Origin of the sequence: Brevundimonas aurifodinae (assembly GCF_040195595.1) — a bacterium.
In the GTDB taxonomy this organism is placed as follows: domain Bacteria; phylum Pseudomonadota; class Alphaproteobacteria; order Caulobacterales; family Caulobacteraceae; genus Brevundimonas; species Brevundimonas aurifodinae.
Map to the genome: position 1 here is coordinate 1 of NZ_JBEGDD010000002.1, position 56,394 is coordinate 56,394.

The 56,394-nt window shown below is 65.8% G+C and carries 52 protein-coding genes and 2 pseudogenes (1 of these 54 only partly in view); 28 read left to right on the top strand and 26 right to left on the bottom strand.

The genetic code is table 11. From position 1 onward, the window contains the following. Positions 1–719, bottom strand: a 719-nt coding sequence (locus tag ABN401_RS02485; protein ID WP_349683256.1) for a hypothetical protein, incomplete at its 3' end; no start/stop codon positions are given. A gap of 93 nt (positions 720–812) precedes the next feature. Here ABN401_RS02485 and ABN401_RS02490 point away from each other — a divergent pair. The 3 genes from ABN401_RS02490 to ABN401_RS02500 all read left to right on the top strand — a co-directional run bounded on the left by ABN401_RS02490 (position 813) and on the right by ABN401_RS02500 (position 3,316). Then, positions 813–1,832 (top strand): hypothetical protein, encoded by a 1,020-nt coding sequence (locus ABN401_RS02490; protein ID WP_349683257.1) that lies wholly within the window; start codon positions 813–815, stop codon positions 1,830–1,832. Continuing rightward, on the top strand, positions 1,826–2,581 hold the full coding sequence (locus ABN401_RS02495) for a hypothetical protein (RefSeq protein ID WP_349683258.1): 756 nt from the start codon (positions 1,826–1,828) through the stop codon (positions 2,579–2,581). The genes ABN401_RS02490 and ABN401_RS02495 overlap by 7 nt, the downstream gene beginning before the upstream one ends. A gap of 120 nt (positions 2,582–2,701) precedes the next feature. Then, complete coding sequence (locus tag ABN401_RS02500; RefSeq protein ID WP_349683259.1) at positions 2,702–3,316, top strand: hypothetical protein; 615 nt, start codon at positions 2,702–2,704, stop codon at positions 3,314–3,316. Positions 3,317–3,324: 8 nt separating this feature from the next. Here ABN401_RS02500 and ABN401_RS02505 read toward each other — a convergent pair whose 3' ends face one another. Beyond that, positions 3,325–4,737, bottom strand: a complete 1,413-nt coding sequence (locus tag ABN401_RS02505; RefSeq protein ID WP_349683260.1) for a DUF5677 domain-containing protein — start codon at positions 4,735–4,737, stop codon at positions 3,325–3,327. A 55-nt stretch (positions 4,738–4,792) separates the two neighbouring features. Between ABN401_RS02505 and ABN401_RS02510 the strand changes: the two genes are divergently transcribed. From ABN401_RS02510 to ABN401_RS02520, 3 genes are read left to right on the top strand one after another with little or no spacing between them, the layout of a single operon-like run. After that, positions 4,793–5,653, top strand: a complete 861-nt coding sequence (locus ABN401_RS02510) for a DUF2971 domain-containing protein (protein WP_349683261.1) — start codon at positions 4,793–4,795, stop codon at positions 5,651–5,653. 43 nt (positions 5,654–5,696) lie between these two features. Then, a complete protein-coding gene (locus ABN401_RS02515) occupies positions 5,697–6,251 on the top strand; it encodes a hypothetical protein (RefSeq protein ID WP_349683262.1) in 555 nt (184 codons plus the stop codon). Continuing rightward, positions 6,248–7,060, top strand: coding sequence for a hypothetical protein (locus ABN401_RS02520; protein ID WP_349683263.1), 813 nt, complete (start codon positions 6,248–6,250; stop codon positions 7,058–7,060). Before ABN401_RS02515 ends, ABN401_RS02520 begins: the two co-directional genes overlap by 4 nt. Positions 7,061–7,101: 41 nt before the next feature. On the opposite strand, the gene ABN401_RS02525 is transcribed toward ABN401_RS02520, so the two are convergent. The 14 genes from ABN401_RS02525 to ABN401_RS02590 all read right to left on the bottom strand — a co-directional run bounded on the left by ABN401_RS02525 (position 7,102) and on the right by ABN401_RS02590 (position 23,386). After that, complete coding sequence (locus ABN401_RS02525; RefSeq protein WP_349683264.1) at positions 7,102–7,914, bottom strand: DUF5677 domain-containing protein; 813 nt, start codon at positions 7,912–7,914, stop codon at positions 7,102–7,104. 191 nt (positions 7,915–8,105) lie between these two features. After that, a complete protein-coding gene (locus ABN401_RS02530) occupies positions 8,106–9,059 on the bottom strand; it encodes an AlbA family DNA-binding domain-containing protein (RefSeq protein ID WP_349683265.1) in 954 nt (317 codons plus the stop codon). A 72-nt stretch (positions 9,060–9,131) separates the two neighbouring features. Beyond that, positions 9,132–9,560, bottom strand: a complete 429-nt coding sequence (locus tag ABN401_RS02535) for a hypothetical protein (RefSeq protein WP_349683266.1) — start codon at positions 9,558–9,560, stop codon at positions 9,132–9,134. A 134-nt stretch (positions 9,561–9,694) separates the two neighbouring features. Continuing rightward, on the bottom strand, positions 9,695–10,822 hold the full coding sequence (locus ABN401_RS02540; RefSeq protein WP_349683267.1) for a DUF3363 domain-containing protein: 1,128 nt from the start codon (positions 10,820–10,822) through the stop codon (positions 9,695–9,697). A 448-nt stretch (positions 10,823–11,270) separates the two neighbouring features. Beyond that, on the bottom strand, positions 11,271–12,206 hold the full coding sequence (locus ABN401_RS02545) for a DUF2493 domain-containing protein (RefSeq protein ID WP_349683268.1): 936 nt from the start codon (positions 12,204–12,206) through the stop codon (positions 11,271–11,273). A gap of 296 nt (positions 12,207–12,502) precedes the next feature. Beyond that, on the bottom strand, positions 12,503–12,718 hold the full coding sequence (locus tag ABN401_RS02550; RefSeq protein ID WP_349683269.1) for a hypothetical protein: 216 nt from the start codon (positions 12,716–12,718) through the stop codon (positions 12,503–12,505). A gap of 217 nt (positions 12,719–12,935) precedes the next feature. Then, positions 12,936–13,355, bottom strand: coding sequence for a single-stranded DNA-binding protein (locus tag ABN401_RS02555; protein ID WP_349683270.1), 420 nt, complete (start codon positions 13,353–13,355; stop codon positions 12,936–12,938). Between the two features lie 37 nt (positions 13,356–13,392). Next, the gene (locus ABN401_RS02560; protein ID WP_349683271.1) at positions 13,393–13,749 is read right to left on the bottom strand and encodes a single-stranded DNA-binding protein; all 357 of its coding nucleotides are present in this window, start codon (positions 13,747–13,749) and stop codon (positions 13,393–13,395) included. Between the two features lie 121 nt (positions 13,750–13,870). Continuing rightward, positions 13,871–18,157, bottom strand: a complete 4,287-nt coding sequence (locus ABN401_RS02565) for a strawberry notch-like NTP hydrolase domain-containing protein (RefSeq protein ID WP_349683272.1) — start codon at positions 18,155–18,157, stop codon at positions 13,871–13,873. Positions 18,158–18,310: 153 nt separating this feature from the next. Continuing rightward, positions 18,311–20,371, bottom strand: a complete 2,061-nt coding sequence (locus ABN401_RS02570) for a ParB/RepB/Spo0J family partition protein (RefSeq protein WP_349683273.1) — start codon at positions 20,369–20,371, stop codon at positions 18,311–18,313. 51 nt (positions 20,372–20,422) lie between these two features. Next, positions 20,423–21,322: a DUF7146 domain-containing protein gene (locus ABN401_RS02575; RefSeq protein ID WP_349683274.1), complete on the bottom strand. Its 900-nt coding sequence runs from the start codon at positions 21,320–21,322 to the stop codon at positions 20,423–20,425. A 7-nt stretch (positions 21,323–21,329) separates the two neighbouring features. Further along, positions 21,330–21,935, bottom strand: a complete 606-nt coding sequence (radC, locus tag ABN401_RS02580; protein WP_349683275.1) for a RadC family protein — start codon at positions 21,933–21,935, stop codon at positions 21,330–21,332. Between the two features lie 213 nt (positions 21,936–22,148). Continuing rightward, complete coding sequence (gene dmeF / locus ABN401_RS02585) at positions 22,149–23,102, bottom strand: CDF family Co(II)/Ni(II) efflux transporter DmeF (protein ID WP_349683276.1); 954 nt, start codon at positions 23,100–23,102, stop codon at positions 22,149–22,151. Positions 23,103–23,110: 8 nt separating this feature from the next. Further along, complete coding sequence (locus tag ABN401_RS02590; protein ID WP_349683277.1) at positions 23,111–23,386, bottom strand: metal/formaldehyde-sensitive transcriptional repressor; 276 nt, start codon at positions 23,384–23,386, stop codon at positions 23,111–23,113. An 83-nt stretch (positions 23,387–23,469) separates the two neighbouring features. Here ABN401_RS02590 and ABN401_RS02595 point away from each other — a divergent pair. Next, positions 23,470–23,775: pseudogene (locus tag ABN401_RS02595) on the top strand (DUF1003 domain-containing protein); the annotation flags it as partial. On the opposite strand, the gene ABN401_RS02600 reads toward ABN401_RS02595, so the two are convergent. The 3 genes from ABN401_RS02600 to ABN401_RS02610 form a co-directional block, all read right to left on the bottom strand. Then, entirely contained in the window at positions 23,766–24,344 is a 579-nt protein-coding gene (locus ABN401_RS02600; protein ID WP_349683278.1) for a cation efflux transmembrane domain-containing protein, read from the bottom strand. The pseudogene ABN401_RS02595 and the gene ABN401_RS02600 sit on opposite strands and share 10 nt — an antisense overlap. Before the next feature lie 131 nt (positions 24,345–24,475). Next, on the bottom strand, positions 24,476–24,820 hold the full coding sequence (locus ABN401_RS02605) for a YnfA family protein (RefSeq protein WP_349683279.1): 345 nt from the start codon (positions 24,818–24,820) through the stop codon (positions 24,476–24,478). Further along, the gene (locus ABN401_RS02610) at positions 24,817–25,311 is read right to left on the bottom strand and encodes a DUF411 domain-containing protein (RefSeq protein ID WP_349683280.1); all 495 of its coding nucleotides are present in this window, start codon (positions 25,309–25,311) and stop codon (positions 24,817–24,819) included. Before ABN401_RS02610 ends, ABN401_RS02605 begins: the two co-directional genes overlap by 4 nt. 610 nt (positions 25,312–25,921) lie before the next feature. On the opposite strand from ABN401_RS02610, the gene ABN401_RS02615 reads away from it, so the two are divergent. The 6 genes from ABN401_RS02615 to ABN401_RS02640 all read left to right on the top strand — a co-directional run bounded on the left by ABN401_RS02615 (position 25,922) and on the right by ABN401_RS02640 (position 34,580). Further along, the gene (locus ABN401_RS02615; protein ID WP_349683281.1) at positions 25,922–27,238 is read left to right on the top strand and encodes a TolC family protein; all 1,317 of its coding nucleotides are present in this window, start codon (positions 25,922–25,924) and stop codon (positions 27,236–27,238) included. After that, positions 27,235–28,497, top strand: a complete 1,263-nt coding sequence (locus ABN401_RS02620; RefSeq protein WP_349683282.1) for an efflux RND transporter periplasmic adaptor subunit — start codon at positions 27,235–27,237, stop codon at positions 28,495–28,497. Before ABN401_RS02615 ends, ABN401_RS02620 begins: the two co-directional genes overlap by 4 nt. A 14-nt stretch (positions 28,498–28,511) precedes the next feature. Then, complete coding sequence (locus ABN401_RS02625) at positions 28,512–31,700, top strand: efflux RND transporter permease subunit (RefSeq protein WP_349683283.1); 3,189 nt, start codon at positions 28,512–28,514, stop codon at positions 31,698–31,700. Positions 31,701–31,750: 50 nt separating this feature from the next. Continuing rightward, a complete protein-coding gene (locus tag ABN401_RS02630; RefSeq protein ID WP_349683284.1) occupies positions 31,751–32,482 on the top strand; it encodes a HupE/UreJ family protein in 732 nt (243 codons plus the stop codon). Between the two features lie 14 nt (positions 32,483–32,496). Next, positions 32,497–33,174, top strand: coding sequence for a transmembrane anchor protein (locus ABN401_RS02635; RefSeq protein WP_349683285.1), 678 nt, complete (start codon positions 32,497–32,499; stop codon positions 33,172–33,174). Between the two features lie 83 nt (positions 33,175–33,257). Then, on the top strand, positions 33,258–34,580 hold the full coding sequence (locus ABN401_RS02640; RefSeq protein WP_349683286.1) for an MFS transporter: 1,323 nt from the start codon (positions 33,258–33,260) through the stop codon (positions 34,578–34,580). A gap of 39 nt (positions 34,581–34,619) precedes the next feature. On the opposite strand, the gene ABN401_RS02645 is transcribed toward ABN401_RS02640, so the two are convergent. After that, positions 34,620–35,039, bottom strand: a complete 420-nt coding sequence (locus ABN401_RS02645) for a MerR family transcriptional regulator (RefSeq protein WP_349683287.1) — start codon at positions 35,037–35,039, stop codon at positions 34,620–34,622. Positions 35,040–35,106: 67 nt separating this feature from the next. On the opposite strand from ABN401_RS02645, the gene ABN401_RS02650 reads away from it, so the two are divergent. The 8 genes from ABN401_RS02650 (at position 35,107) to ABN401_RS02685 (ending at position 45,616) form a co-directional block, all read left to right on the top strand. Further along, the gene (locus tag ABN401_RS02650) at positions 35,107–37,272 is read left to right on the top strand and encodes a heavy metal translocating P-type ATPase (RefSeq protein WP_349683288.1); all 2,166 of its coding nucleotides are present in this window, start codon (positions 35,107–35,109) and stop codon (positions 37,270–37,272) included. Between the two features lie 182 nt (positions 37,273–37,454). Further along, a complete protein-coding gene (locus ABN401_RS02655) occupies positions 37,455–37,799 on the top strand; it encodes a hypothetical protein (RefSeq protein ID WP_349683289.1) in 345 nt (114 codons plus the stop codon). A 53-nt stretch (positions 37,800–37,852) separates the two neighbouring features. After that, entirely contained in the window at positions 37,853–39,106 is a 1,254-nt protein-coding gene (locus ABN401_RS02660; RefSeq protein WP_349683290.1) for a TolC family protein, read from the top strand. Continuing rightward, complete coding sequence (locus ABN401_RS02665) at positions 39,103–40,323, top strand: efflux RND transporter periplasmic adaptor subunit (protein WP_349683291.1); 1,221 nt, start codon at positions 39,103–39,105, stop codon at positions 40,321–40,323. The genes ABN401_RS02660 and ABN401_RS02665 overlap by 4 nt, the downstream gene beginning before the upstream one ends. 13 nt (positions 40,324–40,336) lie before the next feature. Continuing rightward, complete coding sequence (locus ABN401_RS02670; protein WP_349683292.1) at positions 40,337–43,558, top strand: efflux RND transporter permease subunit; 3,222 nt, start codon at positions 40,337–40,339, stop codon at positions 43,556–43,558. Positions 43,559–43,648: 90 nt separating this feature from the next. Continuing rightward, the gene (locus ABN401_RS02675) at positions 43,649–44,038 is read left to right on the top strand and encodes a DUF190 domain-containing protein (protein WP_349683293.1); all 390 of its coding nucleotides are present in this window, start codon (positions 43,649–43,651) and stop codon (positions 44,036–44,038) included. After that, positions 44,035–44,940: a cation diffusion facilitator family transporter gene (locus tag ABN401_RS02680; RefSeq protein ID WP_349683294.1), complete on the top strand. Its 906-nt coding sequence runs from the start codon at positions 44,035–44,037 to the stop codon at positions 44,938–44,940. Before ABN401_RS02675 ends, ABN401_RS02680 begins: the two co-directional genes overlap by 4 nt. Before the next feature lie 31 nt (positions 44,941–44,971). Continuing rightward, positions 44,972–45,616: a class I SAM-dependent methyltransferase gene (locus tag ABN401_RS02685; RefSeq protein ID WP_349683295.1), complete on the top strand. Its 645-nt coding sequence runs from the start codon at positions 44,972–44,974 to the stop codon at positions 45,614–45,616. Between the two features lie 43 nt (positions 45,617–45,659). On the opposite strand, the gene ABN401_RS02690 is transcribed toward ABN401_RS02685, so the two are convergent. Continuing rightward, positions 45,660–46,160 (bottom strand): SRPBCC family protein, encoded by a 501-nt coding sequence (locus ABN401_RS02690; protein WP_349683296.1) that lies wholly within the window; start codon positions 46,158–46,160, stop codon positions 45,660–45,662. Positions 46,161–46,429: 269 nt separating this feature from the next. Here ABN401_RS02690 and ABN401_RS16390 point away from each other — a divergent pair. The 3 genes and pseudogenes from ABN401_RS16390 to ABN401_RS02695 all read left to right on the top strand — a co-directional run. Beyond that, a pseudogene (locus ABN401_RS16390) lies at positions 46,430–46,588 on the top strand (four-helix bundle copper-binding protein); the annotation flags it as partial. Positions 46,589–46,668: 80 nt separating this feature from the next. After that, positions 46,669–46,767 carry a four-helix bundle copper-binding protein gene (locus ABN401_RS16395; RefSeq protein ID WP_490424182.1) on the top strand — a complete coding sequence of 33 codons (99 nt, stop codon included), beginning with the start codon at positions 46,669–46,671 and terminating at the stop codon, positions 46,765–46,767. Positions 46,768–46,877: 110 nt separating this feature from the next. After that, complete coding sequence (locus ABN401_RS02695) at positions 46,878–47,363, top strand: nuclear transport factor 2 family protein (RefSeq protein WP_349683297.1); 486 nt, start codon at positions 46,878–46,880, stop codon at positions 47,361–47,363. A gap of 81 nt (positions 47,364–47,444) precedes the next feature. Here ABN401_RS02695 and ABN401_RS02700 read toward each other — a convergent pair whose 3' ends face one another. The 3 genes from ABN401_RS02700 to ABN401_RS02710 all read right to left on the bottom strand — a co-directional run bounded on the left by ABN401_RS02700 (position 47,445) and on the right by ABN401_RS02710 (position 49,432). Then, positions 47,445–48,572 (bottom strand): acyltransferase family protein, encoded by a 1,128-nt coding sequence (locus tag ABN401_RS02700; RefSeq protein WP_349683298.1) that lies wholly within the window; start codon positions 48,570–48,572, stop codon positions 47,445–47,447. Positions 48,573–48,668: 96 nt separating this feature from the next. Further along, positions 48,669–49,097 carry a DUF305 domain-containing protein gene (locus tag ABN401_RS02705; protein ID WP_349683299.1) on the bottom strand — a complete coding sequence of 143 codons (429 nt, stop codon included), beginning with the start codon at positions 49,095–49,097 and terminating at the stop codon, positions 48,669–48,671. 59 nt (positions 49,098–49,156) lie between these two features. After that, the gene (locus tag ABN401_RS02710) at positions 49,157–49,432 is read right to left on the bottom strand and encodes a metal-sensitive transcriptional regulator (RefSeq protein WP_349683300.1); all 276 of its coding nucleotides are present in this window, start codon (positions 49,430–49,432) and stop codon (positions 49,157–49,159) included. Between the two features lie 99 nt (positions 49,433–49,531). On the opposite strand from ABN401_RS02710, the gene ABN401_RS02715 reads away from it, so the two are divergent. The 4 genes from ABN401_RS02715 to ABN401_RS02730 all read left to right on the top strand — a co-directional run bounded on the left by ABN401_RS02715 (position 49,532) and on the right by ABN401_RS02730 (position 55,533). After that, on the top strand, positions 49,532–51,898 hold the full coding sequence (locus ABN401_RS02715; protein WP_349683301.1) for a heavy metal translocating P-type ATPase: 2,367 nt from the start codon (positions 49,532–49,534) through the stop codon (positions 51,896–51,898). A 173-nt stretch (positions 51,899–52,071) separates the two neighbouring features. Continuing rightward, a complete protein-coding gene (locus ABN401_RS02720; RefSeq protein ID WP_349683302.1) occupies positions 52,072–53,565 on the top strand; it encodes a TolC family protein in 1,494 nt (497 codons plus the stop codon). After that, positions 53,562–54,923 (top strand): multicopper oxidase family protein, encoded by a 1,362-nt coding sequence (locus ABN401_RS02725; protein WP_349683303.1) that lies wholly within the window; start codon positions 53,562–53,564, stop codon positions 54,921–54,923. The genes ABN401_RS02720 and ABN401_RS02725 overlap by 4 nt, the downstream gene beginning before the upstream one ends. Positions 54,924–54,972: 49 nt before the next feature. Further along, the gene (locus tag ABN401_RS02730; RefSeq protein ID WP_349683304.1) at positions 54,973–55,533 is read left to right on the top strand and encodes a copper resistance CopC family protein; all 561 of its coding nucleotides are present in this window, start codon (positions 54,973–54,975) and stop codon (positions 55,531–55,533) included. 255 nt (positions 55,534–55,788) lie between these two features. Here the strand turns inward: ABN401_RS02730 and ABN401_RS02735 are convergent, their stop codons facing one another. Then, on the bottom strand, positions 55,789–56,352 hold the full coding sequence (locus tag ABN401_RS02735; RefSeq protein ID WP_349683305.1) for an RNA polymerase sigma factor: 564 nt from the start codon (positions 56,350–56,352) through the stop codon (positions 55,789–55,791). Between the two features lie 7 nt (positions 56,353–56,359). Continuing rightward, positions 56,360–56,394: the 3' end of a Spy/CpxP family protein refolding chaperone gene (locus tag ABN401_RS02740; protein ID WP_349683306.1), read on the bottom strand. The gene runs 406 nt beyond the window's last position; only the last 35 of its 441 coding nucleotides appear in the window; its start codon lies beyond the right edge, outside the window; it ends in the stop codon at positions 56,360–56,362.

The following is a 56,394-nucleotide window of genomic DNA, read 5'->3' on the forward strand; positions in this document are numbered from 1 at the left end:
GTTCCATAGACGGAAAACATCCCGTCAACGTAGTCATTCCGGACCTTCTCGGCCTTGACCTGTTCAGGGCTGCCGGTTCGCACCCATTCCAAACCCGAGCATGTCATCGCCAGACCGACACGAAACAGAAAGTCCCTGTTTCGCATCTTCGTCGATGGAGGTGAAAGTGGCGGCTCAAAGCTCTGTCGGAACCCCGCGGCGACATCCAAGGCGATTGAAAACACCCGGCGCAAAATGTCCGGAGGCACGACCGGACCGCCTCTGATCGCGCTGATGTCCGCTGCGGTGAAGGCGCTGACCATGACCGCGTGGCCCTTCAGCAGGAGTTCCGCTTGGTTCAGCAACCGGTCCATGCGTCGATTGGCTTCGCGAGCGCGCTCCAGCAGGGATTCTTCGATCGCGCCGCCGCCCGCCTCTGCTGCTCGGACCTCCAGCATGAACTCAGGGAAGGTTTTGGTATGCTCGGTCCAAATCAGCCGGTTGGCCATTTGCGCGTCGGCGCGCACCCGCATGCACTGGCCGGTGTTGCGAAGGACGATCACCTGTCGGGGATATTTCTCAAGAACGGCGATGCTCTTGTAGAGGCTCTTTCGCATATCGCCTTTGTACGCCTCCATCATCAGCCAGTCGGTGACGACAGCGCGATGGGATGGGCCGGAGGCGAGAAAGGTTTCAAGCTCCAGGCTCTGGACCCTGTTGCTGTCGATGACGACCCTCACCGTCTGTGTCCTCGCGATCCCACGACGCCACCCATACGAGCCCCCACCCCGCTATCTAACATTAGGGTGGAAACTTAACAGTGCCGATGTTAAATGTCCTCTGCAATGTTAAATGACCACGTCATTGAAGATGAGACCCTCGCGGAAAGCGCTGCGCGGTACGTGAGCGATGCGTTTGGGCAGGCGCTGCATCTCGCAAAGGTCGCGCCACAAGGGCTGCCTCACTTCGTCATGGACCGATACGGGGTCTGGCGGGGCGACATCGCTGGTCAACCTGCAGCCTTCATGATTCTGAGGGACGCCTTGGGGACGGTGGCTGCCTTGGAGAAGCATCGAGAGATTGTTCGCGTCGCGCTTCGGACACGGCTCGTCATTCTGATCGCCGCCACCCTACCAGTGTCCGCACGACGGCGACTCGTTGAGGCCCGGATCGGGTTTCTTGTTCCTGGCGCCCAACTCTACGTTCCCGAAGCGCTGTTGAACCTTCAGGAGACCGGCGAGGGTCTGAAGCCGAGCTTTTCCGATACCCTGTCCCCAACAGCCCAGGTGTTGGTAATCGCGGCGCTTCTGAACCAGCCCGTGAACGACACCAGTCTCACGCAGCTGGCCGACCGCTACCAGGTCTCCGTGATGAGCATGAGCCGCGCTCTGGATGAGCTGGAAGCTCATGACGCCGCCGAGCCTCACCGCGTCGGCCGCCAGCGTCGTCTCAATCTTAGGCAAGAGAAGAGGGACCTCTGGACCTGGGCAGAACCTCGTCTGGTTTCACCTGTCCGCAAAGTGCGCCTCGTTCGCGGCGACTTGCCTCGCGATGACGTTCCTCTCGCCGGAGAGAGCGCGCTGGCGTTCTACACCATGCTCGCCGGTCCCCGGGTCGAAACTCGAGCGGCGCCTGCTGCGGTGTGGAGGAGGATGGCGCGCCATCTCGAACTAGAGCCGGCCTGGCTGCATGACGAGAGAGCGATCGAAGTCCAGACTTGGAGCTACGATCCTCTCGTCTTGAGCCGCACGGGCGTCGTCGATCCTGTGTCGCTCTATATGTCGATGCGCGATGCGACGGACGAACGGGTGTCGCAAGCTGCAGGACAACTCATGGAGGGCTTTGAATGGTGATCGGCGTCGACCGTTTTCGCGATCATTTCGCGGGTCATGAACACCAGTACGTGTTGATCGGCGGAGCGGCTTGCGAACAGGTCATGGATGAGGCGGGATTGGAGTTTCGCCGCACCAAGGATTTGGACATCGTTCTCATTGTCGAGGCCCTGGACCCCGGGTTTTCAGAAGCGTTCCTGAACTTCGTCAAGGCCGGGGATTATGAGGTGCGGCAGAACGGGCAAGGGGAGCGCCGCCTCTATCGGTTTCAGAAACCCAAGGTGGAGGGCTACCCCTTCATGCTCGAGCTGTTCGCCCGGAAGCCTGACGACCTCGACTTGAGTGCGGACGCTACTTTGACGCCCCTGCCGATAGACGAGGAAGCCGCGAGCCTTTCTGCGATCCTGCTGGACGAGAACTACTACGCCCTCTTGAAGACCCTGGTCCGGGTCATCAACGGAATCCCCGTGCTGGACGAGACGGGCCTCATCCCCTTCAAGGCGCGCGCTTGGCTGGATCTGTCTGAGCGTCTCGCGGCCGGCGAAGCCGTTGACAGGGACAACATCCGCAAACACCGCAATGATGTGGCGCGCCTCGTTCAGGTTTTGCCTGCCGGAGGCGCCTACGACGTTTCGGACAGTGTTCGCGCCGACCTTGTGGCATTCACTGATGCCGCAGCGGCCGACGAAACTTGGAATCCTCGTCAGTTCGATGTTCCAATGGACCGTGCAGTGGTCGCAGACCGTCTCCGGACCGCGTACAAACTCTGAGACGCGACGTGGTCAACCAAGCCCAGAGGTGACGGCCAGGCTGGCGTGACGCCGGAGTACCTAGAGAGAGACTTAAGGTGCACCGAGTTCCGGCCTGACGTCAGTCGATAAGGAGTCAAAATGACGTGCGACAGCGATGCGGCTCAACGGGTCGAGCCCTTTTTGATAGCGATCCAAGACGGCAGCTACGGGGTGAGCGACGACGAATGGCCGGCGGCGAGCGCGGCGTTTCGCCGGGGCCTGGAGGCGGAGTTCGGCGTTAGCTTCGAAGAGGGTAATATCGGTCCCAGCGTGGATCTTCCCGCCTTCATCACGCTGCTTCAGACGCCAACCGTCCCACTTTGGCAGTTGGCGGTCGCCGGCTTCCTTCTCGGAAAGCCGATCAAGGATAACTGGGAAGCATGGCGCGATATGGCGCGCGCGATCCGCACCTACTTCAGTCGGTCGACGTTCCTCAACCGGGAGAGCGCGATCCCGATCGCGGTTGACGCACTGATCGCCACCATCGACGAACCGCCAACGTCCATCCGACTGCTTGGATATGAAGTTGGACAGGCGATTGAACCCGTGGATGTCGCAAGCGAGATTGAGGGCGTCAGCGAAGGACCCGACACGATCTACCTCGGGTTCGTCAAGCACGTTTTCGAGGTCAAAGCCGACGGTGAGCGTTTCCGTGTGGCGATCGAGGGCACGACCATAAACGTCCAGCGTATGCCGCTGCGCGGCGGGGGCTGAGTCCATCTTCACCTCCCTTGGGTCGGGCCCTGCGTCTCTGGCTCGTCTTGGTCTGCCGCCTCGGCAAACATCGCGGCATAGTTCTGACAAGCTTTTCCCAGGAAGCGGGCGACGGTCGCCAGTGATTGAGAGATGTAGTTTTTCTCGGCTGAGTTCTCGACGCCCCGTCCTCGACCGTCTTCGAGAGCACGATAGAAGGACAATGGCAGACTGTGCGTGTGGGCCGACAACATCTCATAGTGGCGGCGGAACAGAGCCCGGTCTTCGCCCAGCCGATCCAAAATCTCGTCCTGGCTGAGGAACATCAGATCGCGTCCCGCTAAGAGCCGTTGACGGCGCTTTTCGCTGAGGGATTGAAAGTAGGTGTTGGCTTCCAACTGGGCTTTGAGCCGCGACTTCTCGCCCTCATAGAAGGTCCGGTCGGCCGAGCCTTCATCGACGTAGAAGACCCTAAGCCGCATCGTGCAGTCATGCAGATGCATCAGCGTTTGGCGAGCCGACGCCTCGGCCGGCGGTCCAGGATCGATGCAGAGGTAGTGAAAAAGCAGGAAGCACTCAAAGATGTCCCGAACGAGGGACGCAACGGAGGAGTTGTCCCAGACTTCGTCGGCTTTGCCGTTCGAGTATCCGCTTCCTGGCAGCAGTTTGGATAGGCTGACTGAGAAATTGCAGAGCCGGGTGAAGAGCACGCTGGCCCAAAAGATCTGAGAGGTCGCGCTGGGGCGACCGCTCAGCGCGCGGGATAGGTCGATGGCGGTTTGCGTTGCGCTCTCGAAGGCGGTGAGCGCCTCCCGATATGTCGCGTCATCGTCCGTCAATATCGCTGACGCCGCGAGCGCCTCCGGGGCTTTGGCGCTGAAGCGGGCGAACGCGGTTGAGGATGCGGCATGCGCATGGTCGAGAAGCGAGGCGTCGATTAAGCGCACAGCCATCCGCAAACGGTCTCGAGGCGTCTGAAGGTTCAACCCGATGACACGTGTGGTCATCGTGCCGCCGCCGTCCGCAGCAATCTCATCCAGTGTCGCCATGACGCTGAGTTGTTCGATCAGTGCGCGAGAGCGTCGCCCGGAGAGACTGAAAGGGCCTCGTGTCTGAGCAAGTCTCTCGATTGAAACCAGCAGCTTCAAATCTCCGAGTCGTGCCTCGTCGAGGAGACCCAAGGCTTGGCAAACGAGGATCTGGGCCAAGAAATCCTTGTCTCCAGCGTCTGCGATAGCCGACGCGTCCGGGAGGCCAAGAACGGGTGCCCACTGCTTCAAGAGTATCCCAAGGGCCTCCGCCGCAATGCCGACAGCCGTTGTGGCGAAGGCCTTATCCGGGAGCGTTTCGAGCGGATAGAACCTCGACATGCGCCACAGGGCTCGATCGCGATCCCGCGACGTCTCCACAACAGAGACGTCCGTCTCAGGTTGAGAGGTCATTCTTCGCCTCTACCGCTACTTGCCATCGCCGAGGAAAGCACAATCATCCCGCGCCATGTCAGTCGATGATCTGCCCCATACATTCAATCCGCGTCATCACCCGATCCTGTATCACTACACCTCTGCCGCAACCGCGCGAGTTATCGCGAAGAACCCAGCGCTTTGGCTCTCGGAGTACACCGCGTTGAACGACACAACCGAGTTCACCTACGGTCGGGATCGGTTGATCGCGTTGCTGCAGCAGCGTGAGGTCTACGTCGATGCGGCCGCTCGCCTCTGCATGGTCATGGCTCTAGAGGGTTTAGAGGCGAATACCGGCTTGATGATCGGGTCGTTGACGACGCGATCGGACGATCTGGGTCAATGGCGCGCCTACGGCGATTCCGCCTCAGGCTGCGTTATCGGGATCGATGCCGAGTATCTGTCCGACAGGGCTGGCGTGGCTGTGAGGACGGTCATCTATGATCCCGACACGGTCGATCGCATTCTGAGAGCCGGCCTGACCGTCTTGCAGCAGACCTACGAGGAAAACCCCGAGGACATCGCCGCCGTGATCGAGATTTCACGCTGGCTCGCTTCAGATCTCTTCGCGATCAAACACCCCGCGTTCGCCGATGAACGAGAGGTCCGCGTGTCGCGTATGTTGGTCGGGGATGGCGTCGGCGGTCTCATCGACGTCGGCGGGAACGACCGCGATAGGGGTATCATGCCCGAGCTTTCCGTTGGAACGCGCGCCGGAGCATTCGGACCGACCCGTTATCTCAGCCTCCCGCTGACGAGCGATGGAGGGCGGCACGCGATCCGCAGCGTTGGGTTTGGTCCAGCCATGTCGGCCGACGAGCGAGCTGCGCAATCGCGGTTCTTCGCGACGGAGGGCATCGAAACCTGGATGTCAGCCCTGCCATTTCGTCGTTAGGATTACCCCACGGCGAAGGGCGTCGGAGTAGTGGAGCATAGCGATGCTGACCAAGGTCGAGTGGGCAGTTCTAGCTGCATTGTTGGCTGGGGCTGGGACGCTTCTGGCTTGGATCGGCAAGACGCAGGGCTGGAGCAGCGATGCCATGGCCTCATGGGTCCAGGCGGTGGGGACGATCGGCGCGGTTCTGCTCGTGGCGCTGCCCGTTCTCGTTCAGCATCGGCTCAATCGTCGCCACAGTCGAGCGGTCGTGCTTGCCGCCACCGCGATGGCTTACGCTGTCATGAAAGAGGTCGCGGACCGGTACCTGAACCCGGACTACGTCGGGTCAGAATGGTGGGTTCCGCAGTGGGACGTGCTCCGGAAAACCCTAGCGGACTGCCCGATACAGCAAACCGGGTCAGCCGATGCGCTCATGGCGTTCGTGGAGTTTCAGCAGATCTTCGCGCGCGCCTCCGCCTTCGACGAACCGCCTGTGAACGCAAAGGCTAGAACACTAGACCCTATGGTCATCGCCCTTATGACCAACGCCGATCTCCAGCTGAACGAACTCCGGCGGTCCTTGGGGCCCAAGAGCCGTCGCGAGATGCGGCGGTGACGCCTGCTCCCCAAACAGCCGGCTCCGACGTGGATTGGTCGACTGCCAAGGGCTGCGCGGATGAACCCACGATCCGTCGGTTCATTGAATCCGTGGGCGGGGTTTTGGTCGATAAGGTCCACCCAAATCCGGACTTCGAGAACGCTGACTTCTTGTTCGAGGAGGCGCAGATCGTGATCGAGCTGAAGATCCTCGAAAGCGAGTTCGGCGAGCATCCCAATTTCGAAAAGAAGGTCGTGTCTCTCGGTGCCAAGACCGCGTTGCAGTTTGGCCTGGGGCCGTTTCTTCGCAGTGAGGGCAAGGCTGGCGCGTTCTATCAGAGGGGACTTTTGGAGCTGTTTCGAGCGCCTCTCGCGCGCATTACCAAAAAGGCCAGCAGCCAGATCAAGGTCACGAGGGCTCGGCTCGGGATGCCTGAAGCCAAGGGCGTGCTCTGGTGCGTGAATGACAACTTCCGTGAAGTGCGGCCAACCACGGTCGTCGGCCTGCTGAGCCGAATCCTCGGTGGAAGCGGTTCAGGGATCGACGCGTTCGTCTATCTTACAAACCACTATGTCGAGTTTCCGGACGACCCGTATGTTCGGATCGTTTGGGCTCCGGTCTATCGCGATAGCGAGGACGAGTCCTTGAGGCGCTTCGTCAACTGGCTCGGCCGCGCATGGTTCGATTTCTGCGAGGCGGAAGAGGAGCCTGCAGATAGTCGGATTGAGGGCGATGACCTCACGCTAGACGGCGGCGTCGTCGTTAAGTCGAAGCGCCGAACCTACTACCTCGATCCATCATCGCCCGGAGCGGTCCGGCGCAGCTAGGCGTCGGTCGGATACGCCAATCGCGACATCCGCCGCCGAAGTCAGCCATCGGGCTGAGCCATGAACACACCGCTCTCGCGATCGTCTCTCCGCGCCTTGTCCATGGCCGCGACCAGCACGGGGTGGGTGGAATAGTCGGCGTCACCCAAGTGGAGCAGGGACAGGCGTCGAAGCGATGCTGCCGCAACCGCGATCCCCATGGATGCGAGGTCCCTCTGCGCCTGGTTTGGAAAGAAGTAGTCCACCTGGTGTGCGTCCATCCGAAAAAAGCTCATCGGCGCAGCGTGCAGGTGCGACGAGAAATAGCTGTAGAGTGCGGTGAACACGTCTGGATTCCATCCTGCGAGCGCTGCGGCCTTGCGCATCCCACTCACGAAGATGGTCTCGCCTGAGACCAATCGTTTCTGCTGAGCGTCGTCGAATGTTCCAAACAGGCCGTGCGCTTCGATTTCGGCGATGAGATCTTTGCGTCCCGCTTTCAGGTCGTCGATCTCGTTGGTCTGGGGCCAGGCGCGCAGCAGCTTTATCCGAGCGGACGTGTCGTGGAGTCTCAGGACCGCGTATCTGAATGCCCACTCGTCCTCGTCAAGCTCTTCAGTCAGATAGGCGTACATCGTCAGGCACTCGATGATGGCGCGCGCCAAACCCAGGACCGCTGAATGGTCGAACATGTTCGATCGACAGACGAACCCGATCGATCGTCCGTGGGCGCAAGCCTTCGCGTGAACCATGGACGCGAGTTGGTGCGCACGATCCGTCGCCGCTCCCGACAACAGCATCGACACATCGTTGGAGAAGCCGCTGACGAAGATGAGTTCCTCTAGAGCTTCATCAACCGGGGTCGTCGTCACCATAGCCGGTGCCGCTGCGGTGCTGGCCTGCCGGCGCCGCTGTTTTCTGTTCTGAACCACGCATTAGCCTTCGAATATTCGAGAGAGCCACAGGGTTCCGCGCTGGGTAGCGTAGAACTACACCTCGAGCAGCCTCCCTTTGATCACTGTGACGGTCGGAGGCGGGTCGAGACTTGACGTCCGAACTGGCATGTTCATCGGGAGGCGCGGGCCGAGCGTCCGACCTGAGTGTGGTCAGTAAGTTCTGAAAACGTCGGCTTGCCTGCGAAGGCAGTCAGAACGCCGGCCTTGTTTGAATGGAACCCAGGACAGGAAACGTCCTGACCGATGAAGTAGCCGCCACCATTACGGTCGATCGTGATCTCAAACTCACCGATCCGGAAAGCACGTTCGCGGAAGATCGGAAGTGTGCCGGGGATCATCAGCTTCCGATGCCACTCAGCGACAGACATCTGGCCATCGTCGAAGGCGAATGACGTATCAGTCCGCGTCCATTTGTCCTCTCCAATTGATACGCAGTTCGCCCGTCGATCGATGGCGATATCTACGGCCGAGTAGTGCGCGGGTTCCTGTGATCGATTGCCTATGACGACGATCATACGCGTCATCAGGCCCTCGATCGTCAGTTCGAAATCGGAGAAGACATATTCGACGTAGAGTTCGGGCGTTGTCGCCCGCCGCATTGTGTCACGAACTTCGTAGTCTTCCATGGGGACGGACGCGAAGTTGAACCGGCGATAGTATTTATTGTCATTTGCCTGATGGGGCGCTAGCGAGGTCGCTTGAGGGATGCTCACGGCATAGGCTGACCGCCCTTCACCAAGCGGAATCTGTCGGATCACAAGTCCCTGGATCCGCGGCTGTATCAGCGTTCCTAAGGTCTGTTCGAGCCACTCGCGGCTGATCACCGCGTCGTCACTGCCATCGTCTATCCGATCTGGCTTTTGATCCTTCTCGACGATGCCATAGATGATTGTGCCGCCTGCCGAGTTGGCGAATGCGGAGATGTCCTTCGATAGTTCGTTTCGATGTTTGCTCTCTTTTCCAAGGGAGGGCGACGACTTGAAGTCGAGGTTCAGGCTCTCGCGGATGTCGTCCGCGATTAGCTTTTCAAGGTCGTCACGTGTCCACTCGCTGATTGGCCTCATCCTATCCTCCGGACTCCAGCTTGGCGCGGCCGCCCTCTATCGGTATGGCGGTCATCACGAAATGCCACGTTCCTAGACGTCTCGCTCGACCAGCTTAATCCCGGTGTTGAGCCTGATCTGGGCCTCATCGACCTGCTGGAGCCCGAAACTGAGGATGCCCTGATGCATCCCACCGTATTTAACTAACCAGAAGCCATCGAGCGACAGTGCACCGTTGACCCAATAGGCCCCGTCGCTAACGTTGAGCTCGATCTCTCCGTCGAACACATAGCCACCGCCTTCGTCTTGTACCTCGACCGACCACCGGTCGTTCTGTGGCGTATTGAACCGAAGTTTGAGCCCGATGACGTTGTCGTTCTCATCGGCGATCAACGAGCATATTTTCTGGAGATTGGCGTCATCGACTTCACCCCTCAGGACTCTGATCGTCCGCTCATTCTTGGGGGCGTCCCCCGACGCCATGTAAGCTCCACCCACCATCAACAGCGCCTTGCGATCCATGTTCTGTGTTGAGGTTCGCCTGTTAGGTCGATCCAGAGAACCCAGAAAAGTCTGCTTTCCGGTTGCTGGTCAATGTCCGCTCATGGCGCATTTTGCGACTTTGTGAGTTGCCGGTTGGATCTTCGTCAATCGCTTCATCGCTCCAGTGTCGGCTGACCGCGACCCAACGTTCCGAGCCTCGCAACTCCGCGATCGGTGCCGAGAATCTCGACGGCCTTGCCGACTGCGGGTGCAGTCGTCCCTGGGGCCAACCTCGCATAGTGCTCAATGCCCGCGCGATCTTTCACGACCACGAAGGGTGACGTCCCGACCTCGTCGTGCCGTCCCGCTTGCACGACGTGACCGTGCACCGTTTCGGCCCCCAACGGGCGAACGTCCCGTGCACCCGCCATTCGTCTTTGGTTCAGCGTACGGATCACGTCTCGCCGGATCTGCAGGGTCCGAAGCTTGGTCTCCATCTGGGCATCGAGCCGGTATCGGCTGCCGGTCCGTTCCGCCAACCCCAGTCGCTCCAAGTGCCGAAGTCGGCCTCTCGACAGCGCCGCCCAGGCATCGGTTCCACCGACGCCGTCCTCAACCCGGCCGTCGGCGTCAGCCGCCTGCACTAGCCGTCGATCAAACCCTGTAAACCGATCCGCCTCGGTCTCCTTCCAGATCCGCCGCTCGGCATCGGCACGCGACAGATCGCCCAGCCGCTCCTGCGCCACCTCCTGCGCCCGGGCCCGGAAGCCGTAACCGATGTAGTCGCGCGGGATCACCAGATCGCGTCCATCGGCCCGCTTCCCACGCACGACCAGATGCGCGTGCGGCTGGTCGGTATCGAAGTGGCAGGTGCCGATCCATTGCAATCCCGGCTCGCCAAGGTCGGCCGACACCCTCGCCATGACCTCGCGGGTGTACCCCCTTAAATCGGCGATCCGGTCCCCATGTTCGGGAGACACGATGAACCGAAAATGATGCCGGTCCGACCCCCAGTCCCGCGTCGCTTCGATCGCTTCGATGGCGTCGTCCGTCCGGTCGAAGAACTCTGCCGGCTTTCCCTCGGCGCCCGCGCCGGCCCGCCCGAGATAGCTCACATGCGCGGCCAGGGCCGCCGCCCGCGCCGCACCTTTGCCGGCGTGCCTCGACACCAGCGCCTTGACGATCACCTTCTGCCGAACGTCCAGACGGAAGGCGCGCCCTGAACGCTTCTGGGCCGTCCTGAGCACCCCTGCACGGTCGCCGTAAGCGAACAGCCGGGATGCGGCGAGACGCTGGAACATCGCCGTCCGGACGTTGATCCGGTCGCTCTTCAGGGTCGTCGGCAGGCTGACCCGGCCCGCTCCGGATTGGTCGTCACCGCGCGCTTCCAACCGCGCCTGGATGCCGCTTCTGACCGACATGGCCTCGTCTCTGCAGAAACGACGATCCTCAAATTCGCCCTAACTCACCGCAAGTCGTGGAAGCGTTTCGAGGCCGTCGTAAGATGCTGAGACCCTACAACAAAACCGATAGCCTCTCATCTGCTTTTATCTTGCCCTAAGACCTAAAATACGATCACCCGTCTATGCTCATCATACACGATCAACACCCATCAACAGTAATGCGTAGGTCGGTGATGAGATGAGATATCCCGATTCGCCAGTCTCCGCGCATATGCCCCTACAGCGGCCAAACGCAGAAAACCCGCCCGGCCAAAGCCGAGCGGGTCTTGCCGTCTGGGGTGTGATCTCAAGCAGCGCGGGCTCGAATGGACACGTGCCGCAGCCCGGTCTCCATCGCCTTCTGACCCAGGTTCAACGCCGGTCCGAACGGCCGCTGATCCGGTGACCGCGATCGATCCAGAGAGTGGACCAGGGTGAGGCAGCAGGTGGGCTCAAGCGCGATCAGCTCGTCGTTGGCCCGGAACGGAGCCGCCTTGCCGTGGGCGTCGAAGTCGGCCCGGGCGAGGATCAGCTTCACTCCCTTCTGCTTGGACCATTTGATCGCCAGCTTCTCGGAGCCCTTCGCCCCGGTCGTGGCCAGGGCCATGTCCGGCCATTCCTTGAGCGCCCAGTTGAGCGCGTCGAACACCCGACCCGCATCCTCGGCCGTGTCCGCCGTCGGAGAGCCTCTGAAGGCGATCACCGGGCCGCCTGGATCCGCGTCGCCCGCCCGCCGGGTCTTGATTGCCCGGATGGCTGCCTTGGCCTCCATCTGCGCTGCTGTGAGGTGCGTGCCCCGCCGGCTGCCCCGCCAGGCCGTCCAGACCTCCCCGGTGGCGACCGTGTAGCTCTCGGCCGCCGCGTCCCGGATCAGCTCGGCCGCCTGGGTGGCCGCGTCTCCCGCTCTCGCCTTGGCCGTGGCCTCCTGAAGCTCGGTGTCTGCTGCTTCCGAACCGTCGAAGTCCCGGTCCAGGCTGCGCATCGTGTCGCGGGCGCGATCGGCGTCGCGTTCGATCCGCTGTGCGGCCGAATGGAAGGCACCGATCAGGGTCTCGGCCAGGGTGGTCTGGAAGTCTTCCAGTGCTGTGTCGGCGATCACGTCCAGGAGCTCGGTCATGAGCGCCCGTCCGAGTTGCGACAGCGCGTCCTCGCTCGGGTGCGGACGCTGATCGCCCAGGGAGGCGGACAGGTCGTCGAAGGCGGAGTCGGATTTGGAGAAGACGGAATGTGCTGAGGTGTGCATCGGAATTATCCTTGAAAGTGTCCTTACGCCCCATGCGCAATGACCCCGATTTTCGGCACATCGGGCCCCGGAAAGTCACCGGAGCGGACCGCTCTTCGCGGGCCGCGGAGGGGATAAGGCGAAGCCGTTGACTTTCAGGGTGATGTGACAAAATCGGAGGGCGTTGTGTGGGGGCATGTCGTCGTCGCCCTTCGTGACGACGACCCTGTTCGGCGCCGTCGCGCCGATACGAACAGATGGACATCGATATTCATCGCAGTCGTCGGCGGCGCGCCGCCGCGTCGCTCGATCGGGGATCAGTCGATCCAGCCGCTGGGCCGCCACCCGCTGAGAAAAGGTTCGACGGCGACCTGCACGGGACCGCTGATGTCGCGCTGGCCCGCCTCCATCGCGAGAACCCGTGCCGCCATCTTCTCCGGCGTGCCCGCAAGCCGCAGGGCGCGCGCCATGGTCAGCGCATCCCACCCGAGGATCTGACGGGCAACTTTCAGTTCAGCGGCGGGCGTAGCCATCAGTAGTCCGTGCGGTCGGGGATGATCAGCAAAGGGTCGGGGGCGGGCTCCCCAAAAAAGAGAGGCGGCGACCTCATAAAGGTCGCCGCCCATCGCCAGGCTAGATCGGAAACCCGACGCCGTCATGACGTCCGTCGGTCGGCAGGGACATGCCTCTCAAAAAGAACCGCCCGGAGCGCGGGCGCTCCGGGCGGAGGGGAGGGCATCTGCCTAGCGATCAGAACGGGATGTCGTCGTTGAGATCGTAGCCGCCGGCCGGCTCCTGAACTGACGGCGCGGGGCCATCCTCGTCGGTCGAGGGCCGATCCCGCCGGTTCTTCAGGCGGATGTCAGCCACGATCAGACGCAGGTCGTAATGTTCGACCCCGTCCTTGCCGGTCCAGGTGTCGTTCTCGACATGGCCCTGGATCACGACGCGGCTGCCCTTACGGGCAAACGGCTCGATGTATTTCTCGGCCGTCGCCTCGTTGAAGCACACGCAGTTGAACCCGGTGGTGCGCTCGCCGGGCGTGCCGTCGGCGCATCGGAACCGGGTGGTCTCCAGCACGCGGAAGCTCGCGCGTTTCTTGCCCGAGCCTTGGGCTGAGAGGATGGACGGATCGGCGGCCAGATAGCCTTCGAGGGTGAGGGATTGCATGTCAGTCTCCTGAAAATGAAAGGTGAAGGGGAGGGAGTCAGGCGGCGACGCGGTCATCGATGCCGGTGTCGGCCTCGCGATCCTCGGCCCAGTCGAGGACGGTGAGCCGGTTGATGACCAGCTCCTTGGCGGTGCGCTCGGCCCCGTCCCGCGCCTTGTAGGACGTGTCGATTAAGGCCCCGATCACGACCGCCTCGCATCCCTGCGCCAGGCCGCGCGCGATGACCTTCTCGTTCAGGCCCTTGGACCAGCTGACGCAGTTGACGCCGACGAGCCGGTCCTTGCCGGCGCTGTCCACGCCGCGTTTCTCGATCAGCCGAAACACCGCCTTGGCGAAGTCCTCGCTGATCTGGGGGTCGGCCGCCAACCGGCCGGTGAACACCATGGTCTGCATGTCAGTCTCCTGTTGATCCGAGGCACCGGGGAGCCAATCTCCCTCATCCCGCCTCACCCGAGACCTCCCTTCCTCCCGACCTCCTCCTGACCGGGCGGGGCCTTCGCCCCGCCCGGCAATCTCAGGCCGCCGCACCGTCGAGGACGGTCTGCACCGGATGACGACGCAGCACCGCCTCCAGCACCTCCGGCCGGTCCACCGGCACGAACACCCGGGGCGTGAAGGCGATGATCTCGACGAAGCACCCCAGCGCCACCAGCGCATCCCGGTCGGTGCGGCCGCCCACCACCTCGATCCGCCAGCGGTCCATCACCCGCGCCCGCTTGAGCCAGAGCCCGCCCTCCAGCGAGAGCTGGACACTCCGATCGAGCAGGGTGGCGAGGGTTTGCGCCCCGTCCGACCAGGCCGCACCGACCTCGGTCAAACCCAGCGCCGCCTTCAGCGTCCTGGCTTGAACGGCGTCCAGCACCCGACCCAGCCAACGCCGCCCATCGGGGGCGCGGACCCGACGGACAGAACAGCCCCGCGCCGGTAACCGACCCCAGATCGGCAACAACAGGCCGGTCGCCAGGGTCAGTTCGCGCGTTCGCCAAGGGTCGGTCATCGCGACTTCCTCATCCCAGACGCGCCGCCAGTCGGCGACGGCCGCCGGCTTCCAGGCCGACTCCTCGAAAGCCTTCTGCGGCATCGTCTGGCGGTCGTCGGGTCGAACGAGCCGGACCGCGCTGACGAGGCGATCCTCGTCCGTCGCCGTGGTCAGGCCGAGCTCCGCGATCGCCGCCCGTCCCGACTTCTCGTTGACGACCAACTGGTGCGCGATGTCCTCGGCCCGACCGAGCGCGTCCTCCGAGCTCAAGAGCTCGCGCCGGACCTTGAGTGAGAAGGTCACCAGGGCGGTCTCCGACCCTGTCGAGACGTCGGTACGGATTACCTCCTGCTCCAGAACCTCCAGCTCTTCGGCCTGGATGTCCTCGAGGCCCCGGTCCAGATCGCCGGAGGCGGCGGCGCGTTCGAGGATGCCCGACAGGATGCGGTCGAAGTCGGAGAACAGGGCGTTCTGGTCGGCGATGCGCAGCGCCAGCAGGCGGTTCAGGAAGGTGTGGATCGGCGGCAGATCATCCGAGGGCTTCAAGCCCCCGTCGGCGTCCATCAGCTTCAGGCCCGTCTTGGCCATGAAGGTCTCCAGCGTCATGGACGCCAGCTCCCCGAAGGCGAGGGCACCGTAGAAGACCAAGAGGGCGCGACGCGCCCACGGGCTCTCCAGATTGTCCTCGGCCCGGAACAGGCCGGCCCCGGCGGTCCGGCGCTCGCCGCGCGTCAGCGCGCCCAAAGAATCCAGACGCCGGGCGATGGTCGAGGTGAACCGTTTCTCGCCCTGGATGTCGGTGGTGACCGGCCGGAACAGGGGCGCCGACGCCTGATGGGTCCGGTGGCTGCGGCCCAGCCCCTGGATGGCAGCGTCGGCCCGCCAGCCCGGCTCGACCAGATAGTGGACCCGCCGTTGCTGGTTCTCGGCGGACAGATCGGCGTGATAGCTGCGGCCCGTACCACCGGCATCCGAGAAGATCAGAACCCGCTTCCGCCCCAACATGAAGGCGTCGGTCTCGGCGCGGGCGGCGGCCGCCCCGCGCCGCTCGACCACCCGGCGACCGTCGCGCACCACCACGCGTCGCGACCGTCCGGTGATCTCCGAGACGGCATCGGTGCCGAAGGCTTCCAGGAAGGCGTCAAGCACGCCCGGCACGGCGGGCAGGCAGGCCATCCGCTCGATCAGGGCCTCCCGCCGCGCGAGCGCCTCCTGGCTGACGGCAGGGCGACTGCCGTCCATGACGGGGAGGAGCGTGACGTTGCCGTCGCCGTCCTCGATCGCCTCCATCAGATGGATGGGAAAGGCTTCGCGCAGATAGTCGAGGACATACTCGCGAGGGGTCAGGTCGATGGAGAGGTTGTTCCATTCCTCCGGCGGAATGGACGCCAGTCGGCGTTCCATCACCGCCTCGTTGGTCGAGACGATCTGGACCACGGCCGAGCGTCCTGACGCGAGATCATCCCGGATCGCGGCGATCAAGCTGGGGGCCTTCAGCCCGGCCAGCAGGTGGCCGAAGAAGCGCAGCTTGGCGCCCTCGAAAGCGGAATGGATCGCCGAAGCCGCCTGACCGTTCCTGGGCTTGCCGTCGTCGTCATTGACGCCCGTCGCCTTCAAAGCCTCGGCCAGGTTGGCGTGGATCAGTTGGAAGGCGTCGGCCCACTGGTCCCAGATGCCGATGTCGTCCGACGTGAGCGGATGGACCAGCGGCTCAAACTCGACCCCCTCGAACGAAAGCGACCGGGCCACATAGAGCCCGAGCGCCTTGAGCTCGCGCGCCACCAGTTCCATGGCCGCGACGCCGCCCCGGTCCATGGCCTCCAGGAAGTCGGCGCGAGACATGAAGGGGGCTTCGGGCCCGCCCCACAGGCCCAGGCGGGCGGCATAGGCCAGGTTCTCTGCCGTGGTCGCGCCGGTGGCGGAGACATAGAGCACCCGCGCGTCCGGCAGCCGGTTCTGCAGCGCGAGCCCCGCCATGCCCTGCAGCGAGGCCTTCTTCGTTCCGCGCGCGCCCTTGCCGCCTCCGGCGGCGTTGGCCATCGCATGGGCCTCGTCGAAGGCGATCACCCCGTCGAAGTCGTCGCCCAGCCAGGCGACGATCTGGTCGAGCCGAGATGGCCGGTCACCGCGGGCCGGTTGGCGCAGGGTGGCGTATGTGGTGAACAGCACGCCGCGATCCAGCCGGATCGCCTCGCCCTGTTTCCAGCTCGACAAGGGCACGATGTCATGGGCCCCGCCGCCGATGGCGGTCCAGTCCCGGCGGGCGTCTTCCAGCAGGGCGTCGTTCCGAGACAGCCAAAGCGCCCGCACCCGGCCCTGGGCCATATTGTCGGCGATGATAGCCGCGATCTGGCGGCCCTTGCCGCAGCCCGTGCCATCACCGAGGAAGAAGCCGCGCCGGAACTGGATCGCGTTTTCCTGGTCATCGCGTAGCAGGACAACGTCGTGCTGCGCGTCCCCCAGCCGGAAACGTCCGGGAAGGTGCGCGGCATGGGCCTCGCCAGCGTAAATCACGGTCTCTGTCTGAGCGTCCGAGATCCGTCCCTCATCCCGCATCATGGGGTGCAGCATCGGCCGGTAGGTCGGGGCCGGTGGCGAGACCGACGCCATCGGTCCGGACTCGACCAGCGGCGATGGATGCGGACGGGGATCAGGCAGATCGAGCCGCGCGAGGCTGTGTGCCTGGTAGAGACCGACGTCTCGGCCTTCGCCGCTCCATGACGTGACCTGATAAGACAGCGGCGTCGCGCCCGCCAGAAAAGCGAGGCGGCAAGAGGGCAAAGCGAGGCCGCGTTCGCGCTGCCCAAGCAACGCCCCAACGGACACCTGCACGCGGGCGCGGGGTCGTGCGCCGATGCGGGCGGGGAGGGCGGCGACGAGCCGGGCCGCTCCCATCAGGTCGTCTGCACTGAGCACCGGCGGGATCTCGGCCAGCTCCGCCGAACGATCGACGACCAGGAGGCCGGTCTCGACGGACGTCCCATGTTTGGCGAAGGCGCCGGTCGGCAAGGCGATGCGGGCGATGATTGTGCCCTCAGCACCCAGACGTCGCAGCAAGGCGTCGTTCGTCAGCCCGCTCAGAGGCACGATCGCCGCCAATCGGCCATGGTCAGACAAGGCCCTCACGGACGCCAGCAGATGGTCGGCGAGGTCCGAGAAGGGCGGATTGGTCACCACAACGTCGAAGCCGCCCGCGCCGGGGCTCAGGTCGTGGATATGACGGGCGTTGTGACGGGTCCGCTCCGCCGAAGGAAACAGCCGGTCAATAAGGTCGGCGCGACCCGGCGCGATCTCGTTGAGCGCGAGCGCGCCGCCGCAGGCCTCGGCCACGACTGCCAGAAGCCCGGTGCCGGCGGAGGGCTCGAGAACGCGGTCGCCGGGCCGGACCTGAGCGGCCAGGACCACGAGGGCGGCCAGTTCCGGCGGCGTCGAGAACTGGTCGAGCGCGACCTGTTCCTCGCTCCGGCGCGTATGGGTCAGGCCCAGCGCGGAGACCGAAGCCAGGAGCGCGGCGATCTCCGCCGGCGCATCCTCCAACCGCGCGACCTGAGGCGCGAGACGCCGGATCTGCAGCACGGTCGCGGCTTCGATCGCGTCATAGGCGTCGCGCCAGACCCAGCCGCCTTCGGCGTCCGAGGCCCCGAAGGCCGTTGTCATCACCTGGGCGACGAGCCGCCGGTCGAGCGGGCGCGACCGCGCCAGATGGGTCGCCAGCGCCCGAGCGGCGGACAGCACATTGGCAGCGACGTCCGTGCCGGCGGGGTCGGCGAACAAGCTGAGGGTGGAGGTTGGCGGGGTGGAGGACGTGCGGATTGAAGGCATGGCGTGGGTTCCGGTCGCCTGGAGCGGAGGGCGCCTCCCTCTCTGTCCTCCAGGCTCGCCTCGCCCCGCCCTTCCTCCGCCTCCCGACCCTCGGAACAGCACAACGCCGCCCCGACAGAAGCCGGGGCGGCGCGTGGTCGTGAACGCGAAGGCTCAGGCCGCTGCCGAGGCGAGCGCGGCCTCGCCCGCCTGCGTGACGACGAACGCTCCGGCGCCATCGTCCGGCGCGTCGTCCAGTTCGTCCTCCGGATTGGCCTCGTCCTCCACGTCAGACGTCTCCGCGTCGTCGGACGCCGCCCATGACAGGCCGATCGGCGCCCAGGACCGCGACGCCGCCTGTTCGGCGACCCAGTCGACGAGCTCCGTCTTCTTCAGCGATTTCGCCCGCTCGTCCTCGGCCCCCATGGCGGCCAGCATGTCGAGCAGCAGGGCTTTGGAATGGGGCTGGAGGAAGGGCGCATCGGGCGTCCAGTGGAGCGTGATGTCCGCGCCGCACAGGGCGGCGAGTTCGGCCGCCTCGGCGCGGGCGCGGCGGCGGATCAGGGTCGTGCGCTCTTCGCGCACGTCCAGGCTGATCGCCGTCAGTTCGGCCAGCAGGGCCATCTTCTCGCCGTGGGGCAAGCCGTGGATCCAGGCGATGACTGTCTCGCCGGACGCCTCCCAGGTCGCCCGGCGTTGATCGAGCCTCTGGCGCACCTCGCCGTCCAGACTCTCGATCACCCGGCCGCCCGGAGGATTGAAGCCTGTGGCCAGGACGGCGAGGGCTGAGTCCGAGCGCGCGACATGGGTGCGCACGACCAGCAGGGTGAACAGGCGCGCGATCAGGGCCACCAGCGCAGCGCCCGGATCGTCCGCCATGGCCCGGATCAGGCCGCGCGTGGCCACATCGGTGCGGACGGCGTGCAGGCCGTGATTCACGCCGTCGGTCTCCGGCTCGGGAGCCTCGACCTCAGGCGGCATATAGGCCGCCGGAGCGACGGGGCGTGTCGTCGCCTCGCCATCGACCGTGTTCTCTGCCTCCAGCTCGGGCTCCTCGGGCGTGTAGCACCTGACCTCGACGCCCATGGGCGACGCCGGGGACATCACCATCGTCGTCACGGCCCGACCGCGGGAACCAGTCTGATCGACTTCGATTTTGGCGCGGATCATGGCGACGAGGGCGGCGTCAGCGGCCTCGGGATCGGACGCTTCGGCCAGCGTCAGCCCTGCTGCCTCGGCGCGTTCGCGCCAGACGTCGCGCTGGGCGCGATAGCGCGCCATCTCCTCGGCATTCAGGACGCCGCCGTAGACATAGCCGAGCGCCTCGAGGTCCTCCGGCAGGTCCGGCTCTTGGCCGGCCGTGACGTGAACCGCGATGCCCTCGGCCTCGAACACGGCGGCGATGCCGCGGGCCCGCTTCAGCCAGGCCTCGGTCAACACGTCGGGATCCAGCAGCACCGGCGCCAGCTCCCCGAAGAGATCGACTTCGGTGCGCCCGCCCGCGGCCGCATAGGCGGCTTCGCCGACCAGGGCGCAACGGCGATCGTGTGGCGTAACGCGCGAGGCGTCCAGGCGCTCAATGATGCGCCAGTCCTGAAACCCGTGGCCCGACAGCGCGACCTCGGCGATCTCGGCCTGTTCTTCGGCGTTCGGCAACCTCGCCAGGAGCCGGGCCTGTTTCAAGCTAATCCGCCCGGCCTTGAGCGCGCCGATCGCGACCGGGGGGAGGGCGGCCAGGGCGGCCAGCCGCTTGATCTCGATCTCAGCGTAGCCAAGAGCGCGGGCGATGACCGGGATGGTCAGCTTGGTCTTAAGCATCCGGCCAATGGCGACGATGACGTCGGCCACATGGACGGGTGTGGCAGTGTTGGTCAGGAGGAGGGCGGCAGCCTGACGCGCTTGATCGGTTTCGACATAGACCGTGACGGGATAGTCTTCATCGATGACGCCGGCCTCGAGCAGCAGCCCCAACGCCAGCCGTCGGCGACGGCCGTCCAGGGCCATCCAGGGCTGTTCCTTCTTGCCGCGGCCGGGCCTGACGGTCAGGCGCTGCAGCTGGCCGGCCGCCCTGATCGTGGCGGCCAAGGTCGGGATGTCATCGTCTGGCGGTTCGTTGAAGCGCAGGTTCTCGGGCGCGATGCCGAGGTCGCCCAGGCGGATGGTGCGTTCGTCTCGGTCGACGACGACGGCGGGCGTGTCGTCGAGCGGGGTGATGACGGGAACGAGGTCGGTCATGGGGGATCTCCCGCCGGGCGACGGGGCCGATCCCCGCCGCTCCGGCGTCCCTCAGCGCCCTCGCTCCGCCTTTGCTTGCGCCATCGCGACCGCGTTCCAGTCGTCGAACGGGGCGTCGGGCCACACCACCTCCGCGCGGAGGCCGAGATCGACCAGTCGCCGGTGCAGCCGCCAGCCCCGGTCCTGCCCGACAAGACCCCGATCGGCGGCGATGAGCACGCGCCGCACGCAGGACGGCGGTGTCCAGCGTGCCAGATTGTTCGCCGCCAAAAGCGCCCAGCCGGGCAACTGGAAGCGCTCGATCGCCGAAAGGGTGGTGAACACGCCTTCGGCGACCAGCATCTCTCGGTCAGGCGGCCAGAGGCGGACGGCAGCGCCGGGCGGCACGTGTCCCACGGTCTTGCGCGACACTCTGAGCTCGGTCGCCCGACAGCCGTTGGGAAGCAGATAGGTGAGTTCGACGCCAGTCAGCCGATCGGCGTCGTCGCTGATCCGGGCAATGAGGGCAGGGCGGTGGGCACCGCCGGACCGATAGACGGACGTCGGCGCATGTGAATGATGTCGAAGGTTCGACGACGCTATCCCGCCGGTCACTGACCGAGACCGGATGTGTCGTGCCGCCGCGCTGGTCACGCCGATGGGCACAGCGCTCTCCCAAAGGTGGGCGGCGGCTTCGAGCCGGGCCAGACGATCGGGCCTGGGCCAAGTCGATCCGGCATGGCCACTGCCCGTCAACCGCCCGCCGTCGTCAATGAAGCCGCGTCGACGCAGATCGTCGCGCATGGCGCGCCAATCGGTGGCTCCGAAGCCGTGGATCACCAGCCGTCCGTCCGAAAGCAGCAAGGAGACGGAACGGTCATGGGGGCTGTGCCCAGGGGCCGGCACATTGGCGCGATGGCCACCCTGATAAAGATCGCCGCCCAGGGCGGTGACGATGGCGTGCAAGGACATGACGCGCTCAGATCAGACCGAGGGTACGAAAGCTCGCTGTGCCTTCCCGCCCGACGATGACGTGATCATGCACGTGAAGGCCGAACACCTTGGCCGCCTCGATGATCTGGCGCGTGACCGTAATGTCTGCCTGAGAGGGCGTGGGGTCGCCCGAGGGATGGTTATGGACCAGAATGAGCGCCGACGCCGAAAGCTCCAGCGCGCGCCGTATGACCTCGCGGGGATAGACGGGCGCATGGTCGACGGACCCGTCTGCGACCAGCTCGTCGCGCATCAGGATATTGCGCCGGTCGAGGAAGAGGGCGCGGAACTGTTCCCGGGGCAGATGGGCCAGGGCGATCCGAGCATAGTCGAGAAGTGCGTGCCAGGAGCTCAACACCGGCCGGGCGCAGACGGCGCTGCGTGCCAAACGCACACTCAGCTGGCGGAGAAGTTTGAGGTCCATGATCGCTGCCGCCCCGACGCCGTCCACGCGTCCAAGCTCGGGCCCGTCAGCGGCGGCGATGCCGCCCAGGTCCCCAAACTGTCCCAGCAGGTCGGCGGCCACCCGTCCTGCGATAGGAGCGGAAACGCTTCGACCGAGCAGCAGACACAGCAGATCGTGGTCTGACATCCGTTCCAGACTGGAGGGGTCTGGCCCGTCTGAAGCGGCAGTCGATCGTGCTGGTCGGATCGGATGGGCATGGGCTGAAATCTGCGTCACGGCGGCCTCCTGGCTTCCGCTCCCCGTCGGAGCGCCAGCCGCCGCCCTCACTCTCTCCCTCCATCGACGCCGCGGTGGCCGGATAACCAGAAATCGATCTTGATGATCCTGGCGAACGTACCGCTATGCCGAGGTCCTGCATTCCACAGTGATGTGCGCAAGCTCGTGCACAGGGACCAAGCGAGCCCGGACCACGTCGGCGACGACGTTCCCCGAGACGCTGACGATGGCGGCATAAGCCTCAGGACCGACTCTCCAGACGTGCAGATCAACGATACGAGCGTCGCCTGGTCCTTCGATGCAATCGCGGACTTCCTCACTGAGGTGCGCGTCGGTCGTATCGAGCAGGACGGCCGCGGTGTCGCGCATCAGGCTCCAGGACCAACGGGCGATCACGATGGCTCCGACGATACCCATGGCAGGGTCAAGCCACGACCAACCGAGGAACAATCCGGCGAGCAGCGCCAAGATCGCCAGCACCGAGGTCAGGGCGTCGGCCAGGACGTGCATATAGGCAGCACGCAGATTGTTGTCCTTATGGGCCGCATGGCCATGCCCGACATGGTGATCATCGTCGTGATGATGCTCGTGCCCGTGACCATGTCCGGGCCCGTGATGATGACCGCCTGACAAAAGGATCGCGCTGACGACGTTCACGGCTAGGCCGATCACGGCCACCGTCGCGGCCGGGCCGAAATCAACCGCCTCGGGCTTGAGCAGGCGCATGACCGACTCGACCGCGATCGCGATGGAGACGATGCCGAGGACCAGGGCCGAGGCAAAGCCTGCTAGGTCGCCGACCTTGCCGGTGCCGAAGCTGAATCGCGGATCGGTCGCGTATCTTCGCGCGAAGGCATATGCTCCCGCGGCGACCGCGAGCGCTCCGGCGTGCGTTGCCATGTGGAAGCCGTCGGCCAGCAGCGCCATCGAGCCGTAGACGGTGCCTGCGACGATCTCGCCGACCATCATGAATGTGGTCAGTGCCACCACCCACAGGGTGCGACGCGCATTGTCGTCGTGGGTGGAACCCAGAAAATTGTGGTCATGGGTGTGGAGATGCGGGTCGGCGGTCGTCATTGTCGAACCTATCGGGAATAGCGGCGGATGATGACGAGCATTTCGGCGGCCCCGGTCTCGCGCTCCTCATCCGTCAAATCGGATCGAGCCACATGCTGATGAAGGTGGTCCTCGATCAGTTCTTCAAGCAGACCGCTCATGGCCCCTCGCGCGGCCGCCACCTGTTGCAGAATTTGCGAGCAATCCGCCTCGGTCTCGATCGACCGCTCGATCGCCGCCAGCTGGCCGCTGATCCGGCGGACGCGGGTGGTGAGCTTCTTCTTGTTGCCTGCGACGTGTGCCATACAATACTCCTCTATAGTATATTTCGTGATGAAGGTAGGGGGTGGCGGAGTGAGCGATCCTGAATCTCACCCTTGGTCGGCACGCCTTCGATCCCTATCCCTTCATTTTCCTGAACCTGTTGTTGTCGATGCTCGCTGCGATCCAGGCCCCGATCATCATGATGAGTCAGAACCGGCAGGCTACGAAAGATCGGCTGGATGCCTCACATGACTATGAGGTCAACCTGAAGGCGGAGATCGAGATCATGGCCCTGCATGAAAAACTGGATCAGATGCGTGACAGTCAAATCCAGACCTTGATCAGCAAACAGCAGGAGCAGATCGAGCTGTTGAAGACTCTGTTGCGCAAAGACGGCGTCGCGGCCGAAACGCCCCAAGGTCAGGCCTGATGCACGTCCGCCTCTCGTTCTGCGGCCCTCCAGACATCCCGCGCCGCATCGGCGTTTAGCGCTGCGATCGCCAGGCCGACAATCAGGTCCGGCCAAGCGGAACGCCAAAGGAAGGCGGTCACGAGGCCGGCGGCGACGATCGCCACATTGGCCAGAGCATCATTGCGGGCGGACAGGAAGGCGGCGCGCGTCAGACTGCCCCGGCTGGCGCGGAACCGTGTGAGCAAAAGGGCGCAGGCGAGGTTGACTGCTAAGGCCCCCGGTCCGGTCACCGAAAGCAAAATCGGCTGCGGAGGGGACGGCGCCTGAAACTGGCTCCAAGCCGTCCAGATCGTCGCCAGTCCCGGGATCAGGATCAAAATGGCCAGGCATCGACCGACCCGTGCCCGAACCGTCGCCGAAGCCATAAGCGTCATGCCGATCAACAGGTTGATCGCTGCGTCCTCAAGAAAGTCGACGGAGTCCGCGAAAAGGGAGACCGACCCAATGGCCCGCGCGACCGTGAACTCGACCCCGAAATAGGAGAGGTTCAGGAAGGCAACCAACCAAACGGTCTGGCGCAGGTCCATCTGGTAACCGGTTGACCTCACGCGATCTACCCAGTTCCGAGGGGTTCAAGTGCCATCTCCTCCGCCAAGCCCTCTCGCTGCGAACCGGTTCTGATGACGAACGCGAGGATGAGCAGTTTAGCCCGGTTTGATCAAGGACGCGGAGCGAACAGGATGACGCCTGCACCGATCAGGCACAGCATAGCCCCACTGACATCCCATCGGTCGGGGCGGCTGCCCTCGACCAGCCAGAGCCAAAGAAGAGACGACAGGATATAGACGCCGCCGTAGGCGGCATAGGCACGTCCCGCGGCTTCGACCTCCACAAGGGTCAGCAACCAGGCGAACACCGCCAAGCATGCCAACCCCGGAACGATCCACGCCACCGACCTGCCCAGGCGAATCCAGGCCCAGAAGGCGTAGCAGCCTGCGATCTCGGCGAGCGCCGCACCGAGATAGACTGCTAGCGTCGCCGGCGAGATCGTGGCGGGCGTCATCCGTGGCTGGCGAACACGCGGGTGGCACCGTTTTTGAGGATCAGCAGGGTCTGGAACCCCTGGACCCGGTCGGCCGGGGCTGGCATCCCCGGGGATCCCGCCGGCATGCCCGGCACCGACAGACCGAAGGCGTTGGGGCGCTCGCGGACCAGTCGGGCCACGTCCTCGGCCGGCACATGTCCCTCGATCGCATAGGACCCCACAACTCCAGTGTGACAGGACGCCAGGGCGTCGGGCACGCCGTAGCGGCGGCGAATGGGGGCAAGGTCTTCCAACTCGCGCACCGTCGCCGTCCATCCGGCCGCCGTCAAATGCTGGACCCAGGCCCCGCAGCAGCCGCACCAAGGCGTCTTGTAGACGGTGATGGCCTGAACCGCCTGGGCCGCAAGGACCGGCGAAGCCAAGACCGATGACGCCAGGGCCAGACCCGGCAAGGCCCGGACAAAAGACCGACGGGAGGGCGCGAGCTGGGGGGCGGGCGAGAGGGACAAGTCGGTAGGCTCCGTTCGACACCACCTATCGCGCCTATGGTCTTCGTCGTCGAGGTTCGCCGATCTTTAGTGGGAAGCGAGGATGTCGCAGCGTCGTACGCGGGGGCCACTCGTGTTGAAGTTTGCCCTGAGGCGGGATACGTGAGCCTCAGGAGTTCCCTTGCCGCCATCGATTCGGACATTCTGCGTCTCGCTATGCGTCGCTTTGGTGGCGGCGCTGACCTTGCACGCGTCCGCTCAGGCTCAGCATGAGGTCGGACATTCGGCCGGCTGGCCTCCCGTCGCCATGGTGGCGAGCGACGACCACGGGCATGCTCACATGCATGTGGCGCCGACCGAAACCACACCCGATGCACCGGACCAAGACCAGGACGGACAGCCGACCGGACATCACCACAGCGGCGTCGAAAAGCCATCGACCACGCCAGCCCTGAGCGTGGCTGGGCCGCTGCAGCTGGTCCGTGTCTCGGAGCACAGCCTCGGGCGAAGCCCACCCTTGGAAGACGTCGGGCTCGACGGGCCCGAATACCCCCCGAAACGGACAGGCGCGATCCTTTGATCCGACGCGGCCAGCCGGCCGCGCGCGCCATTTCGTTTTTGGAGATATCCCTTGCAGACCCCATTGTCCGGCTTTGCCGGATCGCGGGCGCGTACACCGACCGTCACGGTCCTCGCGCTCATTCTGGCGGCCGCCATGCCGCCGTCCTTCGCCATGGCACAGACCCCACCGTCGGCTGACGCAGCCGCTCGCTCTCTGACCCTCGAAGAGGCTCTCGCCCTTGCGGCCTCGGCCGATCCTGCCCTCGCGGGTACGGCTGCCCGGATGCGCGCTGCTGAAGCGGGGGTGCGCCAGGCCGACGTCCGGCGCAATCCGACCCTGGGGTTGGTCGCTGAGAATATCGGTGGTGTCGGTGGCATCGGCCTGATCGACCGTTCCGAGACGACCCTGACCTACGAGCAGCCGATCGAGCGGGGCGGCGACCGGGATGCCCGCGTTTCCCTGGCGCGCAGCGAGGGTGTGCTGGTCGGCGCCACGGCGCAGGTCCGACGGCTAGACCGGCTCGAACAGGTTCAGACCGCCTGGGCAGAAGCCTTGGCCGCACAGGCCGAGGTCGTGATCGCGCGAGAACGACTCGATCTGGCCGAACGGTTCCAGACCGAGGTCCAGCGCCGCGTAAACGCTGCACGCGACCCCCTGTTCGCGGGAGCCCGGGCCGAGTCCGAACTGGCCCAGGCCCAGATCGATTTCGATCAGGCCGAGATCGCGGCGCGTCTCGGGCGGGCCACTCTCGCCAGCTTCTGGATGGGACCGGCCGACTTCGTACTACACGACGAGGATTTCACCGACACCAGCGCGGCGCGTCGTCCAGCCGGTGATCCCACGATCATCGATGAGACGGCGATCGCGGCCCAACGCGACATCGCGACCTCACAGGTCGCCGTGGAACGAGCCCGCGCCGTGCCGGACGCCTCGGTCAGCGTGGGGGTGAGGCATCTGTGGAACGAAGACGCGCTCGCCTTCGTGGTCGGCGGCTCCATCCCGCTCGGCCGATATGATCGCAACGAGGGGGCAATCGAACGCGCCCAGGCCGAACGGATCGCGGCCGAGGCTGATCTGTCCGCCCTGCGGATCGAACGGGACCGGGAGATCGCCCGGCTCCAGGTCCTGCTGGCCGCCAAGGCCAGCGAGGCCCGGCGCATCGGCGAGGAGACCCTGCCCCAGGCCGAGCGTGCCGTGGTTCTCGTCCGTGAAGGCTTCGCTCGCGGCGGCTTCACCTACAACGACGTCATCCAGGCCCAGACCGCGCTTTTGCAGACGCGGGCGCGGCGAGTGGCGGTTCTGAGATCCTTTCATATCGAGCGCGCCCGCCTTGACCGGCTGACCGGCGCGCATGGCGGCCTGACCGGCCTGGAGATGCAACCATGATCCGCTATCCGACCGCACGGCGAGGCCTGGCCGCGCCGCTGCTGACCCTGGCCCTGGCCGTCGCCGGTTGCGGCGAGGGCGCGCCGGAAAAGCTGAGCCCCGAGGCTGCCGCCGCTGCCGCCGCAGACTATGAGCGAGGGCCGCACAATGGGCGGATGTTGCGCGACGGCGACTTCGCTCTGGAGATCACGATCTTTGAGGAAGGTCCGGAACCGCTCTATCGGCTCTACCCCTATTTGAAGGACAAGCCTGTCGATCCGCGTCAGGTCCAGGCGTCCATTGCCCTGACCCGCCTGGGGCCTTCGGTGGACCGGTTCGTCTTCACGGCGGCCGAGGATTATCTGACCAGTCCGACCGTCGTGGCGGAGCCGCATTCGTTCGACGTTTCGGTGGCGGCGACTCATGCGGGCAAGCGATCGACCTGGAGCTACCCGTCCTATGAGGGGCGCACGATCATCACGGCCGCCGCCGCACAGGCCGGCGGCGTGACGACCGAGCGTGCCGGTGGCGCGGTACTGGGCGAGAGCCTACCGTTGAGTGGTCGGGTCGAGATCACGCCGGAGGGCCAGAGCGAGGTCCACGCCCGTTATCCGGGCCGGATCATGGCATTGAACGCCGAATTGGGTCAGCGGGTTTCGCGGGGGCAGGTCCTCGCCTGGGTCGAGTCCAGCGAAAGTCTTCAGACCTACTCGGTCACCGCGCCGATCTCGGGCGTCATCATGGAGAAGAACGCGGTCCCCGGCGAGATCACCGGCAATGGCGAGCCGATGCTGGTGATCGGCGACCCCACGCGTCTTCACGCCGAGTTCTCGCTCTATCCGCGCGACGCCGAGCGTGTTCGTGCCGGACAGCGGGTCGAGGTCACCAGCCTGGCCGGAGATCACCGGTTCAACGGCGTGATCGAAACTATCCTGCCCGGCACCGATCCGATGAGCCAGACCCTGATCGCCCATGTCGATCTGGCCTATATGGGCGGGGTCTGGCGGCCGGGACTGGGGGTCCAAGGCATAGTGCAGGTGGGGCAGGGCGAGGTGCCGCTCGCGGTCCAAACCAAGGCCATCATGCCCTTCCGCGACTTCCAGGTCGTCTACGCCAAGGTCGGCAATACCTATGAGGTGCGGATGCTCGACCTGGGTCGCCGCACCGACGAATGGACCGAGGTGCTGGGCGGGCTCGAACCCGGCACCGAATACGTCGTCGACGGCGCCTTCCTCATTCGCGCGGACATCGACAAGTCCGGCGCGAGCCATGACCACTAGGGGGCGCGCACACCATGCTTGAACGCATCATCGCGCTGTCGATCCGCTTCCGCTGGGGGGTTATGGCGCTGGTCCTGCTGGCCTGCGCGGTCGGTGTCTGGAGTTTCCAGCGCCTGCCGATCGACGCCACGCCAGACATCACCAACGTCCAGATCCAGATCAACACCGAAGCCCCTGGCTATTCGCCGCTCGAGGCCGAACAACGCATCACCTTTCCGGTCGAGACGGCCGTGGCTGGGGTGCCGGGTCTGCAGTATACACGGTCGGTCTCCCGCTATGGGCTGAGCCAGGTCACCGTCGTCTTCGAGGACGGGACCGACATCTATTTTGCGCGCCAGCTGGTCAATGAGCGCCTGCAAGGTGCGCTGGGCCAGCTGCCGCCTGGGATTTCCCCGGAGATGGGCCCTATCGCCACTGGCCTGGGCGAAATCTTCATGTACACGATCGAGGCCGAACCCGGCGCCCGCCGCCCGGACGGCCAGCCCTACACGACCGAAGACTTGCGCACGCTACAGGACTGGGTGATCCGGCCCCAGCTGCGCAACACCAAGGGCGTCACCGAGGTCAACACCATCGGGGGCTTTGAGCGCCAATATCACGTCACCCCGAACCCCGACCGGCTCTCGGCCTATGGTGTGACCATGGCCGAGGTGGTGGAGGCCCTTGGCAACAATAACGCCAACGTCGGTGCCGGCTATGTCGAACGCTATGGCGAACAGTATCTGATCCGCGTGCCGGGACAGGCCTCGACCACAGAGGACCTGGGCAATGTCGTCATCGCCACGCGCGGCGGCGTGCCGATCCGCATCGCCGATGTTGCCGATGTCGGCATGGGCGAGGAACTGCGGACCGGAGCGGCGACCGAGGACGGCAAGGAGACCGTTCTGGCCACCGTGCTGATGCTGGCCGGCGAGAACAGCCGCGTCGTAGCCCAGGCCGCAGCCGTGAGCCTGGAGGAAGCCGCGCGCGCCCTTCCCAACGGCGTGACCGCCTCGCCGGTCTATGACCGGACGGACCTGGTCGAACGCGCCATCCATACGGTCGAGAAGAACCTGCTGGAAGGCGCGCTGCTGGTCATCGTCGTGCTGTTCCTGCTGCTGGGCAACATCCGCGCCGCTCTGATCACGGCGGCGGTCATTCCCGTGACCATGCTGATGACCATCACCGGCATGGTGCGGACCGGCACCTCGGGCAATCTGATGAGTCTCGGCGCGCTCGACTTCGGGCTGATCGTCGACGGGGCCGTCATCATCGTCGAGAACTGCCTGCGCCGCTTCGGCGAGGCCCAGCATCGGCTGGGTCGCGTGCTGACCCGGGAGGAACGCTTCGAACTGGCGGCCACGGCCTCCAGCGAGGTGATCCGGCCGTCCCTGTTCGGGGTGATGATCATCACCCTGGTCTATGTGCCGATCTTTGCCCTGACCGGCGTGGAGGGAAAGACCTTCCACCCGATGGCGATCACCGTGGTCATCGCCCTGACGGCGGCCCTGGTCCTGTCGCTGACCTTCGTGCCAGCAGCGGTGGCGATGTTCGTCACCGGCAAGGTCGAGGAAAAGGACAGCTTCCTGATGCGCTGGGCGCGCGTCGGCTATCAGCCGGCGCTCGATTTCGCACTGAAGACCCGGTTCCTGATGATCGGCGTGGGTGTCTTCCTGGTGGCGCTCGCCGGCTTCGGGGCGTCGCGGATGGGGTCGGAGTTCATCCCGAACCTGGACGAGGGCGACATCGCCATGCACGCGCTGCGCATTCCCGGCACCAGCCTGAGCCAGGCCATCCAGATGCAGACCGCGCTGGAGGCCCGCATCGCCGAGTTTCCCGAGGTTGAGCGGGTCGTCGCCAAGATCGGCACCGCCGAGGTGGCCACCGATCCGGTGCCGCCTTCGGTCGCCGACACCTTCATCATGCTGAAGGATCGCAAGGAATGGCCTGATCCCCGCAAATCCCGCGGCCAGCTGGTCGATGAGATGGAAGCGGCGGTGAACGAGGTTCCCGGCAGCAAATACGAGTTCACCCAGCCGATCCAGATGCGGTTCAACGAACTGCTCTCAGGCGTACGTGCCGACGTCGCCATCAAGATCTTCGGCGACGATCTGGACGAACTGCTGAGGCTCGGTGCCGAGATCGAGACTATCGTGGCGAGCGTCGAAGGCTCGGCCGATCCGCAGACCGAACAGGTCACGGGTCTGCCGGTGCTGCAGATCACGCCGGACCGGACGGCCATGGCCCGGCTGGGCTTAAGCGTGAACGACGTCCAGTCGGTCATCTCCACTTCGATGGGCGGCACGACCGCGGGGCAGATCTTCGAGGGCGACCGGCGGTTCGACGTCGTCGTCCGTCTGCCCGAGGACATCCGGTCCAATACCGACGCGATTGGTCGCCTGCAGGTGCCCCTGCCGGCGAACGAAGGCCAGCCGCGTCAGTTCGTGCCCCTGGCCGAGGTCGCCACCATCGCCCTCACGGTCGGTCCCAACCAGATCAGCCGCGAGGACGGCAAGCGACGGATCGTGGTCACCTCCAACGTCCGGGACCGCGATCTGGGTTCGTTCATCGGCGAGGTCCAGGACAGGATCGAAACCGATGTCGAGGTGCCTGCCGGATACTGGGTCACCTATGGCGGCACATTCGAACAGCTGATCTCGGCGGCCAAGCGGCTTCAGGTCGTCGTGCCGGCGGTGCTGCTGCTGATCTTCGGTCTGCTGTACGCGTTGTTCCGCTCTTGGAAGGACTCGGCCATCGTCTTCTCCGGCGTGCCCCTGGCGCTGACCGGGGGCGTCGCGGCCTTGATGATGCGGGACCTGCCGCTGTCGATCTCGGCGGGCGTGGGCTTCATCGCCCTGTCCGGCGTGGCCGTGCTGAACGGTGTCGTCATGGTCAGCTTCATCAGGGGCTTGATCGAGGAGGGCAAGCCCGTTGCCGAGGCCATCCGCGAGGGGGCTTTGACCCGCCTGCGCCCGGTGCTGATGACCGCCCTGGTCGCCAGCCTCGGCTTCGTGCCGATGGCGCTCAACGTCGGAGCCGGCGCCGAGGTCCAGCGCCCGCTGGCCACGGTCGTGATCGGCGGGATCCTCTCCTCCACGATCCTGACCCTGCTGGTCCTGCCCGCGCTCTACAGCCTGGTGCATGGCCGCGATCGGTCCAGCGACCAGCCGCGTCCGGCCTGGCTGGATCATCTCCCGTTCCGACCCAGGCGGGGGGGCCGATGACCCGGTCCCCCTCATTCCTCCCTGCAGACCCAACTTCTGGAAAGGTCCCCATGACAGTGGCTTACCGCCCCGACCCCTGGTCGTGGCTCAGATCTCCTGCCACGGCGCTGCTCGCCGTTCTGCTGTTCTTTCTGATCGACGGCGTCACCGCCCAAGCCCTCGCCCACGGTGTCGCCGACGGCGACAAGGGCTACATCCAGGAAACGTCCGGGATCGTGTTCTGGCCATTCGTCTATCTGGGGGCCAAACATATGGTCACCGGATACGACCATCTGCTGTTCCTGTTCGGCGTGATCTTCTTCCTCTACCGGATGAAGGATATCTCGATCTATGTGACGATGTTCGCCATCGGCCACTCCACGACGCTTCTGCTGGGCGTCCTGATGGATGTCAGCGTGTCCAGCTATCTGGTCGATGCCATCATCGGACTGTCGGTGGTCTACAAGGCCTTGGACAATCTCGGGGCCTTCCAGCGCTGGTTCGGGGTCCAGCCCAACACCAAGGTCTCGACCCTGGTGTTCGGCCTGTTCCACGGCTTTGGCCTGGCGACCAAGCTGCAGGACTTCAACATGGCCCCGGACGGCCTGTTCGTGAATCTGGTCGCCTTCAACATCGGCGTCGAGATAGGCCAGCTCCTGGCCCTGGGCGCCATCCTGATCGCCATGGGGTTCTGGCGGAAGACCGGCAGTTTCTGGCGGCATGCCTATGTCGCCAACGTCGTCCTGATGACCCTCGGTTTCGTTCTGACGGGCTATCAGCTCGTCGGCTATTTCGTCCTCTGATCGGAGACTGACCCATGTACAACGCCAACAAGCCCACCGCCTCCGAACTGCCCTCGACCGCCAAGCTGCTGAAGTCGACGGGCATCGCCGCGGTCATCGCCGCCGGCCTGCTGGTCACGATCGTCATGCCCGCTGAATACGGGGTCGATCCGACCCGCGTCGGCTCGGTGTTCGGCCTGACCGAGATGGGCCGGATCAAGGTCTTGCTCGCCGCTGAGGCTCAGGCCGAGGAGGCAGCGGAGGCCAGCGCAGCGACCGCGGCTGCGGCTCCGGCACCCGCGACAGAGACGACCTCGCTCGCCCCGACGGCGGATGCGACCGCGCCTGCGACCGCAGCTCCCGGCGCGGCTCCGGTAGCCACCGCGGCCCAGGCCGCGACGCGGTCGGACCGGACGGTTTTGACATTGGCACCCGATCAGGGCGCAGAGATCAAGCTGGTGATGGAGGAGGGGGCCACGGTCCGCTACAGCTGGTCCAGCAGCGGTGGTCGGGTCAACTACGACACCCATGCCGACCGGCCGGGAACCTCCTACCACGGCTATGCCAAGGGCTCGGAGCAGCGGGTCGAGGACACGTTGACGGCGGTCTTCACCGGCAGTCACGGCTGGTTCTGGCGCAACCGCACGGGCGCGCCGGTGACCATCACCCTGATCACCGAAGGCGCCTACAGCGAAGTCAAGCGGGTCGTCTGACCGATCCCGCCCCGTCGTCGGTCCGATCGGAACCGACGACGGGGCAGGTTCGGCCGACGCGGCGCCCCTCAGGAGAGATGCAGATGTTTTCGCCGCTTCGCCACGCTGGTTACCGCAACCTGTTCACGGCCCAGGTCGCCGCCCTGCTCGGGACCGGAATGGCCACCGTCGCCCTGGGTCTGCTGGCCTTTGATCTCGCGGGGGCGGACGCGGGCCAGGTGCTGGGGGCGGCGCTGGCGATCAAGATGATCGCCTATATCGGCGTGGCCCCGTTCGCCAGCGCCCTGTCGGCGCGGCTGCCGCGAAAGACCCTGCTGGTCTCGCTGGATGTTGTGCGGGCGGGGGTCGCCGTCAGCCTGCCCTTCGTCACCGAGCCGTGGCAGGTCTACGGGCTGATGACCGTGCTTTATGTCGCGTCCGCCGCCTTCACCCCGGCGTTCCAGGCGATGATCCCGGACCTGTTGCCCGACGAGGCGGAATACACCAAGGCCCTGTCGCTCTCGCGGCTGGCCGCCGATCTGGAGAGCGTGGCCAGCCCGGTGCTGGCGGCGCTGCTGCTGGCCTTCATCAGCTACAACAACCTGTTCGTCGGCACGGCCCTGGGCTTTGTCGTCTCGGCCCTGTTCGTGGTCGGGGCCAGCCTGCCGGTACTGAGCAGACTCCAGCCCAAACCCTTCATCCAGCGGCTGACCGGAGGCTTGCGGCTGTTCGCGCTCACGCCGCGTCTGCGCGGGCTCCTCGCTATCAGCCTGGCCACGGCGGCGGGTGGGGCCATGGTGTTCGTCAACACTGTCGTCCTCGTCCAGTCGCAGTTCGGCCTGTCGCAACAGGCGACCGCCTGGGCGCTGGCGGCCTTCGGCGGTGGGTCGATGACCGCGGCCGTCGTCCTGCCGCGCCTCCTCAGCCGGGTGTCGGATCGTACCGCCATGGTACTGGGGGCCGGTGTGATGACATCGGTCCTCCTGGCGGGAGCCTGGGTCGCCGTCAGCTATCCGGTCCTGATCGGTCTGTGGGTGATCATGGGCTTTGGGTATTCATTGACCATCACCCCGGCGGGGCGAGCCTTACGGCGGTCATCAACGGCCCAGGATCGACCGGCTCTGTTCGCCGCCCAATTCGCCCTGTCCCACGCCTGCTGGCTGATCGCTTATCCGGTTGCGGGGCTGGTCAGCGCGGAGGCCGATCCTGCTGCGGCCTTTCTGGTTCTGGCGGCGCTGTGCGCGACGGGCGCAGTGCTCGGTCTGTTGATCTGGCCGGCGCGGGACCCTGAGACCGTGGCGCATAGCCATCCCGAGCTGGCAGCGGACGATCCGCATCTGGCGGACGGAGCGGCTGGGGGTGCCGAGGCCGCTCACGCTCATCCCTTCGTGATCGATGAGCGACATGACCGCTGGCCACGAGCCTGATTCTGAGAAAGCGGGCGCGGCGATGCTTCAGAACCGAACTCAGTGTTCGGCAAGGCATTCGGCGTGATCGCCGAGCACCTCGATGACCCTGCACTCCCTGGCCGAGCCGTGCGGACACTCCGCCATCCGGGCCACCTCCGCCCGCAGGGCTGTCAGCCGGGCGATCCTGTGATCGATGGCGGCGAGGTGAGAGCGGGCGATGCTGTCGGCGCTCTCACATGATCCGCCCGGTTCGCCGGCCAAAGCCAACAACTCGCGGATAGGCTCGATCTCGAACCCCAACTCGCGTGCATGACGGATGAAGCGAAGCCGCCTCAAGTCGCTCTGTTCGTAAAGCCGACGATTACCGTCGGTGCGCAGCGGGGAGGGCAGCAGCGCGATCTGTTCATAGTAGCGGATCGTCGGGACCTTGATCCCACAGGCCCTGGAGGCCGCTCCGATCGTGACGCCCTGGCTCATTTTGCTCTTGCTCCTCTAGTAGCTAGAGGAAGTAGCGTCGGCAGGTCTTCAGGACAAGGAGCAGGCGATGCCAGTGCAAACGACCGAGAGCCGGTATCGCGTCAGCGGCATGGATTGCCCGAGCTGTGGCCGAAAGATCGACACAGCCCTGCGCAGATTGGCGGGTGTCGACGACGTCACGATCGGCGTCCAGTCCGGCCTGCTGAAGGTTTGTCACAGCGGCGGCCTGAGCGATGACCTCGTCCTGAAGCAGTTGCGCGACCTCGGCTACGACGGCTCGCCAGTGGTGCCCGCGAGCACGAGGCAGGACGCTCCGAGCACTGAGCGTCACGCGCCATCGGATGCCGAGCCCGGCGACGACGGCCAGCCGTGGTGGTGGACGAAGAAGGCCCGGCTGACGGCTTTGTGCGGATTGGCGCTCCTCGCCGCCTATGGCTTGGGGGCTGCCTTCCCGGCGATCGAACGCTATGCTTTTCTGATCGCCTTGGCCGTCGGTCTGATACCGATCGCGAGACGCGCGATCTCGGCGGCGCGCTACGGCAGCCCCTTCAGCATCGAGATGCTGATGACGATCGCCGCGGTTGGTGCGGTCTTCATCGGTGCCGAACAGGAGGCCGCCGCCGTCGTCCTGTTGTTCCTTGTGGGCGAGATGCTGGAAGGCGTCGCTGCCGGTCGCGCGCGCAAGAGTATCCAGGGGCTGGCTACCCTCGTGCCCAAGACCGCTCTTCTCGAAGTGGATGGAGAGACAACGGAGGTTCCCGCCGAAACGCTGGCCATCGCCGCGATCATTCTGGTGCGCCCCGGAGACCGGCTTCCGGCCGACGGGGAAATCGTCGAAGGCTCGGGCGAGATCGACGAGGCCCCGGTCACCGGAGAGAGCGTGCCCAAGCGCAAGACGACGGGCGATCCGGTCTTCGCCGGCACCATCAACGGAGACAGCGTCCTGCGGGTCCGGGTGACGGCGGCTGCCGCCGACAACACCATCGCGCGCGTCGTTCGGCTGGTGGAGGAAGCCCAGGAATCCAAATCCCCGACCGAACGCTTCATTGAGCGGTTTTCAAGGGTCTACACCCCCGCCGTCCTCGTGGTCGCTGCCTTGGTCGCTGTCGTACCACCCTTGCTGTTCGGCGGCGACTGGAGCGGCTGGATCTACAAGGGCCTGGCTGTCCTCCTGATCGGCTGTCCCTGCGCCCTGGTGATCTCCACCCCGGCTGCCATCGCCGCAGGCCTTTCGTCCGGTGCCCGGCGTGGACTGTTGATGAAGGGCGGAGCGGTGCTCGAGACGCTTGGAAAAATCACGGCCATCGCCTTCGACAAGACCGGAACACTGACCGCTGGAAAACCCGTCGTCACGGACATCGTCGCGGGAACGCGTGACCAGGCCGCGCTCCTGGTATTGGCCGCCGCTCTCGAGGCCGGCTCCAGCCACCCTCTGGCCCTGGCCATCCTGTCACGCGCCCGGACCGACGGCATTCGCGCGCCGGCCGCCACGGACACGAGGGCCGCGGCCGGCGAGGGCGTCGAGGGCCTTGTCTCTGGTGAGCGGATCTTTCTGGGTTCGCCCCAGGCGGCGATCGGGCGCGCGCCCCGATCCGAGGCGCAGGACGCAGCGATCGCGGTTCTGAACGACGAGGGCAAGACCGTGTCGGTCATCGTGGCGGGAGGCGAAACCGTCGGCTTCATCGCCATGCGGGACGAAGCCCGACCCGACGCCAAGTCGGGCTTGGCCACTCTCAAGTCGCGCGGCATTCGGACGGTCATGCTGACGGGGGACAATCGGCGCACGGCCGAGGCGGTCGCCGCCAGTCTCGACATCGAGGCGCGCGCGGAACTCTTGCCCGAGGACAAGCTGCGCATCGTCAAGGGCCTGCAGGCCGAGGGCTTCGTCGTCGCCAAGATCGGCGACGGCATCAACGACGCGCCCGCGCTCGCCCAGGCCGATGTCGGCATCGCGATGGGCGGAGGGACCGACGTGGCGCTCGAGACCGCCGACGCTGCCGTCCTTCACGGCCGCGTCCAGGACATTCCCGACATGATCACCCTGTCCGGGGCGGTTATGCGCAACATTCATCAGAACATTGCGATGTCTCTGGGCCTCAAGGCGGTGTTCCTGGTGACGACCATCGTTGGCGTCACCGGCCTGTGGCCTGCCATTCTGGCGGATACCGGCGCGACCGTGCTCGTCACCGCCAATGCCATGCGCCTGCTGGGTTGGAAGCCCCGAAAGGGATGATCCACGTGTCGAAACACCTCCGGATCACACCGTTTGCGTTTTCGCAGTCGCCGCAGCCGTCACCCTGGTCCGGGTCTGGCGATCAGCTCGACGGCACCCGAAATCCGCACAGAACCGCGTGCCGCAAGGGGCCTGCGACCCTGCCGCCATTGATCGTTAAGATAAGCATGCTAAGGGGCGGAATGGGCTCAATCCTGGCCAGGCATCGAATCGTGACGGCGCTTATCGCGTTGTTCGTGGCGGTGCTGGTGCTTGTGCCCTCGATCGATGCCGTGGCCTGTTCCACCGAACTCGAACCGACCCATGCCGCACAGGTGATGGAGGGCGATACGGGCGAAGGCGAAGATATCGGCTCAGCGCACGGCGTCTGCAGCCATGGCCATTGCCATCACGTCAGTACGCCCTTGGGCGGCACGCAGGAGTTGGACACCTCGGCGTGGCTTGAAGGGCGTTCGCGCGCCATAATCGGGGATGATCTCCTGTCGTCCCGCGTTCCCGCGGGCCCGGAGCGCCCTCCCAGGGTCTGACCTGACTTCGCGCGATCGCGCGTCTTCTCGTCAAACCTCATGGGATACCCACAATGCCTTCCTCATTCCGTAGGCCGCCGCGTTTCGCGGTCGGCTGCGCTGTCGCGGCCCTCACGGCCGCGCTGAGCGGACCGGCCTGGGCCGATCCGGCTCCCGACTATGACGCGCTGGTTGCGCGCCTGTCCGACACCCCCTTGATCGCCGAAGCCGGCGCTCTGCTCGATGCCGCCGAGGCGCGCGTGCGTCAGGCCCACGTCCGCCCCAACCCCGTCCTGGGCCTGGAAGCCGAAAACGCTTTCGGCAGCGGTCCGTTCGAGGGCTACAAGAACGCCGAGACCTCTCTGAACCTGTCGACCGACCTGGAACTGTGGGGGCGACGGGGTGCCCGCGTCGACGTGGCGCGCGCGGAGGCCGCCACCGCCTCTCGACGCTCAACACTCGTTGCGGCGGACGCAGCCGGACGGTTGGCACTTTACTATGCCGAGGCTGAGGCGGCGGATCGTCGCTTCGGGCTGGCGACCGAAGCCCTGACCCTGACGCTTGCCGATACCCGAGCCGCTCTGGCTTTGGTGGAAGAAGGGCGTGAACCGCTCCTGCGTGGCATTGAAGGACAGACGGAGGCCGCCGCGGCGCGGGCCCGGCTCGACGAGGCCCAGGCCGAGCGCGACGCCGCCTTCGCGCGCCTCACGGGCTTCGCCATGCTGGTTCAGCCGGTGACCTCGATCGGGGACACCCTGCTGGACAGAATGCCGACCCCTGTCGCGGCGGAGACCTCCGCCGCACCGGCGGTTCTGGTCGCCGAGGCCGAACGCGAGGCGGCCGACCGGCGGATCGCCGTCGAGCGTATTCGCGCCCGACCCGATGTGCGGGCCTCGATAGGGGTCCGCCGCTTCGAGGCCGAGGACGCCACGGCCCTGACCTTTGGGCTCAGCGTCCCGTTGCCGCTGTTCGACCGAAATCGGGGGAATGTGGAGGCGGCCCAGGCCGACTTCCGCGCCGCCGACGCCCGGCTGCGCGGTGTCCGCCAAGAGGCCGAGGCCGATCGGGTCGCCGCCCGCGCCCGGCTTGGTTCCGCCGCCAGTCGCGTGTCGGCGACCGACACCGGGGTGAGCTCGGCCGAGGAGGCCTATCGCCTGTCGCGCATAGGCGCGGAGGCGGGACGCATCTCCCAGCTGGAGCTGCGGAGTTCACGCGCGGCGCTGATCGCCGCCCGCAACGCTGCCCTCGATGCCCGACTGGCCCGCGTGCGGGCTGAAATCGATCTCGCGCGCCTCGACGGCCGCGCCCCCTTTGGAGCCGCTCAATGACGCGCAAATCCGGACTAAACAAAACTTGGCTGCTGGGCGGGGTCGCCGCCGCCGTCCTGTTGGGCGGCGGACTCTGGCTCTTTAGCGAGCGCCCCGGGGCAGTGCCCGCTGCAGTCCCCGAAGCGTCCGCGGAGGATGAGCATACCGAGGGCGAGGCTGGCCACACCGAGGGCGAGGAAGGCGCTGCCCAAGAGGGCGGCGGCGAAGAGGGTGTCGTGGAACTGACGGCGGCTCAAATTCAGGCGGTCGGCATCACCCTGGTGTCCGCCAGCGGCGGCGGCGGAGGCGAGACTCGGTTGTCAGGTCGCGTCGAACCGATGATCGATGCCCGCGCCGCCGTGGCGGCCTCCGTCGGAGGTCGCGTCGAACGCGTCCTGGTCGCTCCCGGACAATCGGTTCGCGCCGGCCAATCGCTGGCCATTCTGGTCAGCGGCGAGGCGGCCACCTTCCGAGCTGACGCCGATGCCGCTGCCGCCTCGGCGGATGCTGCCCGGCGGGCCCATGAGCGCGATCGCAATCTGGAGAGCCAGGGCGTCGTCGCGCGTCAGGACGTCGAGACCTCACGCGCTCAGTCGCTCAGTGCCGAGGCCGCGGCCCGTGCTGCCCGTGCCCGATCCTCGGCGGCCGGTTCTCCCAACGCCTCGGGCCGGTTGAATGTCGTCAGCCCCATCTCGGGGGTTGTGACCATCGTCCAGGTCGGCCCCGGCGGCTTCGCCAGCCAGGGCAGCGTCATCGCCGAAGTCACTAATCCCGCCCGCATTGAGATGGTGTTCAACGCCGCGCCCGCCCTGGCCGCCCAGGTCCGGGCCGGCAGCACGATCCAGGTTCAGACGTCGTCCGGCGACGTCACCGGCGTCGTGACAGGTGTCGCGGCCGGAGGCGGCGGGGTCGACGGCGGGGCGACCGTCATACGCGCGCGTTCGACCGGCGGCGTCCTGCCCCCGTCGGGATCGGCCATCACGGGTACGGTCGTCACCGGGGATACGGTCGGCGGTGTCACCGTGCCCACGGATGCCGTCCAGACCGTGGAAGGGGCTTCGGTCGTCTTCGTCCGCACCGACACCGGCTTCCGAGCCGTCCCAGTCCTTGTGGGTCGCGCAGCCGGGGGCCGGACCGAGATCGTGCGGGGCCTGACCGGCGCCGAACGTATCGCGGGGACCAATGCCTTCCTGCTCAAGGCGGAGCTCGCCAAGGGCGAAGCCGAGCATGGCCACTAGGGAGCGACAGATCATGTTCAAAGCTCTCATCGACGCCTCTGTCCGCTTTCGCTGGTTCGTCGTCATGGCCGTGGCGATCGTCGCCGCCTTCGGTCTGTTCGAACTGACCAAATTGCCGATCGACGCCGTCCCCGACATCACCAACCGTCAGGTGCAGATCACCACCGTCGCGCCCGCCCTGGCGCCCGAACAGATCGAAAGACAGGTCACCTATCCGCTGGAGACGGCCATGGCCGGCATTCCGGGACTGCAGAGCACCCGCTCGCTGTCGCGCAACGGCTTCAGCCAGATCACCGTCATTTTCACCGACCAGACGGACATCTATTTCGCCCGCCAGCAGGTCTCGGAACGGATGCGCCAGGCCGCCGAGAACCTGCCCGAAGGAGTCGAGCCCGGCCTGTCCGCGATTACGACCGGTCTGGGCGAGGTCCTGATGTGGACGGTCGACTATCTGCCGTTCAGCCCCAGCACCACGGTGGCGACCGGTAAGCCCGGCTTCCAGGTCGACGGTGCCTATCTGACGCCCGAAGGCGAACGTCTGACGACGCCCGAACAGCGCGCCACCTATCTGCGCACGGTCCAGGATTGGATCATCGCGCCCCAGATGCGCACCTCGCCAGGTCTCGCGGGAATCGACGTCAACGGCGGCTATGTGAAGGAATACGCCGTCCGTCCGGACGCCTCGGCCCTGACCCGTTATGGGCTGGACCTCGACGATTTGGTGCTGGCGCTCGATCGCGCCAATACCCAGGCGGGCGCGGGCTATGTCCAGCGCGCGGGCGAGGCCCTGGTGGTCCGCGCCGACGCCCTGGCCACGACGATCGACGACCTGGCCCAGTCCCCGGTGGTCAACCGTGGCGGCCTTGTGGTTCGCGTCGGTGACGTGGCCGTCGTCGAAATCGGTCAGGCCCCGCGCCTGGGGGGGGGCAGCCGCGATGGGCATGAGGCGGTCCTCGGCACCGCCCTGATGCTGGCGGGCGAGAACAGTCGGACCGTGGCCCAGGCCGCGGCCGAGCGGCTGGAAGAGGTCGGCACCTCCCTGCCGCCCAGCATCGTCGCCACCCCGGTCCTGGACCGGAGCCAGCTGGTCAACTCGACCATCACGACCGTGGCGCGCAACCTGACCGAAGGTGCCCTGTTCGTGATCGTGGTGCTGTTCCTGCTGCTCGGGAATTTACGCGCAGCCGGAATCACGGCCCTGATGATTCCGCTCAGCTTCCTGTTCGCCGTCATCGGCATGAACCGGTTCGGGATCAGCGGTAACCTGATGAGCCTGGGCGCCCTCGACTTCGGCCTGATGGTCGACGGCGGGGTGGTAGTGATCGAGAACACCCTCTTGATGCTGACCCAGAGACGGGGCGAACTTGGGCGCAGGCTGACGCGCCACGAACGTCTCGGTGTGGCCATGAAGGCCGCCGGCCAGATGGTCAAACCCGCCGCCTTCGGCCAGCTGATCATCCTGCTGGTCTTCACGCCTCTGCTGATGCTTGAAGGCGTCGAAGGCAAGACGTTCGTGCCCATGGGCGCGACCGTCATGCTGGCCCTGGTCGGCGCCTTCATCTTCTCCTTCACCTTCGTGCCGGCCATGACGGCACTTCTGGTTCGCGATCCCAAGACCGTGCACCTGGGGCCGGACGGCAAGGCCGTCGAGCACGAGACCCGCATCCTGCGGTTCGCGCGTCGCGGCATCGAGCCCGCCATCGCCCAAGCGGTCAGACGCCCGACGACCGTCCTGATCGCCGCCGTCGTGACGCTGGGGATCGGGGTGGTGTCGTTCATGTCCCTGGGCCGGGAGTTCATCCCGACCCTGGATGAGGGCGACATCGCCATGCAGGCCCTGCGCGTGCCGTCCGCTTCGCTGGAGCAGTCCCTGGCCATGCAGATGGCCCTGGAGCGCGCCATTGTGGCCCAGCCCGAGGTCGAGACCGTCTTCTCGCGGACGGGTACGGCCGAGGCGGCGGTGGACCCGATGCCACCGAACATCTCAGACGCGGTCATCATCCTGAAGGACCGTGAGGCCTGGCCCGATCCGGACCTGTCCGAGGAAGACCTGATCGAGCGGATCGAGGATGTCGCCAGCCAGCAGATCGGTAATAACTTCGAGTTCAGCCAGCCGATCGAACTGCGCTTCAACGAGCTAATCTCCGGGGTGCGGACGGATCTCGCCGTCATGGTCTACGGCGACGACTTCGAGACCCTGCAGGCCACCGCAGAACAGGTTGCCGCCCGGCTTCGGGAAACCCCGGGATCGGCCGACGTGCGGGTCGAACAGGCGTCGGGCCTGCCGACCCTGACCATCAGTGTCGATCGGTTCGCGGCGGCCAACTACGGCCTGTCCGCGGCCGATGTCAGCGAGGCGGTTTCCACCGCGATCGGCGGCACGGAGGCGGGCCGCATCTTCGAGGGCGATCGACGCTTCGACGTGGTTGTGCGTCTGCCCGACGCCGCCCGCAACGATCCGGCGACCCTGGCCGCCCTGCCGATCCTCTCGGCCTCGGGCGTGGTGGTGCCGCTGTCGTCCGTCGCGCGGATCCAGACCGCCGAAGGCCCGAACCAGATCAGTCGCGAGAACGGCAGCCGGCGCATGGTGGTTCAGGCCAATGTGCGCGGTCGCGATCTGGGCGGCTTCGTCACCGAAGCGCAGTCGGCGGTCGGGGAGATTGCCCTGCCGGTTGGCTACAGGTTGGACTGGGGCGGTCAGTTCGAGAACCTGCAACGCGCCGAACAGCGGCTTGGACTGGTGATCCCGGTCGTCTTCGTACTGATCGGCCTCCTGCTGTTCATGGCCCTGGGCTCGTTCGCGGAGGCGGGGCTGGTGTTCGCCTGCGTGCCGCTGGCGCTGGTGGGCGGCGCGCTGGCGCTGCTGTTGCGTGGCATGCCGTTCTCGGTCTCGGCGGCGGTGGGTTTCATCGCCGTCTCCGGGGTCGCGACCCTGAACGGGCTGGTGCTGATGCAGGCCATCCGAGAGCGGCTGCAGGAGGGGCTTGCCCCAGATGTCGCCGCGATCCAGGGGGCCTACAGCCGGTTGCGGGCGGTGCTGACGACGGCGTTGGTCGCCATCGTCGGCTTCATCCCCATGGCCCTGGCCCACGGCGCCGGCGCCGAAGTCCAGAAGCCGCTCGCCACCGTGGTGATCGGCGGACTGATCACCGCGACCGTCCTGACGCTGCTCGTGCTTCCGACCTTCGCCGCAAAGGCCGTCAAGCACCGCGCCGCAGAGGGGATCGAGGACTGAGACTGATCGCATCGGTGCGGCAGACCCGCGGCCCCGATGCATCGCCTGACCTCCAAAACCTTGCACCGTCTTCCGGAGCCCAAGCCGACCATGACGACCCCGATCAAGCGACTGAGAATCTATACCGACGACAGCGCCTATGTCGGCGATCACAAGCTGCATGAGATTGTCGCCACCCGGGCGCGGGCGATGGGCGTGGCCGGCGGCACGGTGTTCGAGGCCATCGTCGGCTTCGGCCATACGCCGCAGCGGCGACGCCGCGCGGTGCTCGACGACGTTCAATCCACCGTCATCGAAATCCTGGACGAGGAACCGATACTGCGGGCCTTCGTCGACAGCCTGGCCGACCTCGAATCACTGGGCCCGATCACGCTTGAGGCGATCGAGGTGCTGCGCTGGCCCGCCGGTGCGGCACCGGTGGCCCGCGAGGGGAATCGGCTGGGTCACAGCCTCGAACAAATAGGGAAACAAGACCGATGAGCCAGGAACACGCCCACGGCGCGGGGGCCAGCAGCCGTCGCATGGTCTGGGCCTTGGCCCTGACCTCGACGTTCCTAGTCGCCGAGGTCATCGGGGCGGTAGTGTTCCAGAGCCTGGCCCTGCTGTCGGACGCGGCCCACATGCTGACCGATGTGGTGGCGCTGGCCATCGCCCTGGCGGCGATCAAGATTGGCCAGCGCCCGGCCGACGCCCTGCGCACCTTCGGCTATCGGCGCTTCGAAATCCTGGCGGCGACCTTCAATGCGGTCCTGCTGTTCCTGGTGGCGGGCTACATCTTCTACGAAGGCGTAATGCGGCTGTTCGACCCGGAACCGGTTGGATCGATCGGCATGCTGATCGTGGCGTCTCTGGGCCTGGGCGTGAACCTGATCTCGATTCGGCTGCTGGCCTCGGGTGTAGAAGCCAGCCTGAATTTGAAGGGGGCCTACCTGGAGGTCTGGGCCGACATGCTTGGGTCGGTAGGGGTGATCGGTGGCGCGCTCCTGATCATGGCGACCGGCTGGACCTGGGTCGATCCCGTGGTGGCCATCGGAATCGGGCTTTGGGTGCTGCCCCGGACCTGGGTCCTGCTCAAGAACACCACCCACATCCTGCTGGTAGGCGTACCGAAAGGCCTGTCACTGGACGCTGTCAGGGCGACGATAGCGGCTGTCCCAGGGGGGGTTGCGGTGCACGACCTGCATCTGTGGGGCATCAGCAGCGATGATGTGAACGGATCGGTCCACGTCTCGGCGTCTGTTGAGGATGGCGAGGATGTACGGCGACGGGTGCTGACGGTGATGCAGGACGTGCATGGGATTGAACACGCCACGGTTCAGGTGGAGACTGACCCGGGTGGCGATCTTTCCGGGCCCGGTCACGGGGAAAACCCTCATCTCTGAGTAGGCCGGGTTGATGGGAAAGGCGGAGACCATGATCGAGGCGGCTGCAGACACTCCCGAACCTGGTATCGATGCCAAACATTGGGATCGTGTCTACGAGACCATCGCAGACGATGCGGTCAGTTGGTTCGAGCCGGAACCCCGTGCGTCGCTGGAAGCCCTCGCCTTGGCCGACATCTCTGTGCGGGCCTCTCTAGTGGATGTCGGCGCGGGATCGTCTCGTCTGGTTGAACAACTGCTGGATCGCGGAGCGACTGATTTGACCGTGGTCGATATTGCCTCTTCGGCCTTCGAGACGTCTCGCGCCCGCTTGGGTTCGCGCGCCTTGAAGGTGGATTGGGTGGTGGCTGACGTGACCCAATGGTGTCCCGACCGCCGTTTCGACGTCTGGCACGATCGCGCGCTGTTTCACTTTCTGACCGAGCCCTGGCAACGCGACGGCTATAGAGCTGCCCTCCGAAGCGCCACGGCCGGTGGCGCGTGGATGATCATCGCGACCTTTGCCGACGATGGACCGGACCGATGCAGCGGCTTGCCGGTCCAGCGTTACGACGGGCCCAGTCTGACTGCCGAATTCGCCTCTGACTTTGTGGCCCACGACGTCTGGCGTGATGAGCACCGCTCACCGGGTGGTGTGATCCAGCCCTTCACCTGGGCAGTGATGCGTCGCCGTTAGCCCCGCCCCTTGCGTCGGCACTCGGCGTCGGCGGCAGATTCTCTCAGCGTCGGCGGGGTGGGGGTCCGCCATGACGCGACTTTTTCCCGGGTACGGAGGCAGGCCGGCTACCCCTCATCTCCGCACGGCGCTTAAGCGCGCGCAAGGTTCCCGCCATCGGGGCAGGCAACAGGTTCGGAAAGTGATTTGGGAAGATCCTGGGCACAAATCCGCTGACCTCGGCGGAGAACAAAACGTGGGTTCCGGTGCCATGCGGCGTCAGGGCATAGGACATTCTCAAGAAGACGAAGCCGGGCATGCCCAATCGCCATGCGATCAGGTTCGGCTTGCGACGATCGAGCATGCGGCCCGTCAGCCTCCATGACACTTCTTGGCCGTTGGGTCGAACGGCTGTCAGGCCATAGGTGATCTCGTCGGGCTTCTTGCCGTCGGGGACAATCCGGGTCGAGTTGTTCCATTCAGGATAGGCCGGGATGTCGGCCAGGATGTCCCAGATGTTCTGGGGCGATGCCTCGACGATGATCTCGCTGGTCAGTCTTTTCACGGAAGTCTCATCCTGTTGACGATCGGCTGATGGAGCAAGCCGAGGCATGCAGGAGACATGGCACGACGCAATGAGAGCGTTCGAACCACCGTCCCCGCCGATCGAAAACTCATCTCGCAAACTCAGCTTACCCGGAATTGGCCCCGCATGCCGAGGCATGTCGAGGAGATTGCGCGGTGACTCAGTTTGCCCGAACGGAACCTGGGTCGGGATGCCCGGTTCAGTCATCGAAACCGAGTTGGAAGGAGGTTTCGATGCACATCGCCACGATGATCAGCAGTCACCCCCATGTTCAAGGCAATCTCCACGAAGCCGTCGTTCACGCGGTCGAGGAAGCGAACGCCTGTGCCGCCATTTGTCGGATCTGCGCTGATGCCTGTCTCGGAGAGGCGATGGTGGCCGACCTCGTCCAGTGCATTCGGATCGACCTTGACTGCGCCGATGTCTGCGCCGCCACGGGTATGATCAGTGCTCGTCGCACCGGCAGCAATGAGGCGGTCATCAGAGAATGCTCGAGTTGTGCGCGGAGACCTGCGCGGCCTGCACCACGGAATGCGACCAGCATGCGGAGATGCATGAGCATTGCCTTGTCTGCGCCGAAGCCTGACGAAGATGCGCGGACGCCTGCCTCCGGGCGGCGGGGACGATCACGCTGAAGGACTGACATCGCAGGTGCTTTCTGGTTAGGCTGTTCGCTGCCCTGAACCGGAGTCGCCCATGTCACGTCGCCTCGTCCTTTCCGCCGCCGTCCTGTTGTCTGTCGGGCCGCTCATCGCGTCTGTTTCCCCCGCCTCAGCCCAGATCTTTGCCGTGGCGCGGGAGGCCGAGGAGGCGGCCAACGTTGTCGACGCCTTTCATGCAGCGTTGGAGACAGGCGACACTGACTCTGCTCTGGCGCTGATGTCCGATGACGTGATGATCTTCGAAGAGGGCGCGGCCGAACGTTCGCGGGCCGAATACGCTTCGCACCATCTGGAAGCCGACGCGGCCTATGCGGCGGCATCGGAGTCCGCGCTATCGCGTCGCGCGGGATGGGCGTCCGGTGATGTGGCATGGATCGTGAGCGAAGGAGAAACCCAAGGTCAGGCCGGCAACAGTGCGACCGGTCGCCTGACGGTCGAGACGATGATACTCAAGCGCGGAGCCGACGGTTGGCGCATCCAGCACATCCACTGGTCCTCGCGTGCCATGCCCGCTGCCTGACCGGACGCCAAGGACGTCTGCATGCGCGGGATCGGTAAATGGAGCATCGCGTCTGGCGTCGGCCTAGAAGGCAACACACTCCTAGTCAGCGGTCGTTAGAGGTCGGGCTCCAACATTTTTGAAGCGTTTGCGGATCGCGCTTCTGCCGGGGCGCTCGATGAAAAGGTGCAGCGCCACCGAGACGAGAACCGTCACGACAAAGAGACCGATCAGCTCGGCCGGCGTCATGACGAAGCCGCTGTCGATCCCGCGCATCTCGGCCGCGACGCCCTTGTAGGCGACCAGAACGGGCATGTGGGCCAGATAAAGCGCGAACGAGACTTCGCCGGCGAAGACTAGAGCGGGCGTGGACAGGGTGCCTTCGCAACTGGCTTTGGCCAGCATGGACCAGCACAGAATAACGGGCGCGGTTAGGGCGACGACATACCGGTCGTCGAGAGTGAACTGCATGGCCACGAAGAGGGCGAGCGGCGCGGCCACGGCGGCGGTGATCGTGACAGCCCGCGACCATCGCAGCCCTTGGCCTAGGCCATGGAGCCCCATGCCGATCAGGAACTCCGGCAGGATGCGCAATATGCCCATGTCGTCTTCAGCGCGGGGAAGCACCTTGCCGAACACTTGGCCATAGACTGCATCGATCGCGATGAAGCCGACGATCCCGAGCCCGAGCAGCAGGCGGGGGCGGTGCCTCAATCGCGTCGCGACCAGCGCATAGGCGGGAAACAGGAGGTAGGCGAACCATTCGGCCGACAAGGACCAGGACGGTCCGCTCCAATTGCTGCCGAGTGTACTCGGAGACCAGGCCTGAATCAGGAACAGGGTTTGGAAGAAACCCTGCGGAGTGTAGGTCGCCGGGTCGTATCGGACGCCTTGCCCGGCGGCTGCCAGCACCATGACCAGCACGACACCGAGCATCGCCAGATGCAGCGGATACATACGGGCGATGCGGGCGACGATGAACCGCCTGTAGCTGAATGTGCCGTTGGCGAAGCTCGGCCCGTAGACGTGAGCCATGATGAAGCCCGACAGCATGAAAAACGCGTCGACGGCCAGCCGGCTGCGCTCGATGATCGAACTGAAGCCGAGCGCCGGATCCCACTGCAGTTGGTAGTGGAACAGCACCACGCCCAAGGCCAGGAAGGCGCGTAGACTGGTCAGCGCCCTTAAGTCGGCGGGGTATCCCTCGGTCGTCGGCGATACGGACGTCATTCAGCCCCCGCTGTCGGGGCACGGCAGATGGCCCATTCATCGAGATACGCGGGAGCGGGGCCAACCCCTCGCGTCAGGTCCTAGGTCGTCCGACCATCAGGTGGGATTGGCGGCCAGCCAAGTGTCGATGACGCCGATCTCGCGTTCCTGAGCGGTGATGATCTCCTGAGCCAGCGCCTTGGCCTCGGCGTTCTGACCCTGTGCCAGTTCGACCTGGGCCATGGCGATCGCTGCCTGATGGTGACCGCGCATCTGCCGCATGAAGTCGGCGTCGGGGTTGCCCTGATAGGCGGGCATGCCGGTCATCATGCTCATCATCGCGGCCTTGTAGCCGCGGGTCGCTTCGCTATCGCCTTCGGCGGGGGCCATCATGGCCATCTTGTACATGCCGCCCATCTTGTTGTCCGCCATCATAGCGTCGCCTGCGGGTCTGGCGCTGGTGGTCTCGCCCGCGGCGGGCTCGGCCTGGGGTGAGCAGGCGGCAGCGACGGCACAGGCGGCGAGGACGAGGCTGAGGCGTTTCATGGCGGAATCCCTTAAAATCTGATGCGATAGCGACCGGCAGAGACCTTTGTTCCCCGAGGTTAGCGCGTGGCGCGTCCGAGCAGCTCGATCAATTCGCTGGCCTTGGCCTTGCGGTCCGCAGGGTCGTCGCCGGTCATCGCCCCCATCACGCAGTGGTCAAGGTGGTCCTTGAGCACCTCGCTCTCTACCCGGTTCAGCGCGGCCCGCACGGCCTGGAGCTGGGTCAGGACGTCGACGCAGTAGCGGTCGTCGTCGACCATGCGGACAATGCCCCGCACCTGACCCTCGATACGGTTCAGGCGGTTGATGACCTTGGGCTTAGTTTCAACTTGCATGGATCAACTCCGGTTCAGCGCGGTTATACCCCATGTAGGTATCTTGCACTATACCCCACTAGGGTATATTTCCGACGCCCGCCCCCAGGAGACGCCGCTATGTCCGATCCTCACGCCAACCCTGTCGCAGCCAGTCACAAGCACGCCTGCTGTTCGCACGGTGCCAACGATAAGGCTGACGGCAAGGCGATCGATCCGGTCTGCGGCATGACCGTCGATCCGGCGACGACGGCCCACAGGGCTTCGCATGAGGGCACGGAGCATTTCTTCTGCTCGGCCGGGTGCCGTACGAAGTTCATCGCCGATCCGGGGAAATATCTGGGCGACCGGCCCGAGCCCGCGCCCGCGGTCCCCGGGGCCATCTATACCTGCCCGATGCACCCGGAGGTGCGACAGGAGGGGCCGGGGTCCTGTCCCATCTGCGGCATGGCCCTCGAGCCTGAGACCGTGACGGCCGAGGCTCCCGTCAACCACGAACTCACCGATTTCACCCGTCGGTTCTGGGTGGGGCTGGTGCTGACCCTGCCGGTCTTCGCCCTGGAGATGGGGGGACATCTGACGGGCCTGATGATGCGGATCCCCGGCCAGACCTCGAACTGGATCCAGTTCGCCCTGGCCACACCGGTGGTGCTCTGGGCCGGCGCGCCCTTCTTTCAACGGGGCTGGACGTCGTTGCGGACCCGCAAGCTCAACATGTTCACTCTGATCGCAATGGGCGTCGGCGTGGCCTGGGCCTACAGCGTCGTGGCGGTACTGGTGCCCAGTCTTTTTCCGCCGGCCTTCCTGCGCATGGACGGCAGCGCCCCGGTCTATTTCGAGGCGGCGGCGGTCATCACCGTCCTTGTGCTGGTCGGCCAGATCCTGGAGCTGCGGGCGCGCGAACAGACCTCCGGAGCTATCCGCGCCCTGTTGGACCTGACGCCCAAGACCGCGCGGCGCGTTCGAGACGACGGGACCGATGAAGACGTCACGCTCGACCTCGTCGTCGTCGGGGACCGGCTGCGCGTACGACCGGGCGAACAGGTGCCGGTCGACGGCGAGATCCTGGACGGGCGGGTGTCGATCGACGAGTCCATGGTGACCGGCGAATCCATGCCCGTGACCAAGGAGCCCGGCGCGAGCGTGGTCGGCGGATCGTTGAACCGGACCGGCTCGTTCGTCATGAGGGCCGACAAGGTCGGGGCCGACACCCTGCTGTCCCGGATCGTCCAGATGGTCGCCCAGGCCCAGCGCAGTCGCGCGCCGATCCAGCGTCTGGCCGACACCGTCTCCGGCTGGTTCGTGCCGGCGGTGATTGCCATCGCTCTCGTCGCGGCGCTGGTCTGGGGGCTGTTGGGGCCCGAGCCTCGCCTGTCCTATGCCCTGGTCGCGGCGGTGTCGGTGCTGATCATTGCCTGTCCCTGCGCACTCGGCCTGGCGACGCCGATCTCGATCATGGTCGGGGTCGGCCGGGGGGCCCAGGCCGGCGTCCTGATCCGCAATGCCGAGGCGCTGGAACGGTTCGAGAAGGTCGACACCCTGGTGCTGGACAAGACCGGCACCCTGACCGAAGGCCGACCCTCGGTCACGGCCATCCGACCCGCGTCCGGCTTCGATGAGGCCGAGTTGCTGCGCCTCGCCGCCAGCCTGGAGCGGGGCAGCGAACACCCGCTGGCGGACGCCATCGTCTCGGCCGCCAACGACCGTAGACTGACCCTGTCGGAGGCGACAGAGTTCGACAGTCCCGTCGGGCGCGGCGTCTCGGGCGTGGTCGATGGCAAGCGGGTCGCGCTGGGCAATACGCGGTTCCTGACCGAGCTCGGCGTGGATGTCTCGGCCCTTGAAGCGGAGGCCGACGCGCTCAGGGGCGACGGGGCCACGGCCATCTTCGCCGCTGTAGACGGCGAGGCCGCGGGCGTCCTCGGCATCGCCGATCCGATCAAGGTGACCACGGCCGATGCGATCACGGCGTTGAAGGCCGCCGGCCTGCGTCTGGTGATGATGACCGGCGACAACCGCACGACCGCCGAGGCCGTGGCCCGTCGGCTGGGCATCGACGAGGTCCAGGCCGAGGTCCTGCCCCAGGACAAGGCCTCCGTGGTCGAACGGCTGCGCGCCGAGGGCCGGGTCGTCGCCATGGCGGGGGACGGAGTGAATGACGCGCCCGCCCTGGCTGCCGCCGATGTCGGCGTGGCGATGGGCGCGGGCTCGGACGTGGCGATCGAGAGCGCGGGCGTGACCCTGCTGGGCGGCGACCTGAAGGGGATCGTGCGCGCACGCCACCTGTCGAAGGCGGTGATGAGCAACATCCGTCAGAATCTGGTGTTCGCCTTCGGGTATAACGCTCTGGGCATCCCCGTCGCAGCCGGTCTGCTCTATCCGGTGTTCGGCTGGTTGCTATCGCCGGCCCTGGCGGCGCTGGCGATGGCGTTGTCGTCGGTCAGCGTGATCGCCAATGCGTTGCGGCTCCGGGCGGTCAAGTTGTGACAGGCGGTCGCGGTGCTCTGCACGAGGGGCGTCGGCATATGCTGCGTATACCAAGAATAGACCCCACCGAAAACAGATCCATGCCGAGCATTTCGACACCCGCGAGCCCGCCTCGACATAGCCGTTCGACGGTATGGCTACGGTCTAGCGTCGCACTCGCCCTGCTGGCGACAGTGTCTGCGTGCGCGACCGTCGATCCGACCCAGGACACGATCGAGATTAACCGGCTGCTGGCCGATCGCGGGGCCCCGGCGCTGGGCTGGGAAGCCAACTCCGCACCCGAGGACGAGGTGACGATCCAGCGTTGGCTGGGCCAGCCGATGAGCGCCGATCTCGCCGTGCGGATGGCCATGGTTCGCAGTCCGCAGCTACAGGAACAATACGCAGAGCTAGGGCTGGCCCGCGCCGATGTTCTGGAGGCGATCCAGATCGCCAATCCGCGCATCGGGGCCTCGCGCCTGTCGCTGGAGGACGGGGCCGGCGAAAAGCTGACCTATGGCCTGTCTGCGCCCCTGATCGATCTGCTCGTCCTTCCATCGCGGGTTCGGCTGGCGCGCCTCGAGAACCAGAGGGCCCGCTATCAGATCGCCTCGGCTGTGCTGGACGTTAGTCTCGATGTCGAAGCCGCCTGGTACACCTACGTCGGTGCCCAGCAGGTGGCTGACATGCGGGCAGCCGTGGCCGAGGCGCTCGACGTTTCGGCGGATCTGTCGCAACGCTATTTCGACGCTGGCAACATCACGGAGCTGCAGCTCAATCGCGAGCTGGCCGCCGCCAGCTCGGCGCGGATCGACGCGGCCCGGGCGGCCGTAGAGGCGCGGATGGCGCGACTGGAGCTCAATACCCTGATCGGGCTGAGAGGTGCGGACACCGACTGGAACGCGGGCACGGTCCTGCCTCTCCCCGTGGCCGTAGAAGACGACCCGACCGAACTGCGCCGCATGGCTGAAACCGCCAGTCTCGATCTTCTAGCCGCGCGCCAGGAGGCCGAGATCACCGCCAGCGCGGCCGGCGTGACGCGCAACTTTCGCCTGCTCGGCGATACGTCCATCGGCTTCGAGCGCGAGGAGGAGATCGATGGGTCGAGGATCAGCGGGCCGACGCTGGACCTGGAGCTGCCCATCTTCAATCAGGGGCAAGCGCGGGTGGCGCGAGCCGACGCCCAGCTCCGACTGGCGCGCGCGCGTCTGGCGAGGATCGAGCTTCTGTCCGGCAACGGTATCGAACTCGCAGCCGAACGAGTCCGGGTCCTGAGCGACATCGTCCGGATCCACCGAGACGCCCTGGTGCCACAGCGTGAGATCGTGACGGTGCGCAGCCAGGAAGAGCAGAACTTCATGCTCATCGGTGTCTTCGACGTCATCCAGGCCAAGACCCAGGAATACGACGCCTACCAAAGCTATCTGGAGTCGGTGCGGGACTATTGGCTGGCGCGCATCGCGCTGATGCGGCTGGTCGGTGCGCGGTTGCCCAGCGAACGGGAGGCCCTGGGACGGACCGAGAGCGTGTCCGACATTCTGGCCACCCCCGCCACCTCTGGAACGCCGATCGGCGCGCCGGCGGTGGATCATTCCCAACACGGTGGACATGGCGGCGTGGCTTCAGCGACCGCACCGGCCTCGACGCCGACCGTCGATCACAGCCAGCACAATGGAGGCCGGCCATGAGCCTCAGCCGCAGAGACATCATGCTGGCAACGGGCGTGGCGACCGTCGCCTCGGTCGCCGGTCCGGTCAGCCGCGCCGCGGCGCAGGATCACGACATGAGCACGATGGGCCAAACGGCCCCTCCGCCCCGCGGTGCCCCCGGCCGCCCGATCGCGACCGGACCCGCTCCCGCCGTGCCGCTTGATCCCCGCTACACGCCCGTCCGAACTTTGAACGGCTGGACCTTGCCGTGGCGGATGAACGATGGGGTCAAGGAGTTCCATCTTGTCGCCGAAGAGATTCAGCACGAGTTCGGACCCGGCAGCGTCGCCACATGCTGGGGCTACAATGGCTCGACGCCCGGACCGACGATCGAGGCGGTCGAGGGCGATCGGGTCCGCATCTTCGTCACCAACCGACTGGGCGAGCATACCTCAGTCCACTGGCACGGCCTGATCCTGCCCGCCGGAATGGACGGCATTGGCGGGCTGACGCAGCCGGCGATCCAGCCGGGCGAGACCTTTGTCTATGAGTTCACCCTGCGCCAGCACGGCACCCATATGTATCATCCGCACGCCGATGAGATGACCCAGATGGCCTACGGCATGATGGGGCTGTTCATCATCCATCCGCGCCAGAAGGAAGCGATCGACCGCGACTTCGCCTTTCTCCTGCATAACTGGGCGCTGCATCCGGGAACGTGGCGTCCCGATCCGTCGGTGATGGTCGATTTCGATCTCTGGACCTTCAACTCCAAGGTCTTCCCGGCGATCGAGCCCCTGGTGACAAGGACCGGAGACAAGGTCCGCATCCGCGTCGGCAATCTGTCGATGTGGAATCATCCGGTCCATCTGCACGGTGTGGAGTTCCTGGTCACCGGCTCCGACGGCGGGCGCTGGCCACAGAGCCAGTGGCGGCGCGAGGTGACCGAGACCGTCAGCGTCGGACAGATGCGCGACATCGAGTTCACTGCCGTGCCCGGTGACTGGGCGCTGCACTGCCACATGGCCCACCACACCATGAATGCCATGGGCCACGAGGTGCCCAACCCCACCGGCGTCGATCAGACGGGCGTCGGCGCGCGGGTCCGACAGATGCTTCCAGGCTATCTTCCGATGGGCCGCGAAGGCATGGCCGAACACCAGGAACACACCGATGCAGGTCACCAGGGACCAGCAAACACCATGGCCATGATGACCGGCCGCGGCCCGTTCGGGAACATCGAGATGGGCGGCATGTTCACCCTGGTGAAGACCCGTGACGACGTGAGGCCCGGGGATTACGCCGATCCCGGCTGGTATGCTCATCCGCCCGGCACCGTGGCCAGCCGTGTGAGCAGCGACCCAGCTTTCGGTTCGCCACCTCGTCGGGGCAGTTGACGCCTCGAACCTATCCGGATTCCGGGACAGACTTCTCAAGGAGACGACTATGACCAAGATCACGACCTTTGCGGCCGCAAGCCTGTTCGCTGCTCTCGCCGCCGGGGCCGCAAATGCCCAGTCCGCACCAGCGGCCGATCCCCATGCCGGCCACGTGATGCCCGCCGCGTCGCCGCAGGCCGCTCCGTCAGCGGACCCGCACGCAGGTCACAGCATGCCCGCTGCCGCACCGCAGACCGCACCCGTCACCGATCCCCATGCCGGTCACGACATGTCCGCGATGTCCGGCCAGACCGCGTCGGGCCAAATGGCGGTTCCGGCTCCCACCGGCACTGCGCTGCAAACGTCCTCGCCGGCCGCAGGGGCCATGCTCAACGGATCACCGGCCGAGATCTCCCTGACGCTGCCGCACGCCATGATCGTCCAGTCGGTAAGCCTGACGAATGCGGCCGGCCAGCGGTTCCCGCTGTCGGCGACCTTGTCAGAGACCGCTGTCGAGAGCGTCACCACGCCGGTTCCGACCCTTCCTGCAGGGTCCTACACCGTTGCCTGGACCGCGGCTGGCACCAACCACACCATGACCGGCACATTCGGTTTCATGGTCCATTGAGTGTAGCGTTCCCCTTGAACATCTGGAGATGATTATGACCCGAACTCAGAAGATCCTCAGCCTCGTCGGTGGCCTGACATTGCTCAGCGCCGGCGCAGCCGCAGCCGCGGCGCCCTGCTGCTGTGACAAGATGATGTCGGGCGGGGGAATGGACCACGAGATGCCGATGCCTGCTCCGGCGCCCGCGCCTGAGCCCGCCCCGCAGCCGGTCCCGGCCCCGTCCGCCTGACGTGAATGGCACCCGGCCCTTGACGGTCAACGATCGTCGAGGGCTGCCTTCATTCGGCTTGCCAGCATCTTACGCGCCCTGCCGATCCGGGTTTCGACGGCCTTGATCGAGATACTCAGGATTTCGGCAGTCTCGCCGTGGCTGCGGCCCTCCATCGCAGTTAGCAGGAGGGGTGCTTTGAGCGACGCGGGAAGCCGCTGAATCTCGTGGTTCAATTGGATGGCCGCCCGTGCGGCATCCAGTTGGTCCTCTGCGGAAGGGCTTCCGTCTGGGATCGCCATGGCTTCGGGTGTCGACAGGTCCGTCACCCCACGAACGAGGCGACGCACGACACGCCGCCGAGACCAGTCCCTGCACTTGTTGAGCGCGATGGTCCGGAGCCACGCCTCGAACGGTCGGGCGGGGTCGTATCGCCGGATGGCGAGCCAAGCCGCGGCATAGGTCTCCTGCAGCAGATCGAGCGCGTCCTGCTCGTCGCCGACATAGCGCCGGACGAAGCGGAACAGACCAGAACGGGTCTCGCGCATCAGGTCGCTAAACGCTGCCCGGTCGCCAGCCGCCGCCCGAGCCGGCAGCTCCCCCGTGTCCACGCCGCCCTCAGGGCTCGGTCGGTGTGAGCGCTTCGACGATCC

Excerpts from the sequence above, each read along its gene's own strand:
- ABN401_RS02490 (WP_349683257.1), top strand. The coding sequence starts at position 813 with ATGTCCTCTGCAATGTTAAATGACCACGTCATTGAAGATGAGACCCTC.
- ABN401_RS02495 (WP_349683258.1), top strand. The coding sequence starts at position 1,826 with ATGGTGATCGGCGTCGACCGTTTTCGCGATCATTTCGCGGGTCATGAA.
- ABN401_RS02500 (WP_349683259.1), top strand. The coding sequence starts at position 2,702 with ATGACGTGCGACAGCGATGCGGCTCAACGGGTCGAGCCCTTTTTGATA.
- ABN401_RS02505 (WP_349683260.1), bottom strand. The coding sequence starts at position 4,737 with ATGACCTCTCAACCTGAGACGGACGTCTCTGTTGTGGAGACGTCGCGG.
- ABN401_RS02510 (WP_349683261.1), top strand. The coding sequence starts at position 4,793 with ATGTCAGTCGATGATCTGCCCCATACATTCAATCCGCGTCATCACCCG.
- ABN401_RS02515 (WP_349683262.1), top strand. The coding sequence starts at position 5,697 with ATGCTGACCAAGGTCGAGTGGGCAGTTCTAGCTGCATTGTTGGCTGGG.
- ABN401_RS02525 (WP_349683264.1), bottom strand. The coding sequence starts at position 7,914 with ATGGTGACGACGACCCCGGTTGATGAAGCTCTAGAGGAACTCATCTTC.
- ABN401_RS02530 (WP_349683265.1), bottom strand. The coding sequence starts at position 9,059 with ATGAGGCCAATCAGCGAGTGGACACGTGACGACCTTGAAAAGCTAATC.
- ABN401_RS02535 (WP_349683266.1), bottom strand. The coding sequence starts at position 9,560 with ATGGATCGCAAGGCGCTGTTGATGGTGGGTGGAGCTTACATGGCGTCG.
- ABN401_RS02540 (WP_349683267.1), bottom strand. The coding sequence starts at position 10,822 with ATGTTCCAGCGTCTCGCCGCATCCCGGCTGTTCGCTTACGGCGACCGT.
- ABN401_RS02545 (WP_349683268.1), bottom strand. The coding sequence starts at position 12,206 with ATGCACACCTCAGCACATTCCGTCTTCTCCAAATCCGACTCCGCCTTC.
- ABN401_RS02550 (WP_349683269.1), bottom strand. The coding sequence starts at position 12,718 with ATGGCTACGCCCGCCGCTGAACTGAAAGTTGCCCGTCAGATCCTCGGG.
- ABN401_RS02555 (WP_349683270.1), bottom strand. The coding sequence starts at position 13,355 with ATGCAATCCCTCACCCTCGAAGGCTATCTGGCCGCCGATCCGTCCATC.
- ABN401_RS02560 (WP_349683271.1), bottom strand. The coding sequence starts at position 13,749 with ATGCAGACCATGGTGTTCACCGGCCGGTTGGCGGCCGACCCCCAGATC.
- ABN401_RS02565 (WP_349683272.1), bottom strand. The coding sequence starts at position 18,157 with ATGCCTTCAATCCGCACGTCCTCCACCCCGCCAACCTCCACCCTCAGC.
- ABN401_RS02570 (WP_349683273.1), bottom strand. The coding sequence starts at position 20,371 with ATGACCGACCTCGTTCCCGTCATCACCCCGCTCGACGACACGCCCGCC.
- ABN401_RS02575 (WP_349683274.1), bottom strand. The coding sequence starts at position 21,322 with ATGTCCTTGCACGCCATCGTCACCGCCCTGGGCGGCGATCTTTATCAG.
- radC (WP_349683275.1), bottom strand. The coding sequence starts at position 21,935 with ATGTCAGACCACGATCTGCTGTGTCTGCTGCTCGGTCGAAGCGTTTCC.
- dmeF (WP_349683276.1), bottom strand. The coding sequence starts at position 23,102 with ATGACGACCGCCGACCCGCATCTCCACACCCATGACCACAATTTTCTG.
- ABN401_RS02590 (WP_349683277.1), bottom strand. The coding sequence starts at position 23,386 with ATGGCACACGTCGCAGGCAACAAGAAGAAGCTCACCACCCGCGTCCGC.
- ABN401_RS02600 (WP_349683278.1), bottom strand. The coding sequence starts at position 24,344 with ATGGACCTGCGCCAGACCGTTTGGTTGGTTGCCTTCCTGAACCTCTCC.
- ABN401_RS02605 (WP_349683279.1), bottom strand. The coding sequence starts at position 24,820 with ATGACGCCCGCCACGATCTCGCCGGCGACGCTAGCAGTCTATCTCGGT.
- ABN401_RS02620 (WP_349683282.1), top strand. The coding sequence starts at position 27,235 with ATGATCCGCTATCCGACCGCACGGCGAGGCCTGGCCGCGCCGCTGCTG.
- ABN401_RS02625 (WP_349683283.1), top strand. The coding sequence starts at position 28,512 with ATGCTTGAACGCATCATCGCGCTGTCGATCCGCTTCCGCTGGGGGGTT.
- ABN401_RS02630 (WP_349683284.1), top strand. The coding sequence starts at position 31,751 with ATGACAGTGGCTTACCGCCCCGACCCCTGGTCGTGGCTCAGATCTCCT.
- ABN401_RS02635 (WP_349683285.1), top strand. The coding sequence starts at position 32,497 with ATGTACAACGCCAACAAGCCCACCGCCTCCGAACTGCCCTCGACCGCC.
- ABN401_RS02640 (WP_349683286.1), top strand. The coding sequence starts at position 33,258 with ATGTTTTCGCCGCTTCGCCACGCTGGTTACCGCAACCTGTTCACGGCC.
- ABN401_RS02645 (WP_349683287.1), bottom strand. The coding sequence starts at position 35,039 with ATGAGCCAGGGCGTCACGATCGGAGCGGCCTCCAGGGCCTGTGGGATC.
- ABN401_RS02650 (WP_349683288.1), top strand. The coding sequence starts at position 35,107 with ATGCCAGTGCAAACGACCGAGAGCCGGTATCGCGTCAGCGGCATGGAT.
- ABN401_RS02655 (WP_349683289.1), top strand. The coding sequence starts at position 37,455 with ATGGGCTCAATCCTGGCCAGGCATCGAATCGTGACGGCGCTTATCGCG.
- ABN401_RS02660 (WP_349683290.1), top strand. The coding sequence starts at position 37,853 with ATGCCTTCCTCATTCCGTAGGCCGCCGCGTTTCGCGGTCGGCTGCGCT.
- ABN401_RS02665 (WP_349683291.1), top strand. The coding sequence starts at position 39,103 with ATGACGCGCAAATCCGGACTAAACAAAACTTGGCTGCTGGGCGGGGTC.
- ABN401_RS02670 (WP_349683292.1), top strand. The coding sequence starts at position 40,337 with ATGTTCAAAGCTCTCATCGACGCCTCTGTCCGCTTTCGCTGGTTCGTC.
- ABN401_RS02675 (WP_349683293.1), top strand. The coding sequence starts at position 43,649 with ATGACGACCCCGATCAAGCGACTGAGAATCTATACCGACGACAGCGCC.
- ABN401_RS02680 (WP_349683294.1), top strand. The coding sequence starts at position 44,035 with ATGAGCCAGGAACACGCCCACGGCGCGGGGGCCAGCAGCCGTCGCATG.
- ABN401_RS02685 (WP_349683295.1), top strand. The coding sequence starts at position 44,972 with ATGATCGAGGCGGCTGCAGACACTCCCGAACCTGGTATCGATGCCAAA.
- ABN401_RS16395 (WP_490424182.1), top strand. The coding sequence starts at position 46,669 with ATGCTCGAGTTGTGCGCGGAGACCTGCGCGGCCTGCACCACGGAATGC.
- ABN401_RS02695 (WP_349683297.1), top strand. The coding sequence starts at position 46,878 with ATGTCACGTCGCCTCGTCCTTTCCGCCGCCGTCCTGTTGTCTGTCGGG.
- ABN401_RS02700 (WP_349683298.1), bottom strand. The coding sequence starts at position 48,572 with ATGACGTCCGTATCGCCGACGACCGAGGGATACCCCGCCGACTTAAGG.
- ABN401_RS02705 (WP_349683299.1), bottom strand. The coding sequence starts at position 49,097 with ATGAAACGCCTCAGCCTCGTCCTCGCCGCCTGTGCCGTCGCTGCCGCC.
- ABN401_RS02710 (WP_349683300.1), bottom strand. The coding sequence starts at position 49,432 with ATGCAAGTTGAAACTAAGCCCAAGGTCATCAACCGCCTGAACCGTATC.
- ABN401_RS02715 (WP_349683301.1), top strand. The coding sequence starts at position 49,532 with ATGTCCGATCCTCACGCCAACCCTGTCGCAGCCAGTCACAAGCACGCC.
- ABN401_RS02725 (WP_349683303.1), top strand. The coding sequence starts at position 53,562 with ATGAGCCTCAGCCGCAGAGACATCATGCTGGCAACGGGCGTGGCGACC.
- ABN401_RS02730 (WP_349683304.1), top strand. The coding sequence starts at position 54,973 with ATGACCAAGATCACGACCTTTGCGGCCGCAAGCCTGTTCGCTGCTCTC.